Genomic DNA, 55859 nt, shown 5'->3' with positions numbered 1-55859 from the left:
CTGCTGGGACTGGTGACGCAGTCCGATCTGGTGGCGGCCCTGTACCAGATGGCGGTGTCGGCCAATTCCCGGCCCGCGGACGACGCCAGCCCGCACAAGCGGGCGGCCTGACCCTCCGTAGCCCTACGGATTCCGGCGCGCGTTTGCCGCAAGGCATAATTCCGGGCGTGAATCCCCTCTCGCGCACGCGCGCCCTCTTCTGCTGGCTGGCCCTGTTCTGTGCGGGCGCGATCTGGATCGCGCGCCAGGAATACGTGGACCAGTACGAACGCTTCTTCCAGAGCACCAGCATTGCCCAGCGCATGCTGAGCCAGAAGACGGTGCAGCATGAAGCCGTGCTTGCCACGCTGGCGGCGTTGTCGCACCCGCCCGCTCCGGAACGTCTCTATCCCAGCCTGCAGCCCGCGATGCCCCAACTGCTGGGGCTGGGCCATCTGCCCGGCGGCGTCTGGGCCGGCAGCCAGCCGGAGCCGCCCGGCCTGTCCGCCGCGGCAAGCCGCGCACAACAGCTGGGCCGTCCCGTCACCATGCCCGTGGACGGCGCGCGCTACTGGCTGGTTTCGCCATCCGGGTGGAGCCTGCTGATCGATGCGCGCCAGCTCGTGCCCCCCGCCGACTTTCCGCCCGGCCTCGGCCACCTGACCCTGACGGTGGACCGCGTACCCCTGTCCCTGCTGGACAAGCCGTCCGGAGGCGGCCTGCCCGGCTGGACGCTGGCGCTGCAAAAACCGCTGGGCGCGGCAAGCCAGCCGTTCCCGATGCGCAGCACCCGCACGCTCACCCCCGGCACCTGGCCGTGGACGGCCTGGCTGGGCTGGGCCGCGGCCAGCGGCCTGCTGGTGGCCGGCGCCGCCGCCTGGCAACGCTCGCGCGCCGAAGCGCGCCGCCAGCAGGAACAGGCACGTCTCGCGGCGATGGCGCGGCTGAGCACGCTGGGCGAAATGGCCGCCGGCATCGCCCATGAACTCAATCAGCCGCTGACCGCCATCCTGGCGCAGACGCGCGCCGCCGAGCGTCTGCTGGATGACGACGAGGAGCGGCCCGCCGTGCGCCACGCTCTGCTGGCCAGCGCCGAACAGGCCAGGCGCGCCGCCGACATCATCAGCCGCATGCGCGCGCTGGTGCAGCCCAGCCCGCCCGCGCGGCGCGAGGCCCTGGATCCCGACGCGCTGGTCGCGTCGCTGCGCTTTCTGCGCGAACCCGAACTCGCCAGGCAAGGTATCCGCCTGACCTGGACCAACGCCACGCCCGGCGCGCGCCCGCTGGGCGACCGCGTGGCGCTGGAACAGATTCTGCACAATCTGGTCCAGAACGCGGCGGACGCGCTGGCCGGCGTCCCGGGGGCGCGCCACATCGCGCTCGAAGGCCGGGCGGTGGACGGCACTTACCAGTTCAGCGTCAGCGACACCGGCCCGGGCATCGCCGCCGACGCGCTGCCGCGCCTGTTCGCCCCGTTCTACACCACCCGCGAACAGGGCATGGGCCTGGGCCTCGCGCTCTGCGACACGCTGGCCGGCTCCATGGACGGCCGCATCGCCGCGCGCAATCTCAGCCCGGCGGGCGCCTGCTTCACCGTGAGCCTGCCGCAAGCGGGCGTCCCCGCATGACGCCGAACGATCAATCCCCCCTGGTGTACTTGGTGGACGACGACGACGCGGTCCGCGATGGCCTTGCGCTCTTGCTGCGCAGCGTCGGCCTGCGCAGCGCGGGCTTCGGCGATCCGATGGCGTTCCTGGACGCGCTGGCGCAGCCTGCGATCGGCTGCGTGGTGCTGGACATCCGCATGCCGGGCATCAGCGGACTGGACGTGCTGGCCCGGCTTGCCGAGCGGTCGGACCTGCCCGTGGTCATGCTGACCGGCCACGCCAACGTGGACCTGTGCCGTCGCGCCTTCAAGGGCGGCGCGATGGAGTTCCTGCAAAAGCCGGTCGACGACGACGTATTCCTCGACGCCGTGCAGGCCGCCGTGCGCACCCACATCGCCAGCCGCGAACGGCTGGCCGTCACGCAGGCGGCGGCGGACCGCCTCGCGCGCCTGTCCGGACGCGAACACGAGGTGCTGGCGCGCATCGTGCGCGGCATGAGCAACAAAGAAATCGCCCGCGAATTCGCGCTCTCGCCGCGCACCGTGGAGACCTACCGCGCCAATGTCTTCGCCAAGCTGGAAGCCGACTCGCTCGCCCAGCTCATCCGCCAGTACGCGAGCCTGCTGGATTGAGGCGGCCTCCGTAACGCTACGGAGGCGCGCGCGTAGTCGGGCGTATACCGCCCGCGCGGCCTTTTGGCCACACTGTCTGCTCCTTACCGCACCACCCCTACAAGGATGCAGACACCATGATGAAACGTTCCCTCGCCGCCCTGATTTCGACGCTCGCTTGCGCCGGCGCCGCCCACGCCGCGGTGCTGAGCGAAAGCAACCTGTCGATGGCCGACGCGCAGAAGCTGGCCACCGCGACCGTCGCCGCCTGCCAGGCCAAGGGCTACAACGTCAGCGCCGCCGTCGTGGACCGCGCCGGCCTGCTCAAGGCATTCGCGCGCGCCGACAACGCCGGCCCGCACACCATCGAAGCCAGCCGCGCCAAGGCCTACACGGCCGCGTCGGCCAAGACGCCGACGCTCGCCATGCTGGAGAACACGCAGAAGAATCCGGGCGCGGCCACCCTGACCGACATCCCGGGCTTTCTGGTCCTGGGCGGCGGCGTCCCCATCAAGGCGGGCAATGGCGTGATCGGCGCCATCGGCGTGGCGGGCGCGCCCGGCGGCCACCTGGACGCGCAATGCGCCGAGGCCGTGCTGGAAGAAAACGCGGCGCTGTTCAAGTAAGCGCACGCGGGCGTCATTGATCGCGAAGGCGCGAGGGCGCGAGGGCGGGATGACGCGATGCGGGGCCGGGCGACAACCGCCGCCCGATTCCCCCAGCGCTTGAGCGCCCTCAGTCCTGGCGCTCGCGCGCCACCGCGCTGGCCAGCGCCAGATGCTTGCCCAGCAGCATCGCGTCCGCCGCGGCCGGATCGCGCCGTTGCAGGCGCTCCAGTTCCGTGGGCTCCAGGTCCGCGGACCGCACCAGCGACATCAGGTCGCGCGTGCGGGTCTCAAGCACCGGCGTCAGGGTGTCTTCGGTCAGCTCACCCTTCACGTACGCCTGCACCCGCGTGGACAGGTTGCGCGTGTGCGTCAGGGTCGCCTCGGCCAGCAGACCCTGCTCGTAGCGGATGGCAGTCTGGCTGGTGACTTCGTCCTTGATCTGATGGAAGCGGTAGTACTGCGAATCCTTGTCCTGCGTCAGATCGAGCTTTTGCTGCGGCGTCAGCGCGGTGTGGAAGCTGGCGGTCAGGTTCGCGCGCTGTTCCTGCCGGACGCCCAGGTCGAACAGGGGCCGGCCGCTCACGCTGCTGCTTTGCGAGACCTGATAGGTGAACTGGTCGATCTCGCCGGTCTTGTAGGGATTGCTGGCCGTCATGGTCTGCGAGACCGAGGCCGAGAAGTCCGCCACGCCCGACAACAGGCTGCGGTAGGTGTAGCCGGCCGACGCAATGCGCGGCGCCTGGCTGGACGGGGCGGCCGCCGCGTCGTAGCTCTGGTGCAGCTGCGCAAACGCATCCTTGAAGATCGACATCAGCGCCTCGTCGCCGCGGCCCCGGGTGCGCGCGGCCTCGAACTGCTGGAGGTAGTTGCCCACTGCCGCGGCGCGCTGCTGCGCGTTGCCAAAGAGCGCGGATTTGCTTACGTCGACGTCCACTTTCACGACGCCTTCGGCGTTCTTGACGGTCAACGACCGCTGCGTACTGTCCGCGACGAATTCGACAGACTGCGACACGACGCCTTGGGCGGTGGTGGTGGCCTGTAGCGACACCGAGGACAGGACCGCCGTGTCGAACTTGCCCAGGCTGGACCAGGCCATGCGCGGCGGCACCGATGCCAGGCCGTCCACGGCATCCTGGAATGCCTTGGACAGGCCGGCGATGGCGTTGCGCTCGGCTTCGGTCAGCTCGCCTTCGGCCACGTCGATCTGCACCTCCAGGCCGTCGGGGCCGCTGCGCAGGCCCACTTCCACCTTCACGCCGCTGGCCGTGGTGATGCGCAACGTATAGGCATCCTCGGGCTGCGAGGACGCGCCGGCCTGCAAGGCGCCCAATGCGTCCACCTGGGCAGCGCCCGGTGCGAACGCGGCGGACTGCGAAAAATTGCCGCCGTCGGTCTTGAAGCGATCCAGCAGCGCGGCGGCGACGCCTTCCACGCGGCCGGCCAGCGTGCGGGCCGAGACCGTGTTGGCGATAGTGGCGGAAACCGCGTCCGCCGCGTCGCGCGCCAGCGTCACGCCTGCCGCAGCGGGCTGCGGCGTGTAGGTCAGGGCCGGGGACCCGCCCTGGCCCAGCGTGACGGTCGTGGAAGCGGGCACGACGGCCACGTCTTCTCGGGGAACCGCGCGGATCACGCCGGCTGCCGGCGGCGCCAGGCCGATCGTGGTGACGGCGCTGGTGGGGGCAACGGATGTCATGACGTCTCTTCCTCCTTGGGAACCGCGGGCATGCATGCGCGCCCGGCCGGGATCCCATGGGAAATGTAACGGCAGCAATCCGCCAGACTTAAACCCGCCAGACTCGCTCGGCCTTCAGCGTGGAGCGCTCAGCCTTCAACGTTCAACGTTCAGCCCGGGTCGACTCGTAGAGGAACCAGGTGCGGCGCTCGGCTTCGTCGATCCAGTTCTCGATCAGGCTGGTCGAGGCGACGTCATTGTGGCTCTCGCACACGGCGTGGGTGGCGCGCAGAAAGCCCGTCAGGCGGCGGTTGTCGTCGGCCAGCTCGGCCAGCATGTCCTCGGGCGTGACGTAGTCGGCGTCGTTGTCGAGCAGGCGCTGCAGGCGCTGGATATGGCCGATCGAACGCAGCGTCGTGCCGCCGATCTTGCGGGCGCGCTCGGCGATGGCGTCGGTGGTGGCGAAGATCTCGTCGCCCTGCTCATCCAGCATGAGGTGGTAGTCGCGAAAGTGCGGGCCCGAGACGTGCCAGTGAAAGTTCTTGGTCTTCAGATACAGCGCGAACATATCGGCCAGCAGTGCCGTCAGCGCGGCGGCGATGTCGAGCCTGGCCTGCGCGCCCAGATCGGAGGGCGTGCGCAGGGGGGCGGTCATGCGGGTTTGAAGCGAAAGATCGTTCATGGAATTCTCCGGGTTGGCTGCGGAAACCGGGCATCGATTTCCGATGGAAACCAGCATAGCGACGGCCCCGCGCCGGAAAAATCGGCTCATCGTTTCCTCGGCTCATACCAAGGTTTACCCGGAAAATACGGGTGTTTCCTGGCAAAGTTCGCGGATAATGTGCGCGTCTCATTGCGCGCCCCCGGTTTTTTCGCCCGATCCGCGCGCGCCCAACCAGAGGTGGATCTTGCTCACGTCACCACTCGGCCGCACGCCTGGCCAGCCGCCGCGGTCGCGTCCCGACGCGCCGGAGACTGCCGGCCCGCACCGCATGCAGTTCCTGTTCCGCGCGGCCGCGCTGGTCCTGGCGCTGGTCATCGCGCTGGTCGACACCTTCACCGACTTCGACGGCGCGGTCGCGGTGCTGTATGTGGTGGTCGTGCTGCTGGCGGCACGCACCTCGCGGCGCCTGGACATCATCGTGGCCGGCGCCGCCGGCATCGTGCTCACCATCGCCGCCTATCTGAACTCGCACGGGCTGAACCACGTGGGCTCGCCCACCGCGCGGGCGCTGGTCAGCCTGGCGGCCATCGGCATCACCGCCCTGCTCGCGCTCCAGAACCAGCATGCGACGCGCCGGCTGGCGTCGCAGGCCCGCCTGCTCAATCTGTCGCACGACATGATCTTCGTGCGCGACCATCACGGCGTCATCACTTTCTGGAACCGCACCGCCGAGGACGTTTACGGGTGGCCCGCGAACCTGGCCCTGGGCCGCATCGCCGACACGCTGCTGCAGACCCGCTACCCCGATCGCCGCGAGGCCATCGAGGCCGAACTCCTGGCCACGGGCGCCTGGGACGGCACGCTGGAACAGAAGACCCGGGCGGGCGCCACCCTGGTGCTTGAAAGCCGCTGGGTGCTGCAGCGCGACCATCATGGCCGCGTGACGGGCGTCATGGAAACACACCGTGACGTCACCGACCGCAAGGCCGCCTACGCCGCCCTGGTCAGCAGCGAAAGGCGCTATCGGCGCATGTTCGACGCCAGCCGGATCGGCGTCGTCCAGGAGGACTGGCGCGCCGTTCGCGCCGCGCTGACCGCGCTGGGCATCATGGACGGCCCCGCCCTCACCGCGCACCTGGCCCGCCATCCCGAGTTCATCGGCCGGGCGCGCCTGCTGACGAAGGTCGATGACGTGAACCCGGCGTTTCTCGCGATGGTCGGCCGCTGCGGCCCGGCGCCCGGGCTGGAATCGGTTGACGACATCCTGTGCGATGACGACCGCATGTACGCGCAGTCCCTGCTGGCGTTCGCGCAGGGCGAGGCCTTCCACGAAGGCGAGACCGAGGTCGTGCGCCCGGACGGCGCGCGCGTGCCGGTGCTGTTCACGATCACCTTTCCGTCGGCGGATGACCCGGACGGCGCCGTGCTCGTATTCGTGGTGGACAACACCGAACGCAGGCAGGCGCAGGACGCGCTGCTGCTGGCCCAGACCGAACTCGCGCACGCCGCGCGCGTGGCGACGCTGGGCGAACTGACCGCCTCCATCGCGCACGAGGTCAACCAGCCGCTGATGGCGGTCGTGACCAGCGGCGACGCGGGCATGCGCTGGCTGCGCCGTCCGCAGCCGGACCTGCACGAAGTCGAGCTGGCGATGGCGCGCATCGTCTCCGAAGGCCGGCGCGCCAGCGAGATCGTCAAGCGCATCCGCGCGTTCCTGAGCAAGGCGCCGGTGCAGCAGGCGCCGCTCGACATCGGGACCGTCATCGACGAGGCCACGCGTCTGGTGGCCCACGAGCTCACGCGCGAACGCGTGGCGCTGCAGGTCGAGATCGCGCCCGGCCTGCCGCCCATCACGGGCGATCGCATCCAGCTGCAGCAGGTGCTGGTCAACCTGATGGTCAATGCCAGCCAGGCCATGGCCGGCCAGACGCGGCCGCGCCAGTTGGCCGTCCGCGCGGCGCGCCGGGAGGACGGCATGGTCGCGATAACCGTGACCGACACCGGCCCCGGCATCGCCGCGGACGACCTGGAACGTCTGTTCGATCCGTTTTTCACCACCAAACCGCAAGGCATGGGCATGGGCCTGCCGATCTGCCGCACCACGGCGCAGGCGCATGGCGGCAGCCTTGCCGTCGACAGCACGCCGGGCGCAGGCGCGGCCTTCACGTTGACACTTGCGGCCACGCAGGGGAACCCTTCCGCATGAACTACCGAACCCCACCCACTTCCGGCACCGCCGCCCCGCCCTCGCAGGTCATCGTGGTCGATGACGAGGCCAGCGTCCGCGCCTCGCTCGACAGCCTGTTCCGGTCGGTCGGCCTGCGCACCACGCTGTGCGCGTCCCCCGCCGAACTGCTGCAGGCGCCGATCCCGGACGCGCCGGGCTGCATCGTGCTGGACGTGCGGCTGCCCGGCATCAGCGGCCTGGACTTCCAGGACCAGCTGGCGCGGCACGGCATCGACCTGCCCATCGTGTTCCTCACCGGCCACGGAGATATTCCCATGACGGTGCGCGCCATGAAGGCCGGGGCGGTCGACTTCCTTTCCAAGCCATTTCGCGAACAGGACATGCTGGACGCCGTCGCCGCCGCGATCGAACGCGACACCCAGCGCCGTTCCCGCGACGCGGCGATGGACGGCCTGCGCGCCCGCTACGACACCCTGACCCCGCGCGAACGCGAGGTCATGGCGCACGTGGTGTCGGGGCTGATGAACAAGCAGGTGGCCGGGCTGATCGGCCTGAGCGAGATCACGGTCAAGATCCACCGCGGCCACGTGATGCGCAAAATGGGGGTGCGGTCGCTCGCCGACCTGGTCCGCCATGCCGAGGCGCTGGGCATTTCCGCGCCTTGACTGTGCCGGGGACAAACCTCTGTATGATTTTCCTGGCGGTTGCAAAGGTTCATAAGGAGACTTGCCGGGCATCGGATGCGCAATGTGATCCGTCCGGGCCGAAGGATCTTCCTACATGAATCACACTCCCACTATCGCGGTTGTCGACGACGACGATGGGGTCAGAATCTCGCTGTCCAGCCTGTTGCGCTCGCTCGGCTACGAGGTGCGGGCCTACGGGTCGGGGCCCGACTTCCTGAACGACCGGGGCGCGGGCGACCCCGACTGCATGATCACGGACGTCCAGATGGCGCCCATGACGGGCGATCAGCTCCAGGCGGAACTCATCGCCGCCGGACGCCGCTTTCCCCTGATCTTCATGACCGCCTTTCCCACCGAGGCCGCGCGTCTGCGGCTGCTGGCGCTGGGCGCCTGTGCCTACCTGGACAAGCCCGTCGATGGCGAGGCCATGGCCCGGTGCGTGGCCGATGCCTTGCGGCACGGGCGCGACGCGACAAGTTAGCGGAAACCGGTGGGAGGCGGCGGATTGGACACATCCGCCCGCGGCACCCGCCTATACCTTTGTATTACGCGCCAAGCCCAGCGTAGGATGTTCCGGCAACGCATAAGGCCCTAGTCTATCCCTGCGGTCCAACCAACCCGGAGAATCCCGACATGAGCACGATCACCACCCCCGATGGCGTTGAAATCTTCTACAAGGACTGGGGCCCCAAGACAGCCCAGCCCATCATGTTCCACCATGGCTGGCCGCTGTCCAGCGATGATTGGGACACGCAGATGCTGTTCTTCCTCGCCCAGGGCTTTCGCGTCATCGCGCACGACCGGCGCGGACATGGGCGTTCCAGCCAGGTCAGCGACGGCCACGACATGGACCACTACGCCGCCGACGCGGCGGCCGTGGCCCAGCACCTGGACCTGCGCAACGCCGTGCACATCGGCCACTCCACGGGCGGCGGAGAAGTCGCCCGCTATGTCGCCCGCCATGGCGAACCGCAAGGCCGCGTCGCCAAGGCCGTGCTGGTCAGCGCCGTGCCTCCCCTCATGGTCAAGACGGACGCCAACCCGGGCGGCACGCCGATCGAAGTGTTCGACGGCTTTCGCAAGGCGCTGGCCGACAACCGCGCGCAGTTCTTCCTGGATGTCGCCGCGGGCCCGTTCTACGGTTTCAACCGCGATGGCGCCAAGGTGTCGCAGGGCGTGATCAACAACTGGTGGCGCCAGGGCATGATCGGCGGCGCCAAGGCGCACTACGAAGGCATCAAGGCTTTCTCGGAGACCGACCAGACCGAGGACCTGAAGGCCATCACCGTGCCCACGCTGGTGATGCACGGCGACGACGACCAGATCGTGCCCATCGACGACGCATCGCGCCTGTCGGTGAAGCTGCTCAAGAACGGCACGCTGAAGGTCTACCCGGGCTTTCCTCACGGCATGCTCACGACCCATGCGGACGTGATCAACGCGGACCTGCTCGCGTTCATCAAGAGCTGATCAGTTCGCCTTCTGATCCTCGCCCGCATAGCCATCGATGTACGCCCGGCCCGAGCAGCGCACCATCGCCACGCAGGCCGGGCTTCCCGTTTTTGCGGTGCAGGCCGCGCGCGAGGCATCGCGGGCGGCTTTCGGATCGGGGTCGAGCGCGGTGAAGCTCGTGCCCCGGCCCTTGATTCCCTTGGCCCAGGCCAGGCCGACGCAGCTATCGGTGTAGGTCAGCACCTTCTTGCAGCCTTGGCAGTCGTCCCATTCCAGCAGTTGCGACAGCGCGTCCTTCTCGTGGGGATAGCCGTCGGCATAGACCAGGTCGCCGGTCTCCTTTTCGGCGATGGCGCCCCAGTACTCCCGTTGGTCCATCCGGGCCGACAGGCTTTCCAGGTCGGCGGGCGTGGCCTTGACGGGCGCCTGCAGGTCGGCCGCGCTGTAACCCGGACCCACGCACAGCGGCATGGTCGTCAGGCGGCACTTTCCGTCGGGGCTGGCGGCGGTGCAGCGGCGGATGGCCTTCTTGGCGGCCATCTCGGGCGACACGCTGTTGCCCGGAAACAGGTCCTGCACGGAATTGCGGGCATAGACCATGCAACTGTCGGAAAACCAGCTCAGCACCTTGCACTCCTTGCCCCCCGCCTTGCGGCATTGGGCCAGGGCCGCGGCTTCGGCCGCCTTGCCGTCGGTTTCTGGCAGCACCCAGAAAATCCTGGAATGCTTGCCGTCGGTGGCGATGCCGCCGTAGAGCTTTTCGGCGGCATGGGCGGCGGGGGAAGCCAATCCCGCCACCAGGACGAGTGTGGCGAAGGCGGCGCGGAGCAAGGCAGATAGGCGAGCGGGCATGATCGTCAGGGAGTCCGTGGAATTGGGCGGGAAAATCTTATCCCAGCGCGCCTCGGTTCCGTCCCTGTATGAGACGCCTGCCCCGGCATATTAGGTAACAAATTTCACATCTGCCAGACCGGACTCCGCCCCCGTTTATCGGTAAAAATGTGGCACTTTTTGAAGCCGGCCATCAGCACAAAGGCCGTGCGAACCTGCGCACCGGCCGACAGGGCGCGGTTCTCGTGTCACGAACAGAAACAAACGGCGCCGCGCCGCGCGCATTGTGCAGAGCGGCAGGCGGCCAGTCTCGGAGCCTGGACACCCGCATGAACACGCCACAGCATCCCCTTCCCCGCCGCGGACGGCGCTTTCTGTTTGCGGGGATTCTGACCGCGCTGGGCGTGGCTGGCTGCGCCCCGATGCCCACGGGCGGCAGTTCCACCCTGCCTTCGCTCAGCCAGGTCTTCAAATCGGGGCTTTCGTTCTCGCCCAGCGTGAACGTGGCCAAGAACATGGAAGGCCGCTCCATCGACGACGCGATCGCCGCGCTGGGCGAACCGTCCCGCATCCGGCCCGTCGGCAACACGATGGAGCTGGAATGGTCCGACTACCAGTCCGCCCCGTACTCGGAATGGGTCGTGGACAGCTCCAGCCAGCAGGTCGTGGGCATGATCCCCGGCAGCCGGAACAGCGCGCCCACGCCGGTGTTCCAGACCAACACCACCGGCCACTATGCCAACCGCACCCGCATCTACGAATGCAAGGTGCTGATGCGCATGCAGGACAGCGTCATCGTCGACACCTCCGTCGACGGCAACGTCTGCCCCGAGTTCATCTCCGCCCTGCGCAAATGGGCGGGCGAAGCCGAAGCCAGGAATTACGCAGTGAAGTGACGCGCCCCGCCGTTCAGGGCGGAAAACCCGTCCGCCGCGTCGTCCGTCCCCGGCGGGCGAGTCCTTAGCCCGCTTCGCAATCGGCGCTACAATCCGCGCCGGATTCCCGCCGCGCCCGCGCGACCGCGCCGGCCGGCCCGCGCCCAAGCGCATGGCATTGCCCTCCCAAGCCAGGCGAACCATGACGCATTCCCCCCTCCCCCATTGATCGTTTGTCCGGTCGCGCCGGATGCTTTTCGCTGTTCTGGAAATCGAGGATTTCATGTCTCGGCAGTTGTTGGGCCTGGTGCTCGGGCCCTTGCTTGGCTTGTTCGTTGTCTGCATCGGCAACGCGTTCATCTCTTCCCTCACGACCCTGCAATTGGACGCCGCCGGAGAGTCGGCCACCGTCATCGGCGTCATTTCGTCGTCGTATTTCATCGGTCTGACGCTGGGCGCCATCTTCAATGACCGGCTGATCCTGCGTATCGGCCATATCCGCGCCTACAGCAGTTTTGCCTCGCTCATCGCCGTCACCGTGCTGCTGCAGGGCCTGATCTTCAACCGCGAGGCCTGGTTCGTGCTGCGCCTGATCAATGGCTGGGCCAGCGTCGGCGTGTTCCTGGTGGTCGAAAGCTGGCTGCTGCTGGCGGGCGACTCCCGCATGCGCGGACGCCTGCTGGCCCTGTACATGATCGCGCTGTACGGATCGGGCATGCTGGGCCAGCTGGAGCTGGGCGCGATCACGCGGCTGGGCGACATGGCGCCCTTCATGGTGGCCGGCCTGCTGGCGTCGCTGTCGGTGCTGCCCATGGTCATCATTCCGCGCGTGTCGCCGCTGGTGGAACGCGTCGAGCCGCTGCTGCCCCATCACCTGGCGCGCATGACACCCACGGGCGTGATGGGCTGCTTCGGGTCGGGCGTGGCGATCGCCGCGGTGTACACCCTACTGCCGCTGTATTTGCAGCGCATCGGCCTGGACGTGGCCGAGGTGGGCAAGATGATGGGCGCCGTGATCCTGGGCGCGATGGTGCTGCAGTATCCGGTGGGCCGCTGGTCCGACCTGCGCGACCGTCAGGTGGTGCTGATCGCCCTGGCCGTGTTCTGCGCGCTGCTCAGCCTGCTCATCCTGGCGCTGCCGCCCGCCTCGCCGCTATTGATGCCGCTGCTGTTTCTTCTGGGCGGCGGTGTGTTCGCCATCTACCCGGTGGCGGTCAGCCACGCCGCGGACCGCGCGCCCGCCGATGCGCTGGTGCGGATGATCCAGGGATTGCTGCTGATCAACTCGCTGGGGTCGGCGCTGAGTCCGCTGGCGATCTCGCCCGTGATGGCGACGTTCGGGGAAGCCGGGCTGTTCTGGTGTTTCGCCTTGCTCAATCTGAGCCTGGTCACCTTCTTTGTCTGGCGCCGCAACGAGCGCCCGGCGCCCGCGCCCGTGGCCCCCTTTGCCGCCGCCGCGCAGATGTCGCCGGTGGGCGTGGAACTGCGCGTGACCGAAGACCTGTTCCAGGGCGCGCTGGACCACGAAATGACCGAGGACCTGACGAACGCGGTGCCGGGCGCCGAGGCGGCCGAACCGATCCTGTCGGCCGCCCAGGACGCGCCGCCCGCCAGCTAGGCCTCAGCCGCGCCGGCTCAGCGCGCGCGCAATGCGCTGCCGCGCCACCGTCGTGCGCGGCACCTTGAACGGGAACCAGCTGCGCACGTCTTCGTCCAGGCCGATGCCGTGCATGTAGTTGTAAATGGCCTTCTTCAGCCCGCGGCCCAGCGCGTCGTGGTCCACGCCCGTGGGGTCGTGGAAACCGACGTCGTTCTTGGCGAACGTGATGTCAGGCAGCGGCTTGAGCCGGATGCCATATTCCTCGGGGTTCTGCCCCACTGGCGAGTGCACCGTACAGGCAAAGCGGTGAAAGAACCCGCTCTGGATGCAGTCGTTCTCAAACAGCTGGCGCACGTATTCCAGCGCGTCCACCGTGTCCTGCACGGTCTGCGTCGGAAAGCCATACATCAGGTAGGCATGCACCAGCACCCCCGCATCGGTGAAGGCGCGCGTCACCCGCGCCACCTGGTCGATCGACACACCCTTCTTCATCAGGTTGAGCAGCCGGTCGGACGCCACCTCCAGGCCGCCCGACACAGCGATGCAGCCGCTGTCGGCCAGCAGTTCGCAAAGCTCGGGGCTGAAGGTCTTTTCAAAGCGGATGTTGCCCCACCACGAAATCCCGGCGTTGCGTTCGATGAGCTCGGTGGCCAGGGCTTTCAACGCCTTGGGCGGCGCGGCCTCGTCCACGAAGTGAAAGCCGGTCTGGCCGGTTTCGGCCACGATGGCTTCGATGCGGTCGGCCAGCACGGTCGCCTCCGCGCCTTCGTAGCGACCGATGTAGTCCAGGCCCACGTCGCAGAAGCTGCACTTCTTCCAGTAGCAGCCGTGCGCCACGGTCAGCTTGTTCCAGCGGCCGTCGCTCCAGAGCCGGTGCATGGGATTGAGCATGTCCAGCAGCGACAGGTAGCGGTCCAGCGGCAGGCCGTCCCACGTGGGCGTACCCACTTCCGCAAACGCGACGTCGGGTTCGACCAGGTTGACGTAACGCACTGCGCCGCTGTCGGCGTCGCGCAGAAACGTGCGCACCAGGCGCTGGCGCGAGCGCTTGCCCTGCACATGCTCCAGCAGCGCGAGCAAGGGGCGCTCGCCCGCGTCGAGCGTGACGAAATCGAAATAATCGAATACCCGCGGGTCCTTGAGTTCACGCAGTTCGGTATTGACGAAGCCCCCGCCCAGCACGATCACGATGCCGGGATCCTGCGCCTTGATCGCCTGCGCGATCCGGAAGGCCGCGTACACCGCGCCGGGGAACGGCACCGACAGCAGCACCATCGTCGGCTTGTGGCGCGCCAACGCGTCCATCGTCAGCGCCCGCAACGTCTCGTCCACCAGATTCAAGGGCGCGGCCAGCGCCTCGGCCAGCGGATCGAAGGTGGGCTGGCTGCCCGCCAGCGATTCGGCGTAGCGCACGAACTCGAAGCGCGGATCGATGGCGTCGCGCAGCACGTCGGCCAGATCGTTCAGGTAGAGCGTGGCCAGGTGCTTGGCGCGGTCCTGCAGGCCCAGCGCGCCGAATGCCCAGCCCAGCGGATCGCCGCCTTCCTCGTCCAGGTAGACGTCCAGCGAACTGAAGCGCGGGCCTTCAGGCAGATAGTTGCGACCGGCGATGCGGTGCGCCAGCGTGGAGTCGCGGCCTTGCAGGAAGGCAATCACGGGCCCGATGGTGGCCAGATAGCGCGGCTGCATGGCGACGAAGGCCTGGATCGCCGGGGTGTGCTTTTCAAGGGGAAGCGCATCCACCTGCTGGGCGACGGCCCGCAGGCCATCGGCCGACAGCAGGCGCAGCACCAGGGCGAGCGCCAGGTCCTCCTGGAACGACGTCACGCCGCGAGAACGCAGGAACCCGGTCAGGTAGGCGGTGGACGGATAGGGGGTATTCAGCTGCGTCATCGGCGGAATCACCGACAGCACGCGCAAAGGCAAGGTGGACATGAGGCACGGCAGGTCTGCCGTCAAAAAACGCGGGAATCGACGCAATTATAGGCAGCGCTGGCCCCGCGGCCTTGCGCCGCCCTCACAGCACGCCGTCCAGCCAGTCCAGCACACGGCGGTTCAGGAGCGACCGGTTGGCCGATTCGCAGTGGTCGCCCGCGCCCTCGTCGGCGGAAAACCGCAGCAAGTGCTTGGGGCAGCGCAGGCGGTCGAAGAACTGCTCGGTGTCCGCCGCCAGGGGGTCGTTTCCGGCGACCGTCATGAGCGTCGGGCACGCAATGTCGTCGACCCGGCCATCCATCGTGAACTGCTCGATCGCGCGCAGGTAGTCGCGCAGGTTGTCCACGCCATGCACCCAGAAGCCGCGCTGCACGATCTTCCAGGCAAGTACGGGATTGGCCATGACGAACTGCCACAGGCGGTCCAGCACGGGCGGTTCCAGCTCGCCCAGATTGGCTGCGGCGTCGGGGCTGGCGCCCAGCTTCACGGCCAGGGGCCGGAACAGCCCCGCGATGCTCCATTGGCCGGGATCGGCGATGCAGGCGGCCAGGCGATGCTCGCCCGACGCGGCGCGCGGCGCCAGATGGCCGCCCAGGCTCCAGCCGCTGAGCGCGATGCGTTTCGGATCGACGATGGGCGACTCCACGGCAAGATCGACCACGGCCCCCACCACCGTCTCCCAATCGGGACGCATGGGCACGCCCTGTTCGTACAGCATGCCGCCCTGCCCGGGGCCGTCGAACACCAGGGCGTGATAGCCCCGGCGCGTGGCGGCCACGGCGCAGGCGAAGTACATGTCGGTCACGGTGGCGTCATACCCGTTGGTGAAGATGATGAGCGGCCGCACCTCGGTCTCGCGGCCCTCGGCGGGCAACAGGTACGCGGGCATGTGGCCGCTCGCCAGCGGGATGGGCATCGGCTCGACCGGATGCCGCGACAGCGCCAGCCCCCGGTCGAAGGCGGCCATCTGCTTGCGAAAGGCTTCCAGCAGCCGCGCGTCCGTGGGCGCGCCGTATAAGGGGCGATACGCCGTCGAATAGAACGCGCTGGCGCGCAGATGCAGTTCGCGGACGCTTGCCCGCAGGTGGCGGCGTTCGGCATCGAGCGCCTGGGCGGCCAGGCGGTCGCCCGCCGCCATCCAGGCCTGGAAAAACGCCGTGTCGTCTCCGTCCCCCACGGCCCGGCCCACTGCCAGGATCTCACCCAGGTCCGCCCCGCCATAAGGCAGGTAGGCCACCGGCCGCGTGCCGAACTCGTCGTGCAATTCGTTCTGGAAGGCCAGGCCCATGATGAGTCTCCGGGAGCGGACAGCGTTGGCGCGACGCAAAGGGAGCGCCCGGGACCTTGCGCCCGGACCTACGCAGGCTACCGGAGCCGCAGGCCCGTGGCGATACCGGCTATCCCTGATGCGCGCGGCCTTTGTTGAATTGCGCGGCCGCCGCAATCACAATCTTCAAACCGGCGGACTATCGTTCAATACGCTGCCCCGGCCGGCTGGCACATTGCGGGGGTCCCTCACCACGGCAACCGAAGGAGTCATCCATGCCTATCACCGCGACCCCCACCCCCGGCGCCAAGCTGCTGTCGCCCCATGACCACACGCTCATCATGATCGACTTCCAGTCGCAGATGGCGTTTGCCACCCACTCCATCGACGCCGTCACGCTGCGCAACAACGCCGCGCTGGTTGCCCATGCCGCCGCCGGCTTCGGCGCATCCACCATCCTGACGACCGTGGCCGAAAAGAGCTTCTCGGGCCCCATGTTCGAGGAAGTCACCGCCCCGTTCCCCGGCCAGGCCCTGCTGGACCGCACGTCCATGAACACCTGGGAAGACGCCGCCGTCATCAAGCAAGTCAATGAAATCGGCAAGAAGCGCATCGTGCTGGCCGGCCTGTGGACCAGCGTGTGCATCGTCGGCCCGGCCCTGTCGGCGCTGGACCAGGGCTTCGAAGTCTATGTGATCACCGACGCTTGCGGCGACGTGTCCGCCGAAGCCCACAACCGTGCCGTCGAGCGCATCGTGCAGGCCGGCGGCCAGCCCATCACCGCCCTGCAATACCTGCTGGAAATGCAGCGCGACTGGGCCCGCACGGACACCTACGACATGACGACCGGCATCGCCAAGAAGTTCGGCGGCGCCTATGGCCTGGGCATCATCTACGCCAAGTCCATGTTCAACGCCCACGAAGGCTGATGGGAGCACGCCGATGAAGGTCTACCTCGTTTCGCTGGGACTCGGCCTGCTGGTCGGGGTCATCTACGCACTCTTTAACGTGCGATCGCCGGCGCCCCCGGTGATCGCCCTGGTAGGCCTGCTCGGCATCCTGGCGGGGGAACAGATTCCCCCGCTGGTCAAGCGCCTGCTCGCGGACGAGCCCGCCCGCGCGTCGTTCATCCATGAGCAGGTCAAACCCCATATGTTCGGCGAACTGCCCAGCTGCCCCAAGCCGGCCGCCGATTCCGCCCGCCAACCCGCCGATGCATGTGGAGACAAGCGCAATGGCTGACATCCTGGACCCCGCGCGCGAAGGCGCCCCCGACCTCATCCTGCACCAGGGCCGTTTCACGACCCTGGACCCGGCCAATCCTGTCGCCGACGCCGTCGCCATCAAAGACGGCCGTTTCACGCGCGTGGGCGCGGCCAGCGACATCCTGCCCCTGGCCGGTCCCGGCACGCGCGTGATCGCGCTGGGCGGACGCGGCGTGCTGCCCGGCCTGATCGACAACCACCTGCACATCATCCGCGGCGGGCTGAACTACAACATGGAGCTGCGCTGGGACGGCGTGAGAAGCCTGGCGGACGCCATGGCCATGCTGCGCCGCCAGGTCGCCATCACCCCCGCCCCGCAATGGGTGCGCGTGGTCGGCGGCTTCACCGAGCACCAGTTCGCCGAAAAGCGCCTGCCGACCATCGAAGAACTGAACGCGGCGGCCCCCGATACGCCCGTGTTCATCCTGCACCTGTACGACCGCGCCCTGCTCAACGCCGCGGCCCTGCGCGCCGTGGGGTACGACAAGAACACCCCCGCGCCGCCCGGCGGCGAGATCGTGCGCGATGCCGCCGGCAATCCGACCGGCCTGCTGCTGGCCAAGCCCAACGCGGCCATCCTGTACGCCACGCTGGCCAAGGGCCCCAGGCTGCCGGTCGAATACCAGCTCAATTCCACGCGCCACTTCATGCGCGAACTGAATCGCCTGGGCGTGACCGGGGCCATCGACGCCGGCGGCGGCTTCCAGAACTACCCCGAGGACTACCAGGTCATCCAGCAATTGGCCGATGCCAATCAGCTTACGATCCGCCTGGCCTACAACCTCTTCACCCAGAAGCCCAAGCAGGAAAAGGAAGATTTCCTGAACTGGACGGCCACCTCGCAGTACAAGCAGGGCACGGACTACTTCCGCCACAACGGCGCCGGCGAAATGCTGGTGTTCTCGGCCGCCGACTTCGAAGACTTCCGCCAACCGCGCCCCGAGATGGGCCCCGAGATGGAAGGCGAACTGGAAGAAGTGGTGCGCATCCTGGCGCAGAACCGCTGGCCGTGGCGCATGCACGCCACCTATGACGAGACCATCTCGCGCTCGCTGGACGTGTTCGAACGCGTGAACAAGGACGTGCCGCTGGCCGGCCTGAACTGGTTCTTCGACCATGCCGAGACGATCTCGGAACGCTCCATCGACCGCATCGCCGCGCTGGGCGGCGGCGTGGCCGTGCAGCACCGGATGGCCTACCAGGGCGAGTACTTCGTCGAACGCTATGGCGCGGGCGCCGCCGAGGCCACCCCGCCCGTCAAGCGCATGCTGGAAAAAGGCGTCAACGTGTCCGCGGGCACGGACGCGACCCGCGTCGCCTCCTACAACCCGTGGGTGTCGCTGTCCTGGCTGATCACCGGCAAAACGGTGGGCGGCCTGCGCATCACCCCGCAGCGCAACTGCCTGGACCGCGACGCGGCGCTGCGAATGTGGACCGAGAACGTCACCTGGTTTTCGAACGAACAGGGCAAAAAGGGCCGCATTGCCGCGGGCCAGCTTGCCGATCTGGTCGTGCCCGACCGCGACTTCTTCGCCTGCCCCGAATCCGAGATCGCCGACACCACCAGCCTGCTCACCGTGGTCGGCGGCAAAGTGGTGTGGGGCGCGGGCGAATTTGCCGGGCACGACGATGCCGCGCCGCCGCCCGCCATGCCGGACTGGTCGCCCACGCGCCTCTTCGGCGGGTACGGGGCCTGGGGCGATGCGGATGGCGAGGGCAAGCCCCTGCAAGCCACGCTGCGCGAAGCCGCCGCGGCCTGCGCATGCGCCAACGACTGCAACGTCCACGGCCACCAGCACGCCGGCGCGTGGGCCAGCAAGCTGCCCGTGTCCGACCTCAAGGGGTTCTGGGGCGCGCTGGGCTGCGCGTGCTGGGCGGTATGACGGCGCGCCGGCTGTTGACCGCGCCGGCGGTGCGCTGGTTCGCCCTGCTGGCGCTGTGCGGCGCCTACATCCAGGGCGGGCTGGTCAAGCTGCTGGACTTCGACGGCGCCCAGGCCGAGATGGCGCATTTCGGCCTGCAGCCCGCCGCGCTGGCGGCGGTCGCCGTCATTCTTCTTGAACTGGGCGCCAGCGCGCTGGTGCTGTCCGGCCGCCTGCGGTGGCTGGGCGCGCTGGCATTGGCGGCCTTCACCGCCGCCGCGGCGCTGATGGCCAACCGCTACTGGGAATCGCCCCCCGACGCGCGTTTCATGACGATGAACGCCTTCTACGAGCATTTCGGGCTGGCCGGGGCATGGGTCCTGGTCGCCTGGCACGATTTAACGGAGCGCCCGCATGGCCGGAGCTGACCGCAGTACCCCGCCGCCCGCCGCCGGCGGCATGGCGCCCCTCAAGCACACGCTTTTCGCGGTGCTGTGGGGCGCCACCATCCTGGGCAACATCGGCAGCTTCATGCGCGACGTGGCCAGCGCCTGGCTGGTCACCGACCTGTCGACCAACCCGGCCGCCGTCGCCATGATGCAGACAGCCGCCACCCTCCCCGTCTTTCTGCTGGCCATCCCGGCGGGCGTGCTGTCCGACATCCTGGACCGGCGGCGTTTCCTCATCGTCATCCAGGTGCTGCTCGCCTGCGTCAGCTTCGCGCTGCTGATGCTGGCCAAGACCAACACGATGACCGTCGAATACCTGATCGCACTGACCTTCATCGGCGGCGTGGGCTCGGCGCTCATGGGGCCGACCTGGCAGTCCATCGTGCCCGAACTCGTGCCCAAGGCCGAACTGAAGGCGGCGGTGGGCCTGAACTCGCTGGGGATCAACATCGCCCGGGCGCTGGGACCGGCCGTGGGCGGCATGCTGCTCGCGGCCTTCGGCGCCGCGGCCGCCTATGGCGCCGACGTGCTGAGCTACGTGTTCGTGATTGCCGCGCTGCTGTGGTGGAAGCGGCCCAAAAAGGTGGACGACGGCCTGTCCGAACAGTTCTTCGGCGCCTTCCGGGCCGGCGTGCGCTATGCCCGCGCCAGCCGCGACCTGCACGTCGTGCTGCTGCGCGCGGCGGTGTTCTTCATCTTCGCCAGTTCCGTCTGGGCGCTGCTGCCCCTGGTGGCGCGCAAGATGCTGGGCGGCACCGCGGGCTTTTACGGCCTGCTGCTGGGCGCGGTGGGCGTGGGCGCCATCCTGGGCGCGCTGGTCCTGCCCAAGCTGCGCCAGAAGCTCGATGCCGACGGCCTGGTGCTGGCGGCCGCGACCGCCGCCGCCGTCGTGATGGCCGCCCTGTCGTTCGCGCCGCCCCAGTGGGCCGCCGTGCTGCTGCTGTTGTTGCTGGGCATGGGCTGGATCGTCGCCCTGACCACGTTCAACGGCGTGGCGCAGGCCATTCTGCCCAACTGGGTGCGCGGGCGCGGGCTGGCGATCTACCTGATGGTGTTTAACGGCGCGATGGCCGCCGGCAGCCTGGGCTGGGGCCTGCTGGCCGAGCAGATCGGGGTGCCCGCGACGCTGCTGGCCGGTGCCGTCGGGCTGCTCGTTGCCGGCTTCGTGCTGCATCGCATGCGCCTGCCGCGCGGCGAAGCCAACCTGGACCCGTCCAACCACTGGCCGGAACCGCTGCTGGATGCGCCGGTGGAACACGATCGCGGCCCCGTCATGGTGCAGATCGAATATCGCATCCGCGTGGCGGACCGCCCCGCCTTCCTGCAGGCGCTCAAGGCCGTGGCCGAGGAACGTCGCCGCGATGGCGCCTACGCCTGGGGCATCGCCGAACACACGGGCGACCCGGAACGGGTGCAGGAATGGTTCCTGGTGGAATCCTGGGCCGAGCACCTGCGCCAGCACCACCGGGTGTCGCAGGCGGATGCCGACCTGCAGGGCGAAGCGCAGCGCTTTCACGTCGGGCCGGACAAGCCTCTCGTGCATCATTTCCTGGCGCTGGACATGCGCCAGGCCGGGCCACGATAAGCCAGGCCGCGGCGCTCAATGCGCGGAGGCGTCCAGGAAGCGGTGCACCACGCGCACCGCGTCCGCGCCTTCGGCGATGCTCGCCAGCACATGCTTGACCGAACCGGCGCGCGCCGCGCCCACGGCAAAGACGCCGGGCTGCGAGCTCTCGTAGGGCCGGGCCTGCATCGACCCCGCCGCGGCGCGGCCCGTGTGGATGTAGCCCTGGTCGTCGGTGTCCAGCCAGCCGTCCAGCCACGCGGTATTGGCGTCGACGGCCGGCTCCCCCGCGAGCGATTCCTGCATGCCCGTCGCCACGATGAGGCTGCGCGCCTCGATCATGCGGCCGTCATCCAGCCACACGCGGTACGGATAACATCCGCCGTCGAAGCGGCTGACCGTGCGCCGCGGCAGCACGTGCGCGCCAAAGCGCTTGCTCTGGTCTTCGGCGCGGCGCAACAGCGAACCCTCGCACAAGCCCGTGATGGTGCCCGGGAATCCCTTCAGCACGTCCAGGCCAGACCCATCGCCGCAAGACAGCGAGCCGCCCACCAGCATGGTCTGCAGTCCCTCGGACGCGGCGTAGGCCGCGGCGGCCAGCCCGGCGGGGCCTCCGCCGATCACGGCCAGGTCCATCACGGGGTCCTCCTGGCCGACCCGGGCGGCTGACCGGAGAATGGCGCCGCCGTACGGCCGCTGCCGCAGGTAGCCGATGCGGCGCAGGATGAACGCGCGCAGGATGATTTCGGCCAGGGGCCGCTCCGCAAGAATCATCGCCTGCAGCGCGGCGCGGCTCAGGCGCAGCAGCCGGCTCGGCGTATCGGCCCGCACTGTGACGGCGTTGGGCCGGTCCGTGAACAGATCGAGGCTGCCCGTAAACTCACCGTCACGATGCACGAGCAAACTGTGCAGGGCGCCGTCGGCTTCGCATTCCAGCACCTCGACATAGCCCTGGAGCAGGATGTAGAAGGCCCCCTCGCGGTCGCCGCTGTGAAGCAGCACGCTGCCGGGCTCGGCCGACATCTCCTCGCCATAGGGCGCGGCGCGGTCGATCATGGCGCGGGCCAGCATCGGGAAGGCCTGCGCGTGCAGCGCGGCCAGATCCGGCGGCGGGTTGGCTGGCGGGACGCCGGTGGCAAGACGAATCATGGGTGAAACTCCCGGGTCATCCGAGGAAAGCGGCAGGATATATGAACAAAATAGCGAGCGGGCGCCGGGCCGTCTTGCCCACTTGCGTCCTGCTTTGTATGAAAGAGTAATGCGCGCACCGTGATCCGCCCGGCATCCTGTAGCCTCGAAGCCGGGTCGCAGCGCGCTTTCGTGCAAACCAGCGCACTTGCGTCCAATCCTTGCGGCGCGCGCCTGCCTAGCATGACGCCATCTCGCGCGATGCCGTTTGCGCGATCGCAAGCCCTGGAGATTCATCCCTGACCGTGCCTGCCCTGCTCGAAGCGCCTACCCGCCTGCGCGACGCCTATCCCGGCGCGTCGGTCCAGGCCATCCGGACCAGCCCCGGGTGCAAGGCCGCGCTCGAAATCGCCCGCGTGGCCTACCCACGCCCCGGTTTCGGCACGGCATGCGCCGAGGCGGACGGCGACGACTTCCTGCTCAGCGTGTCGCTCACCCGCGCCCAGCGTGTGCTGTATTGTGCGGACCAGCCCCGCGCCATGCCGCTCGCGGCCGAGGAAATCACCATCCGGCGCACGGCCGACGGTTATCGCGCCGAACTGCACGACCCCTTCGATTTCCTGTACTTCCGCGTATCGCGCGCGTCGCTGGACCGCGTGGCCGAAGACCTGGGCGCGGGCCGCGTCGGCGCCCTCGTGTGTCCGCCAGGACGGTCCGATCCCGTCCTGGCCCGCCTGGGCAACGCGCTGCTGCCCGCGCTGGCCCACCCGGCGCAGGCCGATCCGCTGTTTGTGGATCATCTGGCGCTGGCGGCGCAGGCTCACATGATCCAGGCCTATGGCGCGCCGATGGACGAACCGCCCGCCAGCCAGCTCGCGGCGCGCGGCGGCCTCGCGGGCTGGCAAGAGGCATTGGCCAAGGAAATGCTCGCCGCCGACCTGTTGGGCGACGTTTCCATTTCGGACGTCGCGCAAGGCTGCGGCCTGTCGCGCAGCTATTTCATCAAGGCCTTTCGCCAGACGGTCGGCACGACGCCGCATCGCTGGCTGCTCGAGTGCCGCATCGAGCGCGCAAAGGCCCTGCTGCTGGCGTCTGCGTGCCCGGTCTCGGACATCGCGCGGGACTGTGGATTTTCCGACCAGGCCCATATGACGCGCGTCTTTGCCAGCGTCGTGGGCGCGCCGCCCGCGGCGTGGCGGCGTCGGAACCAACGCTGATCGCGCGGCGCATGCCCGGCGGCGGATCGCCCGCAGTCAGGCGCCGTTCTCCCTGCGCCACGCGCCGGGAGACGTCCCGACCACGCTCGTGAACACCCGCGTCATATGCGCCTGATCGGCAAAGCCGCACAGCAGCGCAATCTCGGTGATGGACCGGCCCGGCGACCGCAGCAATGCCTGCGCCTTCTGCACGCGCTGTTCCAGCAGCCACCGGTGCGGCGTCGTGCCCACCGTCTGGCGAAAGGCCTTGATGAAGTAGCTGCGCGACAGATTGCAGGCGTCGGCGATATCGGCGATGGACGCTTCCTCGCGCACCGAGGCCAGCAGCATGTCCTTGGCCCGCGCCTCCAGCTTGCGCGACAGCACGCGCGCCCCGCCCGAGTCGGCCCAGCCGGTCGTCGCGCCGGCGCCGTATTGCGCCAGCAGGTGCGTACCCACGGCCAGGCTCAGGTGGTCCACGAACAGGCCGCTCGCCTGCGCGGGATTCGCCACCACGTCCGCCAGCACCTGTGACAGATGCCCCAGCACCGGATCCGGCTCCCCGTTGCGCGGGAGCAGGCTGCTGACCCGCGCACCGCCCTTCTCGTCATTGACCCGCTCGATGAAGTCGCGCGACAGTTCGATCAGCATGAAATCGAACCCGCCTTGCAGGTCGGCGCGGTAATCGTCATTGAAGTCGCGGATGTAGATCGAGCCCACGTCAAAATCGTGGGTCGACGCATGATGGCCATGCATGATGCGGCGCCGATGCCCGCCCCGCAGCGCCACGCCCACCAGAAAGCCGCGGTCGGACGCCGGCGTCTCCACGCTGCCAAAATGCGCGTTGTCGGTGCTCTTGCGATAGAACGTCAGCCCGCCTCCGTGGAACTCCTGGTTCAGGACCAGCTTGCTGGCTGAGCAGCCGAGCGTATCGGTGGACGGCAAAGGTTGCGGGTCGGAGGTCAGTAGCGGGCTGGCGGGCATGGGCAATGTCCAAGTCGGGGCAAACGCCTTGTTGGGGTCGAAGATAGCAGGCGATGCTGTGTCGCAACAAGCAACAATTCGCAAAAATGGACGCCGACCTCATCGCCCGCTACTGCCCACGCACGCCACCGCCCGGCGCCTCAGCGCAGCGACACGCTGGCGGCAAACGCCGCCAGGTCCTGGTTGAACCGTTCCGCCTCCTCCAGGAATGGCGCATGCCCGGATGCCGCATACACCGTGCTGCGAATGCGCGGATTCAATTGCCGGGCTCGGTCCAGCGACGGCCCCGCCTGCACCAGCGCATCCCGCGCGCCGTAGATCAGCAGCATCGGCTTGCGCGCCGCGCCCAGGCCCCTGGCTGCTTCCACCGTCATGGACTGCACCGCGGCCTGCATGTCGGGCGAGGCCAGGGCCGCATTGGCCAGCAGCCGCTGGAACGTGGCGGCATCCGGCTGCCGCGCAAAGCACAGACCGATGAACTCGCGCTCCGCATCCAGGTGCGTCTTCAGGTCTGGCGACACCATGTCGCGGTAGACCCGCGGATGCGGCACGATCTGCGCCGGGTCCAGTTCGATCACCCCGCCCACGTACACCGCCCCCGCAATCTCGGCATCGCCGTACGCGGCCAGATAGTTCGTCGTCACGGCCGCGCCCAGCGACCAGCCGACCACGACAGGGCGACGCGCGCCCGAGGCCGCGATCACGGCGGCCAGATCGTCGGCCCAGCGCCGGCCATCGGCATAGGCTGCCGCGTCCGCCGGCTTGCCGGACAGGCCATGGCCGCGCAAGTCGTAGGTGATCAGCCGGTATCGCTGCAACGCGGGGCTGGCAAGCTGCGCCGCCCAACTGAGATGGCTGCCCAAGAGGCCATGGACGAAGACAATCGCCGGGCCGTCGGGATTACCCGCCTCCTGCACGGCGAGCCGCAGGCCATCGGGCGCGGTGACGGTGTATTGCCTGGCGTGGGCGACCCCGGCCGGCGTGGGCGCCTGGGCCGGGGTGATGGTGGCTGCCATGACTGGGGACGTCATGACGGTGGCCGACATGACACCGGCAATCATGAACAAGGCTGCCGCGGCCCGGCGGCTCAGGTGGGTCAGTCGGGGCAGTCGGGGCCGTTGGCCCAGTCGGCGCGGAAATGAAATGCGTGGCATGCGGGTGCATCCTGAAGGTTGAAGAATCGGCAGTTTCAACCCTCACACCGATGTCAAGGTCAAGCGCCGATCTGCTAAGCTTTTCCGCATGAAGACGTCCGCCCCTGCCCGCCCCATGTCGATCGGCGAACTGGCCCGCGAAACCGGCGCAAGCCTGCGCTCGCTGCGCCACTACGACGACCAGGGCTTGCTCGCGTCGGCCCGGGCCGGCAACGGCTATCGCACCTTTCCGGCGGCGGCGGTCGTGCAGGTAAGGCAGATCCAGCGCCTCATCGCGTCCGGCTTCACCCTGGCGGAAATCCGCGGGTTTCCCGATTGCATGCGCCTCATCGAAGGCGCGGCGGCCTGTCCCGAGACCTCCGAGGTCCAGCGCCAGCGGCTGGCATCGGTCGAGCGCCAGATCGCCGACCTGGAACGCCGCCGCGCGCGCTTGCGCAAGATGCTGGGCGAGACCCACGCCGCGCCGCCCGAATGACGCGCGGGGCAGTCCCGCACCCTGCAAGCATGCGCCTTCATAACGGGATTCCATGACCACCGCGACGCCCCGCCCCTCCGACAAGACAGCTCCGCACTGGCTGCGCTGGCTGCCCGGGCTTGCCCTGCTCAAGTCCTATCAGGCCGCGTGGCTGCCCAAGGACATCGCGGCCGGCCTGGTCCTGACCACCATGCTGGTGCCGGTCGGCATCGCCTACGCCGAAGCGTCCGGCGTGCCTGGCGTCTACGGGCTGTATGCCACCATCATCCCGCTGCTGGCCTATGCGCTCTTTGGCCCCAGCCGCATCCTGGTGCTGGGGCCGGACTCGGCGCTGGCGGCCCCGATCCTCGCGGTCGTGCTCAGCGTCTCCGGCGGCGACCCCATGCGCGCCATCGCCGCGGCCAGCATGATGGCCGTCGTCGCGGGCCTGTTCTGCATCGTGCTGGGCCTGATGCGGCTGGGCTTCATCACCGAGCTGTTGTCCAAGCCCATCCGCTATGGCTACATGAACGGCATCGCGCTGACCGTGCTGGTGAGCCAGTTGCCCAAGCTGTACGACATTTCCATCGACGACGCCGGACCGCTGCGGGAAATGCAGCAATTGGCGCTGGCCATCATGGACGGACAGACACACTGGCCAAGCCTCGCGGTCGGCGCGTCCAGCCTCGCGGTGATCCTGCTGCTCAAGCGGTTCGATCGCATCCCGGGCATCCTGATTGCCGTGATTCTGGCCACGCTCGCGGTCAAGCTGTTCGGCCTGGACCAGCAAGGCGTCAAGGTGCTGGGCGAGATTCCGCAGGGCCTGCCCAGCCTCGCCTGGCCGTGGCTCAGCAATGCCGACTACGTCAAGATCGTGCTGGGCGGCTGCGCCGTGGCGCTGATCGCCTTTGCCGACACGAGCGTGCTGTCGCGCACCTACGCCGCCCGCACGAACACGCGCGTGGACCCCAACCAGGAAATGGTGGGACTGGGCGTGGCCAACCTCGCGGCGGGGTTCTTCCAAGGCTTTCCCATCAGCAGCAGCGCGTCGCGCACGCCGGTCGCCGAAGCGGCCGGCTCGCGCACCCAGCTGACTGGCGTGGTCGGCGCGCTGGCCGTGGCCGCGCTGCTCATCGCCGCGCCCAACCTGCTGCGCCACCTGCCCAACAGCGCCCTGGCCGCCGTCGTCATCGCCGCGGCCCTCGGCCTCTTCGAATTCAAGGACCTGCGGCGCATCTACCGCATCCAGCAATGGGAGTTCTGGCTGTCGATGCTGTGCTTTGCCGCAGTCGCCGTGTTCGGCGCAATCCCTGGCATCTGCCTAGCCGTCGTCCTTGCCATCATCGAATTCCTGTGGGATGGCTGGCGCCCGCACTTCGCGGTGCTGGGACGCGTGCCCAACCTGCGCGGCTACCACGACCTGAAGCGCTACCCGCATGCGGCGCTGATCGACGGCCTGGTGCTTTTTCGCTGGGATGCGCCGCTCTTCTTCGCCAACGCTGAACTCTTCCAGCAACGCCTGCTGGAAGCCGTGGACGCCTCGCCCACGCCGGTGCGCCGCGTCGTCGTGGCCGCCGAACCGGTCACCAGCGTCGACGTCACCTCGGCCGACATGCTGCGCGAACTGTGCGCGCATCTGGCGCGCGAAGGCATCGCGCTGCATTTCGCGGAAATGAAGGATCCGGTGCGGGACAAGCTCAAGCGATTCGAGCTGTCGGGGCTGTTCAGCGATGATCGGTTCCATCCGACGGTAGGTAGCGCGGTGGATGATTATCTGGGTCGCGAAGACGCCAATGGCCTGGAATCGGCGGCACGGCCGGGCTCCTCGCCCCCGCCGCCAACGCATTCATCGCACTGACCAGCTGGCCGCGCGCACCGGTGGGTGTGCAACCGCGCGCGGATGCCGCCGCTTCAAGACCGGATTGCGGGCCTCAGGGCGTCACCTGATAGCCCCGCTGCTGCATGCAATTGGCATAGGCGGACGACACGGCGGCGTCCTGTTGCGGCGCGTTCGCGCGATCCTCCCGCCGCTCCTGCCGCTGGCGAGACCCGCCCACCACCATGCCCGCGGCCGCGGCATCCTTCGCCTGGTTCTGCCGATAGGCTTGCTTGGTGTCGTCGTCCATGCGGTCATACACCTCTTCATGCTGCCGCCCGCGCGCGCCCGCGACAGCGGCGCCCGCCGCTGCGCCAGCCGCCGCGCCTCGGGCCCGGCCGCCCGCATTCGGCGTACCGGCAGTGGCGATGCCGGCCTGGGCCTGGGCCTGGGCCTGGCAAGCCGCGATGTCTTGCTGGGTGGTCTCGGGGGATTGGCCTTTGAGCGGGGTGACCTGCTGCGCGATGGCGGACAGGCAGAAGGCGGACAGACAAACGGCGGCGGCAGGGACAACGAACCTGTTCATGATGCGCTCCTTGGATACTCAAGGCCCTGGGTTTTCCAGATTAGCGCCGTGACAGACGCACGCACAAGGCCGGTCTTTTGTGTCCCTTGGAACACGGCGATCCCCTAATCCCCGCGCGTACTGCGCGACGACGCAAGCGCAGGCTGCCAGCCTCGGCCACCACCCGGAATATCCAAAACCCTTATATCTGAACAGGCCAAAAACCTATAGCCCCTTAGAACACGTTGACATATAGAAAGGCATTGCCGATGATGAAGCAGGCCGCATCCCCCGGGCCGATATAAGCAAAATACCGCGCTTGCCCGGCAGGACGCGGCAACCAGAGAGGCATGCCATGGAGACAACCCCCCTCAACCCGTCGCGGCGCCGCCTGCTGGCCGGCAGCGCCGGCGCCCTGGCCGCCGCTGGCCTTGGCGCCGCCGGTATCGCGCGCGCGGCCGACCCCGCCCCCAAACCCGCCGCCTCGGCGGCCAAACCGCTGCCGCCCTACGCGGCATGGAAAGACGCAGACAGCGTCATCGTGCACAGCGCCAACACGATCGAGACCCGGCGCAGCGCGTTTGGCGACGGCATCATCACGCCCTCGCGCCAGCTCTACGTGCGCAACAATCTGCCTCCACCCGACCCGTCCATCCTGGATGACCGTGATGGCTGGAAGGTGGAGATCCAGGGCGTCAAGCAACCGCGCACGCTCACGGTGGCCGACCTGAAAACGCTGGGCGTGGAAACGCTGGCCATGGTGCTGCAATGCTCCGGCAACGGGCGCGGCTTCTTTCCGCACAAGCCCAGCGGCACCCCCTGGCAGGTCGGCGCGGCCGGATGCGTCATGTGGACGGGCGTTCCCGTGCGCGCCGTGGTCGACTATCTCGGCGGCCTGGACGGCACGCCCGCCTTCATGACCGGCACGGGCGGCGAAGTCCTGCCCGAGGGCCTGGATCCCAAGTCCCTGCTCGTGGAGCGCTCGGTGCCGCGCGAGGCCATGCAGGACGCCATGCTGGCATGGGAAATGAACAACGAGCCCCTCTCGCTGGCGCACGGCGGCCCCTTGCGGCTGATCGTGCCGGGCTACACCGGGGTCAACAATGTGAAGTACATCAAGCGGCTGGCCTTCAGCAACGAACAAAGCCCCGCCAAGATCCAGCAGACCGGCTATCGCCTGACGCCGATGGGCGCCAAAGCCAGCCCGGACCAACCGTCGGTCTGGGCGATGGAGCCCAAGTCCTGGATCAACGCCCCCGGGGCGGACGGTCAGGCGGTGAAGGCCGGACGCGCCGTGGTTCGCGGCGTGGCCTTTGGCGGGATGCATGCGGTCAAACGCGTGGACGTGTCCATCGACGGGGGCAAGACCTGGAAACAGGCGACGCTGATCGGCCCAGACCTCGGCAAATACGCGTGGCGCCAATTCGCGCTGCCGGTGGAACTGTCCGCCGGACCGCACATGCTGGTCAGCCGCGTGGAAGACACACAGGGCAATGTGCAAGTGGAAAACCGGTTCGAGAACGCGCCCGGCTACATCAACAGCAGCTGGCGCGACCACGGCCTGGCCATCAACGTGTCCTGACCATGGCGGCATCGATGCATCACAGTGAAAAGTACGGGGCTGCCTTGGCCCGCCGCCCGATTGCGTGGCGGGTCCGCGCGGTCTACTTGGCGGGCCTCTTGTTGTTCGCGGGCGCTTCGGCCTGGGCTGCGGAACCGCCCAATGCCGAAGCGGGCCGCGCCTTGTTCCTGAAAGCGACGACCCCAGCCTGTGCTGTCTGCCACACCCTGGCCGACGCCGGTGCTGCGGGGACCATCGGCCCCAACCTCGATGACCTGAAGCCGGATGCGAACCGCGTTGAGCAGGCCGTGCGCAACGGGATCGGGGTCATGCCGGCCTTCGACGCATTGAGCGATGCGGATGTGCAGGCCTTGGCGCAATATGTGTCGGGCGTCACCGGGGCGGCGCCGTAGTCAGAACACTCCCCACACAGAGGCGCCATGCTCGAACTCCCCCACACCTCCACCATTGAAGGCAATGCCATCCGCTGGGGCAGACTCGGCAACGGACCCGCGCTGGTCGCCATCCACGGCACGCCGTTCTCGTCGCAGGTGTGGCGCAGAATCGTTCCCCTGCTGTCCGATCGCAGGACGGTCTACTACTTCGATCTGGCGGGCTACGGCGTGTCTGAGATGCGCGACGGCCAGGACGTGTCGCTGGGCGTGCAGAACCGGATACTCGCGGCGTTGTTCAGGGAGTGGGAGCTGGACCGTCCCGACGTCCTCGCGCACGATTTCGGCGGCGCGACGGCGCTGCGCGCGTATTACCTGGACGGTCTGCGCTACCGGTCGCTGACGATCTTCGACGCCGTGGCGCTGGCGCCCTGGGGATCGCCATTCGTCCAGCATGTCCGCCAGCACGAAGCCGCGTTTTCGGGCATGCCCGATTACATGCACTGCGCACTGTTGAAAGCGTATTTGCAGACCGCCGCGCACAATCCCTTGTCCGAAGAAGCGCTGGACGTGTACGGCAATCCGTGGCTCGGGCCTGTCGGCCAACCGGCGTTCTATCGCCAGATCGCGCAAATGGACCAGAAGTACACGGACGAGGTGCAGGAGCGGTATGGGCGCATGGATTGTCCCGTGCAGGTGCTGTGGGGAGAACAGGACCAGTGGATTCCCCGCGAGCGCGGGCTTGCGCTGACGTCGCTGATCTCCGACCTGCCGCTCATTGCCGTGGCCGATGCCGGACACCTTGTGCAAGAGGATCGCCCGGAAGCCATCGTAGCCGCGGTGCTCAAGCACATCGAACTCGCCGGCGCACCGCGGCGTTAGCTGCGCACCCGCGCCGGATTCCCCACCACCTTCGCGCCCGCCGGCACATCCCGCGTCACCACGCTGCCGGCCCCGATGATGGCGTCATCGCCCACCGTCACGCCCGGCAGGATGATCGCGCCCCCGCCGATCCACACCTGCCTGCCGATATGCACCGGACGGCCGAACTCAAGCATTGCGCGGCGTTGTTCGGGATCGTGCGGGTGGTCGGCGGTGTAGATCTGCACGGCCGGGCCGATCTGCGTGCCCTCGCCAATCGTGACCTGCACGACATCGAGGATGACGCAATTGAAGTTGATGAAGACGTTCGCGCCCAGCGAGATGTTGTAGCCGTAGTCGCAATGGAACGGCGGGCGGATCAGCGCGCCGTCGCCCACCGTGGCGAACCGCTCCCGCAGCAACGCGTGCCATTGTTCGGGCGGTTCGCCCAACAGGGCGTTGTAGCGCTTCATCCAGGCGCTTGCGGCAAGCTGGTCCGCCTGGATTTCAGGGTCGGCGGCGGTGTAGAGCTCTCCCGCGAGCATTCTCTGCTTCTGGGTTCGTGTCATGGCGATCTCCTGTCCGGTTCACGCAGCATACCCACGATCCGTCGAAATACGCAGACTTGCACAGCGGGGAAATCCGCGACGCGCCAAGGGGCGACAGGTCAATGATGCCTGCCGCCTCGCAGTGACGTGGCTTTGGTTTGATCTCTCGCGGCGGGCGGGCCAGCACTATCCTTTCCCAGGAGATAACCCGCAACCGCGCCGAACAGACCGACGATCGGCGTGAGCTGCTCGGTGCTGTATCCCACGATCACGAGTACCGAAGAAATCCCGAGAATGCTGATCACGCCGATGGTCCGGAGCACGTGGTAGGCGGTCGCTCTTGACCGCCAGAGAAGTACCGCGGCGATTGCGATGGCTAGCAAGGTAAAACCCAGCAGGCACAGCGCCAGGAACCTGACCAGTTCCGGCGACCAGCCATGCAAAAGAAATTCTTTGGAACTGGCGGCAGCGGCCTTCGCGTCATCGAAGGCGCGTTGCGCCGTCGCCAATGCCGCCATGGGATCGGAGGCGCCCGTCGTGGCTGGCTTGGTCATTTTTGCGCTCCGTCCCGAGCCTCGAATTCCTTGAGCCTGGCCTCCAGCTTGTCAATTCGTTCCGCAAGGTAGGAAATGGCGGCGGTTTGCTTCGCGATCAGATCTTCAACCGTCTGTCCGGCAACCTGGCGTTGCGCGCCGGTACTCGGCCCCGGCGCAAACAAATAAGAACCATCCGTCACGACCGGCACGCCGGCGGGCCGCTGGGCGGCCCAGACTTCCGTGTCTTTGGGTGCATCAAATACCCAGTTCTGATAGCCGGTCGTTCCCGCCTTCTCCGCAGGAATGACCAGGATCCAACCGGACGGAAGTTTCACGCTCTCGACGGACTTTACGTCAGGCTGCGCGGTGACCGGGGCCTGCGCCATGGCGGCATTGCCGACCAAGAGGGCAAATATGGCACAAGGCATCTTCATCGTTGATCTCCAAGTCCGCGGTAATCCGTAGAGGACGATTCAACATGCCAGACGACCAGCCACCCCAACCATACCCATTATTGGGTACGCCGATTCACCCACGCCCGATTGCCGCCCCGGCGCCCGCGTCAGGCGCCACCCCCACATACCTCCCCCGCGGCCGGATGACCTGCGCCACGCTCAACTGTTCCAGGCAATGCGCCAGCAGGCCGACGCTGCGCGCCGTGGCGAACAGGCCAAACGCCGCGTCGTCAGGCAGCTTGCAATGCGCCGCCAGCGCCGCCAGCGCGACGTCGATGTTCGGGTGCAGGCCGGTCAACTGCGTGGCTTTCTCGATGAAGCGCGAAATGACGTCGGCGGGCTCGAACAGGGCCAGCAGCGCCGCCGCGCGCGGATCGCCGTCGGGATAGAGGTGGTGTCCGAAGCCGGCGAGCGGCAGGCCGGTGGACAGGTAGTGGGCCATCACCTCGTCCTCGCCCAGGCGTTCGACGTCGTTGAACAAGGCTTTCACGCGGCCGGAGGCGTCGCCGTGCAAGGGGCCGGACAAGGTGGTCAGGCCCGACAGCAGGCAGGCGGGCAGCGACGCGCCCGTCGACGCGGCGATGCGGGCGGCGAACGCGGAGCTGGTCAGTTCGTGGTCCGCCAGCAGGACCATTGCGGTGCGCAGCAGTTCGGCGGCTTGCGGCGACAGCTTCCACGCCTGCGCAAACCGCAGGTGCAACGGGCGCTTGCCGTGCTGCGCGCCGAAGGCGTTGGCCAGTTGCCCGACGAGGCTCTGGCACTCGCCGTGCAGCACGCGCGTCATGCGGCCATGGGTGGAGTGCCCGGTGGCCGCCAGCGCACCCAGTGAGGAAAAGGCCGCGACGCGGCCGGGCGCGCCCACGCGGGCCGCGCACGAGAAGTCTGCCGGCTGATCGGCATTCCAGAGCAGCTGCGCGGTCTCTTCCAGGCTGGCCGAGCCCGCCAGCGTCACGGCATCCTGGCCGCGGTAATAGAGCCGCTGGCGGTGAAAGGTGGAGATCGACGTGGGAATGCTGGGTTCCGCGCCAAAGAGCGTGTTGGTGGCCAGGGTTTCGTGCTTGCGTCCGGCCTGCTTGCGCTTGGCCAGTCCCGCCACGTCTTCCGCGCGATAGAGGCTGCGGCGCGTGTCGGCCGGATCGGGCATGACCTCGAGCTTGCCGCGGCTGACGTATGCATAGATGGTTTGCGGCCGCACGCCGAGCTGGCGGCACGCTTCGGCCATCGAAATCCACGATCCCATGATGTTCCGTATTTTCCGTATTTTTGTAGCAAAGTTTATATGTTGATTTTATAGATCAATATTGCGCAGTAAATCAATCATTAAATACCATGGCTTCCATGTTCAACGCGGACCCGCAGCCGGTCCCCCTTCCGAGTCGAACCGATATGAAGCCTCAGGTCCTGCAACTCAATCCCATCCTGATCCCGGCGGTCAACGATCAACTGGCCTCGCTGTACGACGTGCACAAGTTCTTCGACATTGCGGACCAGGCGGCGTGGCTGCGCGAGCACGGCGCGCGGATCGACGCGGTCATCACCGGCGGCCACACCGGCATCTCGCGCGCCATGCTGGAACAACTGCCCCACGTGAAAGTCGTGGCGGTCAATGGCGTGGGCACCGATGCGGTGGACCTGGCCTACTGCCGCGGCCGCGGGCTGCCCGTCACCGCCACGCTGGGCGCATTGACGGAAGACGTGGCGGATCTGGCGATCGGGCTGCTGATCGCCGCCTGCCGCAACCTCTGCGCGGGCGATCGCTTCGTGCGCGAAGGACTGTGGGAGCAATTCCCTTCCCCCAGCGCCATCCCGCTGGCGCGCCGCTTCAGCGGCATGCGCGTCGGCATCGTCGGCATGGGCCGCGTGGGCCGCGCCGTTGCCACGCGGGCCGCGGCTTTCGGGTGCCAGATCCGCTACACCGATCTGCGCGCCATGGACGACGTGCCGCACGAGTTCGTCGCGGACCTGATCGAACTGGCCCGCGCGTCGGACGCGCTGGTCCTGAGCGCGGCGGCCGACAAGGCCGAAGGCCTCGTCAATGCCGCCGTGCTGGAGGCGCTGGGGCCGCGCGGCTACCTGGTCAATGTGGCGCGCGGCCGGCTGGTCAACGAGGCTGACCTGACCGACGCGCTGGTCGCCGGCCGCATCGCGGGCGCGGGCCTGGACGTGTTCGTCGACGAGCCCCGCGTGCCGGCGGCGCTGCGCCAATCGGATCGCACGACGCTGCAGGCGCACCGCGCCAGCGCCACGTGGGAGACGCGCGCGGCGATGGGCCAGATGGTGCTGGACAGCATTGCGCAGGCCCTCGCGGGCGAGCGTCCGGCGATGAGCCTGACGACCTGAGCCGCACACGCCCCCACGGACCGTCATCATGGAACTGGCCTTTCCCGCCCCTGCCCCGGTCACGCTGCCGGTCTCCGGCAGCGCCGCCCGCTTTCCCGTCGCGCGGGTGTTCTGCATTGGCCGCAATTACCGGTGGCTGCCCGACGAACCCCAGCCCAGCGCAATGCCGGCGTGGTTCATGAAGCCCGCCAGCGCGGTCTTTGCTGCCAGCGGCGCGCTGCCCTATCCCGCGGACACGACGGACTACTGCCACGAGATCGAACTGGTCGTGGCGATAGGCCACGGCGGCAAGAACATCGCCCCCGAGGACGTCGAAGCGCGGCACATCTGGGGCTACGCGGCAGGCCTGGACATGACGCGGCGCGACCTGCAGCAGCAAGCCAAGCGCGTGGGCGGCCCGTGGGAACCCGCCAAGGCCTTCGACCATTCCGCGCCCTGTACGCCCATCGTGCCCGCCGCGGCTTGCGGCCACCCGCGCGCAGGCGCGCTGTGGCTGGCCGTGAACGGCGTGGACCGCCAGCGCGCGGATCTCTCCGGCCTGCTGTGGTCCGTGCCCGAACTGGTTGCGATGCTGTCGCGGTCGGTCGCGCTGGCACCCGGCGACCTCGTCTACACCGGCACTCCCGCGGGCGTCGGCGCCGTGGCGCCCGGCGACGTCGTGACCGCAGGCTTCGCGCGCATCGGCGAACTCACCCTGACCGTCGCTGCGCCCCAAAACGCCGCAGCGCGCGCCACGTTTTCATGACACTGCGTCCCCCCATCCGCACCCAGGAGCCCCCCTTGAACGCAAGCATTACCCCGAAAATCGCCTTGGTCTCCGGCGCAGGCAGCGGCGTCGGCCGCGTCACCGCCAACGCCTTGCTGGACGACGGCTGGACCGTCGTGCTGGCGGGCCGCCGTCCGGACCCGCTGCAGGCGCTGCAAGCCGATGCCGCCGCCCGGGGCCGCACGGCGCTGGCGGTGCCCACCGACGTCACCCAGCCCGACAGCGTCGAGGCGCTGTTCAACACCATCGAAAGCCGCTTCGGCCGGCTGGACCTGCTGTTCAACAATGCCGGCGTGAACGCGCCCGCCGTGCCCATGGACGAACTGCCGCTGGAGAAGTGGTTTGCCGCGATCAACACCAACGTGACCGGCGTGTTCCTGTGCGCCCGCGCGGCCTTCGGGCTGATGCGCCGCCAGTCGCCGCAAGGCGGACGCATCATCAACAACGGCTCCATCTCCGCGCACGCGCCGCGTCCCTACACCGCGCCCTACACCGCCAGCAAGCACGCGGTGACCGGGCTGACCAAGGCGCTGGCGCTGGACGGGCGCGCCTTCAACATCGCGGCCGGCCAGATCGACATCGGCAATGCGCTGACCGAGCTGTCCGAACGCATGACGCGCGGCGTGCTGCAGGCCAACGGCACGGTCGCGCCGGAGCCCATGATGGACGCCGTCCACGTGGCGAATGCCGTGCGTCACATGGCCTCGCTGCCCCTGGACGCCAACGTCCTCACCATGACCGTCATGGCCACCGCCATGCCCTTTGCCGGGCGTGGCTGAAGCCCCACCGCGCCTTCGGGTGCAGCACACCCGGGGCGCCCCACAGAGTTGGCTGAAGTTGACCACCCTAGGAGACAAGCATGACCTTCACCACGCTGGCCAGGACCCTGGCCTTTTCGACCGCCCTGGCAGCCCTGGCCGCCGCGCCCGGCCTGGCCGCGGCGCAGAGCTATCCGTCCCGTCCCATCAGCATCATCGTGCCCGCGCCCCCGGGCGGCGGGATCGACATGATCGCGCGCGTCGTGGGCGAAAAGCTTTCGGCATCGCTGGGCCAACCCGTCATCGTCGACAACCGGCCGGGCGCCTCCAACAACCTGGGCACCGCCCTGCTCGCCAACGCCAAGCCTGACGGCTACACCATCGGCATCGTGGGCGGCAGCCACAACATCAACAAATACCTGTTCAAGAACCTGGGCTGGGACCCGCAAAAGAGCTTCGAGCCCATCGTCTACACGCACGAGATCCCGCTGGTGTTCTCGGTGTATCCGAAGATCCCCGCCAAGACCCTGCCCGAACTCGTGGACTGGATGAAGGCGCATCCCGACGACGCCAAGGTCGCCACGTCCGGCCGCGGCAGCGCACAGGAGATGGCCGCCGAAATGTTCCGCATGGTCAGCGGCGCCCCCATGCTGCTGATTCCGTACAAGGGCTCGTCCGCCGCCCATCCCGACCTGCTGGCCGGCCGCACGGTGCTGTACATCGACACGCTGAGCGCGATGCAGGAACAGGTCAAGGCGGGCAACGTGCGCGCCGTCGCGATCTCCACCGCGAAACGCGCCAAGGCATTGCCCGACGTGCCGACCGCGCAGGAGCAGGGCCTGAAGGGTTATGACGCCAATACCAACGGCGGCTTCCTGGCGCCCGCGGGCACGCCGAAGGAGATCATCGCCAAGCTCAATGCCGAGATCAACGCGGCCTTGAAGCAGCCGGCCGTGCGCGCCAAGCTGGAAGCCGCGGGCATCGAAGTCCAGGGCGGCACGCCGCAGGAATACGCGGCGCTGATCCAGTCCGACCTGGACAAGTGGGGCAAGGTGGTGAAGCAGGCGGGGATAGCGGCGGAGTGATCCGCGCTTGACCTTAGGACCACGCCGGCGGCCGGTATTCAGGCCGTCCGGCGCAACCCCATCAATGAGCGCGACAAGCGGCTGGCTGCCGCCAGCACCGGCTCTTTCAGCTCCAGCAGCACCGACTCGGTCAGGCGCGATATCGGCCCGGAAATGCAGATCGCGCCTTGCAGCGTCCAATTGATCCCGTAGACCGGCGCTGAGATGCTGGAGACCTCGGCGTCGCGCTCTCCGAGCGAGATCATGTAGCCCGCCCGGCGCACGGATTCATACGGCTCGCCCGGCTCTCCGGCGAACGCGAGCAGCACGCGCCCGGGACTTCCCAATTCAAGCGGCAATGCCGCGCCCACCCGAACGTGGTGGCGGATCGACTTGGGTCCTTCGACCCGCGCCATGCAGATGCGCTGCTTGCCCTCGCGCACGTAGAACGTGGCGCTTTCTCCGGTGGCGGCCGACAGCTCCCGCAGCACCGGCTGCACGACTTCCGCGATATTGAACGTGGCCTGGTAACAGGCGCCCAGCCAGCCGGCCGCGCGCGCCAGGCGCCATGTGCCGTCCGGCCGCTGCGCCAGGTAGTCATCCATGGCCAGCGTGCGCGCCAGGCGCAACACCGTGGAGCGGTGGCAGCCGGTGCGCCGGCTCAGTTCCGCCAGCGACAAATGCGTGTCCTCGACGCCGAAGGCGGCCAGGATGCTCATTGCGCGGCGCACCGCCACCACGCCTTCTTCTGCCGGCGCATCGCCCGACTCTGGGTTCAATTGATCGTTCATTGTGCGCAACGTGTTTCGCTGTACGGACTTGCATTGTATTGAGCGGAACACGGATTCACAATCTCCGAACCACAAAACAGATATCGGAGACAAGAATCATGAAGCAGATTGCGCGTGTGCTGTCCTGCGTGGCCCTGGTGTGCATGAGCGGTTTGAGTGCCGCGAACGGCTATCCGGAAAAGCCCATCCGCCTGATCGTGCCGTTCCCGCCCGGCGGCGGCACCGACGTCCTGGCGCGCGAGGCGGCCATCGCGGTCGCCGGCAACACGGGCTGGAACATCGTGACGGAGAACCGGCCGGGCTCGGGCGGCAACATCGGGGTGGATACGGCGGCCAAGTCCGCGCCCGACGGCTATACGCTGGTGCTGGGTCAGACCAGCAACCTGGCGATCAATCCGACCCTGTATTCCAAGCTGCCCTACAACCCCGAAACCGATCTTTCCGCCATCGGCCTCGTCGCGGACGCGCCGCTGGTGATCGTGGTGCCGGCCAATTCGCCCCTCAAGTCCTTCGAGGACCTGATTGCCACCGCCAAGGCCAAGCCCGGCGCGCTCAACTTCGCCAGTTCGGGCAATGGCACCGTGGCCCATCTGGCGGCCGTGCAATTGCAGAACGCCGCCGGCATCACGCTCACCCACATCCCCTACAAGGGCGCGGCGCAGGCCTCCAACGACCTGATCGGCGGCCAGATCGACATGTATCTGTCGTCGGTGCCCACGCTGATCGGCCATGTGCGCAACGGCAAGATGCGGGCGCTGGCCGTCACGTCGACGCAGCGCGTGCCGGACATGCCCGATGTCCCCACCATCGCCGAGCGGGGCTTTCCCGGCTTCGAGGCGGTGACCTGGTTCGGGCTGGCCGCGCCGGCCGGCACGCCCAAGGACATCGTGCAGCGCCTGAACGCCGAGTTCAACAAGGCGTTGCAGTCCAAGACGCTGAGCCAGAAGTATCAGGAGCAAGGCGCGCGGGTGTTGACCAGCTCGCCCGACGAATTCGCCAAGCTGATCCACGACGACCGCGTACGCTGGGGCAAGATCGTCAAGGACTCGGGCGCAAAGGTCGAGTGATCCGCCATGCAAGCCCGCCATCCCTATTCCAGCGGCGGATCGCGCGCAGCCACCCCGGCGCCCGCCGGCGCCTGCGACTGCCACATCCACGCCTATGACGCGCGCTATCCGGCCGTGGCCGGCGCCAGGCTGACGCCGCCGGACGCCACGATGGCGCAGTACCGCGAGATCCAGGCGCGGCTGGGAACGCAGCGGGCCGTGCTGGTCACGCCCTCCACCTATGGCGCGGACAACCGTCCCATGCTGGACGCGCTTGCGCTGCTGGGCGAGCAGGCGCGCGGCGTGGCGGTGATCGATGGCGACGAGCGCGAGGCGCAGCTCCAGGCCATGCACGACGAGGGCGTGCGTGGCATCCGCCTCAATCTTTCGTTGGGCGTGACCAGTTCCGCCGACCAGATCCTGCCGCTGGCCAAGCGGATCGCGCCGCTGGGCTGGCATCTGCAACTGCTGATGGCGCCCGGCCGGCTGGCGGAGTTGGCGCCGGTGCTGTCGGACCTGCCCGTGCCCGTCGTGTTCGACCACATGGCGCGCCTGGCCCCGCACGAGGCCGGCGTCCACCCGGCCCACGCCGTGGTGCTGCGGCTGCTCGAGCGCGGCCGCGCCTGGATCAAGCTGTCCGGCGGCTACCTCGTCAGCACCCGCCACTCCATCGAGGACCCGGCGCTGGATGCGCTGGCCCGCAGCTATCTCGACGCCAATCCCGAGCGCGTCGTGTGGGGCAGCGACTGGCCGCACGCCTCCGCCTCGGCAGGCATGCAGCCCATGCCCGACGACGCGCGCCAGTTCGACCGGCTGGCGGACTGGACCGGCAGCGCCCGCCTGCGCCAGGTCCTCGTCCACAACCCGGCGGCCTTGTACGGCTTTGCGGCATGACCCATAAAACCATCGGAGACAAACCATGCGATCCCCCTGCACCCTGACCCGCCGCGGCTTTCTGACCGCCACCGCCGCGCTGACCGCTGGCGCCGCCTTTGGCGTGCGCGCCGCGCCGCCATGGCCCGCCGGCAAGACCATCACCTGGGTGGTGCCCTACCCGGCCGGCGGCAGCACCGACGTGCTGGGCCGCGCCATCGCGCAACAGCTCGACACGCTGCTGGCCACGCGCGTGATCGTGGACAACCGTCCCGGCGCCACCGGCACCATCGGCGCGGCCCGCGTGGCGCGCGCGGAGCCCGACGGCCTGACCTTGCTGGGCACCTCCATCGGCCCCCAGGCGATCGCCCCGCACATCATGGGCAACCTGACTTACGACCCGGTGGCCGACTTTGCGCCGGTAATTCTGGTCGGCACCATTCCCCATCTGCTGGTGGTGGGCACGGCGCAGCCCTTCAAGACCGTGGCCGACCTCGTCGCGGCGGGCAAGAAGGCGCCAGAGAGCCTGGCCTATGCCTCCGGCGGCACCGGCACCATCCTGCACATTCAGGGCGAACTGCTGCAGCAGAAGACGGGCGCGCGCTTTCTTCACGTGCCCTACAAAGGCGACACCCCCGCGCTGCAGGACACGCTGGCCGGCCAGGTGCAGTTCGCGTTCATTCCCGCCGCCGCCGCCCTGCCGCACGTGCAGACCGGCGCGCTGCGCGCCCTTGCCGCCACCTCGGCGCAACGGCTGCCCGCGCTGCCTGACGTGCCGACCATGAAAGAAGCCGCCTTCGACGATTTCGTGGTGGAGCAATGGCAGGCCGTGTTCGCGCCGGTCGCCACGCCCGCCCCCGTGATCGACCGCCTCAACGCCAGCATCGGCCAGGCGCTGCAGACACCCGCGCTGCAGGAACTGTCCCGGCAGCTCGGCATCACGCTGGCCGGCGGCACGCCGCAGGCCCTCGACCAGACCCGCAAGGCGGACTTCGACAAATGGGGCAAGGTCATCCGCGAGGCGGGCATCAAGCCCGCATGACCGCCCCCGCATCCTCTTTCCACTCCCGACAGGAACTCTCATGGCCAATCAGGACATCATCAAGGACTTTCCCCGCGTCAGCGCCGACGTCGTGCGACGCGCCGCCGCGCTCCAACCCGCCATCCTGGCCGACGTGGCCGGCCGGCGCGGGGCGTTGAGCGGGCGTATCCGTCCGCTCCATCCCGCCATGACGGTGGCCGGTTCCGCGCTGACGGTCGAGGTGCGCCCGGGCGACAACCTCATGATCCATGCCGCGATTGCGCTGGCCAAGCCCGGCGACGTGCTGGTGATCGACGGCAAGGGCGACCTGAGCTCGGCGCTGATGGGCACCATCATGATGACCGCCTGCCGCAAGCTGGGCATTGCGGGCGTCGTGATGGACGGGGCCGCGCGCGACACGGTCGAGATCATCGAGATGGACTACCCGGTGTTCGCGGCCGGCACCAACCCCAACGGCCCGACCAAGAACGTGCCGGGCCGTATCGGCCATCCGGTGTCGGTGGGCGGCGTGACCGTCCATTCCGGCGACTTCATCATCGGCGACGCCGACGGCGTGGTGGTGGTCGAACGCGAAAAGATCGAAGGCCTGCTGCCCGCCGCGGAAAAGAAGGTGCGCGACGAAGCGGCGCGCATTGCCGCCATCCAGGCGGGCGACACGCAGGCCAAGTGGCTCGATGCCGCCCTGCGCGCGGCCGGCGTCCTGAAGGAAGGAGAATCGCTGTGAATGCCGCCAAGCCAGCGATCCTGGTGACTGCCGCCGACCTGGCGCCGGAGGCGCTTGCGCTGCTGCAAGACTTTCGCATGGTGTTTGCCGGCAAGACGCCCACCGAGGACGACATCGTCGCGCTGTGCCGCGAACACGATCCCGTCGCCATCATCGTGCGCTACAGCAAGGTCGGCGCCCCCGCGATGGATGCCGCCCCCGCGCTGCGCGTGATCTCCAAGCACGGCAGCGGCACCGACACGATCGACAAGGCCGCCGCCGCCCAGCGCGGGATCCAGGTGGTCGCCGCAGTGGGCGCGAACGCCGCCGCCGTGGCCGAACAGGCTCTGGCCCTGCTGCTGGCCTGCGCCAAATCCGTCGTCGGGCTGGACGAACGCATGCGGGCCGGCCACTGGGACAAATCCACCCACAAAAGCCTGGAACTGGGCGGCAAGACGATCGGCCTGATCGGCCTGGGCGCCATCGGACGGCGCATGGCGGCCATGGCGCACGGGCTGGACATGCGCGTCATCGGCTACGACCCCTACGCCCGCGACTTGCCGGAGTACCTGCGCAGCGTGCCGCTGGATGCGATCTGGCGCGAGTCCGATGTGGTGTCGCTGCACTGCCCGCTCACCGAAGAGAACCGCGGCATGGTCAACGCCGCGACGCTGGCGCAATGCAAGCCCGGCGTGATCCTGGTGAACACCGCGCGCGGCGGTCTGGTGGACGAGGATGCACTGCTGGCGGCCGTGCGCACGGGCCAGGTTCGCGCCGCGGGCCTGGACAGTTTCGCCGTGGAACCCATGCCGGCCGGCCATCCGTTCCAGCAGGAACCGCGCATCATCCTGAGCCCGCACATCGGCGGCGTGACCAGCGCCGCCTACGTCAACATGGGCGTGGCCGCCGCGCGCAACGTGCTGGACGCCCTGGCGCGCGCCGGCTCGCCCGCCTGAGGACGCACGCCATGGCGCAACGCTGGAAATGCGCGCCCGCGGGCAGCCACTGGGGCGAATTCGGGCCCGACGACCAACTCGGGCGGATGAACCTTGTCACCCCCGCCAAGGTGCTGCAGGGCATCGCCGAGGTCCGCGAAGGGCTGACGTTCTGCCTGTCGCTGCCGCTGGACGTGCCGGGCGGCACGGCGCTCAACCCGAAACGCCTGCCGCCGCAGCGCTATGCCACGCTGCGCGACGGCAAGAGCGCCGGCGCCCAGGGCTTTTGCTGGTCATATGCGACCGAAGATCCCCTGCTCACAGACGTGGTGTGCGACGACGTGCTGCTCATGAACACGCAGTACTCCACCCAGTGGGACAGCCTCGCACACATGGGCAGCCGCTTTGACGCCGACGATGACGGCGTGGCCGAAGCGGTGTTCTACAACGGGTATCGCGCCGGCGTCGACATCGTGGCGGCATCGGAAGACGCCCGGGCGCCTGCCGATTGGGCGCGCTTTCCCGGGCCGGCCGCCAAGGCGCTGGGCATCGAACGACTGGCCGAGCACGGCGTGCAGGGACGCGCGGTGCTCGTCGACCTGGAAGCCCACGTCGGCCGCACGCGCACGGCCGTCGGCTACGACGCCTGGATGCGGATGCTGGATGCCGACGGGGTGACGATCGAGCCGGGCGACATGGTGTGCCTGCATACCGGATTTGGCGACACGCTGATGACGATGAACCGCCAGCCGGATGTGGCGCGGCTGCATGCCACCGGCAGCGGACTCGACGGCCACGACGAGCGGCTGCTGCAATGGATCGTCGATGCGCGCGTGGCTTGCCTCATCGCCGACAACCCCGCCGTTGAACTGGTCCAGCCGGTCAGCCTGCGCGGCGCCGCCACGCCGCTGCGCCGCCCGCGACTGCCGCTGCATGAGCACTGCCTGTTCAAGAACGGCATTCACCTGGGCGAACTCTGGTGGCTGACGCCCCTGGCGCGCTGGCTGCGCGCGCACCGGCGCCACCGGTTCCTGCTGACCGCGCCGCCGCTGCGCCTGCCCGGCGCCGCCGGTTCGCCCGCCACGCCCATCGCCACCGTCTGATTCCCCATTTTCATTCCCCCCCGCGCAGCGGCCGGCACAGGCCGCACGCCCCTTCAACCAGGAGACACTTCGTGAAACCCCTACGCCTCTTGCCCCTCACCCTGGCGCTCTGCGCCGGCGCTGCGGCGGCCCAATATCCCGATCATCCCGTGCGCGTGGTCGTCGGCTTCTCGCCGGGCGGCCCGACCGACGTCGTCGCCCGCGCCTTCGCCTCGTACGCCTCGCAGGCGCTGGGGCAGACCTTCGTGGTGGAAAACCGCCCCGGCGCCAACACCATCCTGGCGGCGGAAGCCGTGGCCAAGGCCGCCCCCGATGGCTACACGCTGTTGATCGGCGCCACCAACCACACCATGATTCCGGCGCTCTACGCCGACCGGGTCAAGTTCGACGCGCTCAAATCCTTTACCCCGATATGCGCCGTGGCGGTCAGCCCCACGGTGCTGGTCACCGGCCCGGCCCTGAAGGTCAATACCCTGGACGACTTCCTGGCGCGGGCCCGCGCCGAACCGGGGCGCCTGACCTACGCCACCCCCGGCACCGGCAGTTCCGGCCATTTCGCCACGGCGCAGTTCCTGCAGCAGACCGGCATCCGCATGAACCACATCCCCTATAAGGGCGCGGCGCAGGCGATTTCGGACCTGATGGGCGGCCAGGTCGACAGCTCGCTGGCCACGCTGGGCTCGGTGCTGCCGCAGGTCCAGTCCGGCAAGCTGACCGCCCTGGCGGTCGCCGCGCCCAAGCGCCTGGCGCAATTGCCGCAAGTGCCGACCTTCGACGAGGCCGGCGTCCCCGGCTACGCGGCCGATGCCTGGTACGGCGTGCTGGCGCCCGCCGGACTGCCGCCGGACGTGCGCGCCCGGCTGCAAGAGACGGCCCGCGGCTTTGCCCGGGCCGACGCCACCGCCAAGAGCCTGGACGCGCTGGGCATGCAGCCGCGCGAGCTTTGCGGCGACGCGTTCGGTGCACAGCTATCCCATGACATCGACACCAACCGCAAATTGGCCCAGGAACTGGGCCTGAAAGCGGAATAATCCTTGCATAACAAGACGAGAGAGGAAGACAAATGACCCGACAAGTACACGCCCTGTTCCGCCTGCGCGGCGCCGCCATGACGCTTGCAGCCGCCTTGCCCCTGCTGAGCGCCGGCATCGCCCACGCCGCGCAAGACTGGCCCAGCCGTCCCGTCCGCATCGTGGTGCCCTACGGTCCCGGCGGCGCGGTCGACGTGGCCACGCGCAAGATGGCGCAGATGCTGTCGACACAGACCGGCCAGAGCTTCATCGTCGAAAACAAGCCCGGCGCCACGGGCACGATCGGCGTAAGCCAGGTGGCCCGCGCGGCGCCCGACGGCTACACGCTGGTGGCCAACGACACGACCTATTCGCTGCTGCCGCACATCTTCAAGCAATTGCCCTTCGACCCGGCCAAGGACCTGCAGCCCGTCTCGGCCTTTGTGTTTGCGCCGATGGCGCTGGCCGTGTCGAACGACAGCCCCTACCGCACGCTCGACGACCTGATCGCGCAGGCCCGCGCCAAGCCCGGGATGATCACCTATGGCTCCGGCGGGCCGGGCACCACGCCCCACTTCGCCGCGGAAGGCCTGGCGCTGGCGACGAACGTGAAGTTCATGCACGTGCCGTTCAAGGGCGCGGCGGAAGCCACGCAGGCCGTGCTGGGCAAGGTGATCGAGTTCCAGTTCGCGTCCACCACCGGGGTGATGGGCGCGGTGCAGGGCGACAAGTTGCGCCTGCTGGCGGTCAGCGGCGACAAGCGCCTGGCCGTGCTGCCCGACGTGCCGACCTTTGCCCAGGCTGGCGTGAAGGACTTTGGCGTGGTCAACTGGACCGGCCTGTGGGCGCCCAAGGACACGCCGCCGCAAGTCATGGAACGCCTGCAGCGCGAGGTCGCCAAGGCCATGGCCTCTGAAGAAATGAAGACCTTCGCCACCAAGATGGGCGCCGAGCCGCGCGCGGCCGATGCCGCCGAGTTCACCCGCATCCTCGCCGACAGCGGCGTGATGTGGGGCAACGTGGCCCGCAACATCGGCTACGACGCCAAGTAACCCCAGGGAGAGCCCATGTTTTTTCTGCAAGCGCCCCAGGTGGCGCAACTGGACGTCTGGTCGCCCATGCCCGAGCGCTTTCGCCGCGCCGCGCGCAGCGACTGGGCCGATGCCAATCGCGGCGGCGCCTTCGCGGATTCGTTCCTAGAAGGCCCGGTGTTCGACCGCCGCGGCAATCTCTACGTCACCGACATTCCATGGGGCCGCGTCTTTCGCATCAGCCCCGACCGCGAATGGTCGCTGGTGGCGGAATACGATGGCGAGCCCAATGGGATGAAGTTCCTCGATGACGGGCGGCTCCTGATCACCGATTACAAGAACGGGCTGATGGCGCTGGACGTCGCGAGCGGCAAGGTCACGCCTTACCTCGCCCGGCGCAACAGCGAGCGTTTCAAGGGCGTGAACGACCTGATCTTCGACGCGCAAGGCAATCTGTACTTCACCGACCAGGGCCAGAGCGGGCTGCACGATCCCACCGGACGGCTTTACCGGCTGCGGCCCGATGGCCAACTGGATTGCCTGCTGGATAACGTGCCCAGTCCCAACGGCGTGGCGCTGTCGCCCGATGGCAAGGTGCTGTACCTGGCGGTGACGCGCGGCAATTGCGTGTGGCGCGTGCCGCTGATGGCCGACGGCAGCGTCAGCAAGGTGAGCCAGTTCTTCACGTCTTATGGCCCGAGCGGTCCTGACGGGCTGGCGGTGGACAGCGAAGGCAATCTGCTGGTGTGCAACCCGGGGCTGGGCTATGTGTGGCTGCTCAATCACCGGGGCGAGCCGCTGACGGTATGGCGCAGCCCCGGGGGCTTGTCCGTCACCAATCTCGCGTTCGGCGGGGACGACGGCCGCACCCTGTTCTGCACCGAATCGACCACGGGCACGATCCTGTCCGCGCGTGGGTCGCACCCTGGGATGGCCCTGTTCCGGCCCGAACGGCGCGCCAGCGGCGCGTAGTCCAGAACGCCGGCCCGCGCCCGCCCACCGGTAACGCGGAATATTGCCAACGTAACAGGCCGTTAATCGCCGTCGGCATCCCCGCGCCACGCGCCCGGCCACGGCGGCCCCTATGGCGACGGGCGCGGTGCGATTTCGGGGGGCTATGCCCGCAAGCCGCCCCGGTCCAGCCCGGCGCTTGCGCCGAAATACTCGTCTTGACACGCCTCACGCGTGCCTTCTATGTTCGAGGCCGCCAAGAAATTGGCACCCTGAATTCCCCTTGCAGCCTGCCTCCCGGCGCCCTCGCGCGCCCGGCAACGGCCACGCGCCCACGGCGCCTTGCAACGGCTGCACACAGCGACATAGAGAGAAAAAGGACATGGCGTCTACGCGCGAGTCATCTGGAAAAGGTTTGCGGGCGGGCAATGCGGCGGCTGTATTGCTCGTGGCGGCGATCACGGCAGCGTTCGCGGCAATGAGTCCGACGCCGGGCAATGCCGCGCAAGACGCCAAGCGGCCCGCGGGAGTCGGACCCGCAGACGCCGCATCCGCGGATTCCGCATCCGCCAGCGCCGCGCCGCAAACGTCCGCCCACGCCCGCGCCGACGTCGCGCCGCCCGACGCCGCGGCCGTCCTGACCGCCATCCACCAGGTCGACAGCAAAGGCGCCGACGCCGCCGAGGTTGCCAACGGCAGCTTCGCCACCTACTGGTACGGCCACGCGTTCGAACTGGCAGGCGTCCAGTACTACACCGGCTTCGTCTGGGAAACCGCCGAACGCTACGGCAAGCCGGGCGAGGACGACATCGGGCCCACCACCCCGGTCAACCTGTCCGAAGCCACCTTCATCCGGGACGACCCATCATCCGAACGGCCATGGAAGTTTCGCGGCATGGAACCCACCATCGGCGAATTCGGCGCCTGGGAAAGAGCCCCCGAAGTCGACCCCCGGCGCAAGCCGCGTGAATTCCGCACCGCCTCCGGCAAACTGGTGCTGGCGGTGCCGACGGAATCGTTCGAAAACGGCATCACCATCAGCGCGTACACGCTTCTCGTCTTCACGCCGCCCGAGAAGCGGCAGGACGAGAGCAAGGACAAGGTGTGGGCCTACGCGGGCAACGTGATTGCCGGCGAAGACAACGGCCCCGCCTGCGCGGACGGCGATGTCATGCCCTGTACGCGCAGCGAAGGCGAGCTGGTCTTCAGCGCCCATGGCGTCGCCGACCTGCCGCAGGTGACCGTGCAGTTCACCGGGACGACGATCTCCGGGCCGGGCAAGACCCGCAAGCTGGGCGCTGCCGACGCGGTGGCCTATACGTACGACGCGGCGCGCAAGGAGTACGTCGCGCGATAGCGCGGGGCGCGGGGCGCGGGGCAGTCTGGCGGTCCTGCCCGCCGCTCAGGCCGTGGCCGCAGCGCGCGGCGCCAGCTCCAGGCGGTTGCCGCCCAGCGATTTGGCGCGGTAAAGCGCCCGGTCCGCCTGCGCCAGCGCCTCCACGATGTCGGGCGCATCGCCATCGAAGCGCGCCAGTCCGATGCTGACCGTCGCCGCGATGCCGATGCCGTCCATGCGGTTCGAGACGGTCACGGCGAAGCGCTCGGCCATGGCCTTGCCCAGCGTGTGGGCGCCCTCGGCGTCGTCGCCCCACAGCAGCGCGGCGAACTCCTCGCCTCCGATGCGCGCAAGCATCGTGTCGTGTCCCAGCACTTCCCGCGCAATATCCGCGAAGGACTTGAGCACTTTGTCGCCCGCCTGGTGCCCGTAGCGGTCATTGACGGACTTGAAGTGGTCCAGGTCGAACGCCAGCACCGCGACCGCGCCGCGCCCTTTCTTGCCGTCAAGAATGCGCGCGCCCTGTTCGAAGAACCAGCGCCGGTTGCCCAGCCGGGTCAGGTAGTCGGTCTGGGATTCCAGCAGCAACTGGCGGTGCGTTTCGTCGCGGATCAGCTTGAGCAGCGTCATGGGCAACACCACCGAATACAGCACGCCTTCGTAGATGGTCAGCTTGCCGACCAGCGCCTGGATCTGCTGGCCGGGCTGGGTCGCGAACCACGGCAGGATGAACGCCCTGCCGGCGTAGAGGGCCGTGTGCACCCCGGCGGCCGCGACGACGATGTACCGGGAATGCCGCGGCTTGAGCGCCTGGCATCGCCACACCTCCCAGGCCGTCAGGCCGCTGATGAGCGCAATGGGCACCGAGCTGACATACGTCCACATGACGTCCAGCCAGCGCACGCCGCCGATGACCCAGACCAGGCCCATGCCGGCCAGGATGCCGACGGAGGTGCGCAGGTAATGCCGTCCGCTCAGGGCGGCGACGCCGTTGAGCACCAGCAGGTAGCCGCCCAGGATGACCAGATTGCTCAAGGCCGATCCGGTGACGCCGGGAAGATCGTGGCGGTACAGCGCCGCCGCGCAGCCCGCGGCCAGCGTGGCGAACCCGGATGCCAGGATGCGTAATTCCTTGCTGCGCGTGGGATTGGTCCGCTGTTCCCAGAACATCAGGCCGGCGCTGACGAGCAGGGTCCCGACGGCCAGCAGGTAAAGAGTGAGGAGATCGACGTACATCTCTGAAATGAGGAGAATGCGCCGAAATATCGCGGCAGCGCCCGGATTTTACGGTGAAAACTGGCTCGTTCACCGGTTTTCGCGGGCACGGGATGGCCCTGCCGGGCCGCGCATCGGCCCGCGCCATCCGGCCCCGGATTAGCTTTCTCCGGACGATCGTGGGGCCTGATCCACCCCTCAACACGGACAACCTCCGATCAGGGCAAGTCGCCGCGTCCGCCGGGCGCCCGCTGCGCGTGCCGGTTGCCCGCTAGGCGGATCGCCCCTGGCGGGCCGCCTCGATGGTGGCGATGTCGATTTTCTTCATGGTCATCATCGCCTCGAACGCGCGCTTGGCCGCCGCCTGGTCCAGGTCGGTGACCGCCGCGAGCAGCACGCGGGGCGTGATCTGCCACGAGACGCCCCATTTGTCCTTGCACCAGCCGCACTCGCTCTCCTGGCCGCCATTCGAGACGATGGCATTCCACAGGCGGTCGGTTTCGGCCTGGTCGTCGGTGGCGACCTGGAAGGAAAAGGATTCGTTGTGCGTGAAGGCGTCGCCGCCGTTCAGGCCGACGCAGGGAATGCCCATGACGGTGAATTCCACCATCAGGACGTCGCCCTGCCGGCCCGAGGGATAGTCGCCGGGCGCGCGATGGACCGCGCCCACGGCGCTGTCCGGAAACGTCTTGGCGTAAAAGCTTGCCGCGTCCAGCGCGGCACCGTCATACCACAGGCATATCGTGTTTTTGCTGGCCATCTTGCTCCTCCTGGACAGGAAAGTGATGCGCTCAACCCTTGCTGCGATGCGCGACGTTCAAGCATAGTCCACGACCCGCGCCGCGCGAACCCCGCCCGCCAGCGCGGCCCCTTCAGGCAGCGATGCGGCCGTCGATACAGGTGACGGATTGCCCGCCCACGCGTATCGCCCCGTCCGCGTCGAACGCGATGCTCAGCCGTCCCGACCGTCCCACGGCCGCGCCCTGCGAGCTGAGATATTCGGTTCCGAACTGCGGCACCTGCCCCGCATCGCGGATGAAGGCGGCCACCGCGCCGTTGCCGCTGCCGCACACGGGGTCTTCGTTTGCGCCCAAGCTGGGCGCGAACGCCCGCACCTCGACGGCCGCTTCCGCGCCCTCGCCGTACGCGCCGTACACCACGATGCCCGCGGCCCCGTTGCCGCGGTCGAAGTCGGCCATGCGCGCAAAATCCGGCCTCAGCGTCAGCACTGCCTGGGCGCTGGGCAATTGCGCAATCGTCCACACCGGCCCCACGCCGACGCGCTTGGGCGCGGGATCGTGCACCACCGCCGACCCCAATATCGACTCCATTTCGTCGATCTCTGCGGCATCCAGCGTGGTGAACGCGGGCTCCGGCAGCGTGAACGCGATGAGCGGACTGCTGCCCGGGATGTCCGTGACGGTCAGTTCGATCGGTCCGGCCTCGCACTCCTGCACGAGCCTGCCCTGCCGCGGCGAGACGATGCCGGCTTCAACCAGCGCGTGCGCGGTGCCCAGCGTGGGATGCCCCGCGAACGGCAGTTCGGCCTGCGGCGTGAAAATGCGGACCCGGTAATCGGCGCCGGGCTGCGTCGCCGGCAGCACGAATGTGGTCTCCGACAGGTTCGTCCAGTTGGCGATGCGCCGCATCTGCTCATCCGACAGGCCTTGCGCGTCCAGCACCACGGCCACGGGGTTACCGCGGTAGGGTTCGCTGGTGAATACGTCCACTTGCTTGAATGGCATGCCCATGACCCGCTCCTTTGCATGAAGCGCCGCCCGGCGCGATGAACGGCGGGCGGCAATCGTCGATGCAGGGATATTACGGGCGGTTCTGGCCGGGGTACAGTGCCGATGCCGGCCGCGCCGGACGGTTTGCGGTCATACTGCGGCGACATCCGGCAGTCTGGCGATGACCTTGATTTCGAACTGGAATCCATAAAGCCAGGTGACGCCCACCGCTGTAATCGTGGGGTACGGCGCGTCGCCCCAGAACTCGGGCACCACCTCCCACATGGCCTCGAACTGCGATTGCGGATCGACCATGAACACGGTCACGTCGACCACGTCGTCGAACGAGCCGCCCGCCGCCTCCAGGATGGCGTTCAGGTTCTGAAAGGCCAGGCGCACCTGCTGACGCAGATCGGGCTCGGGCGAGCCATCGTCCCGGCTGCCGACCTGGCCCGACACGAAGAGAAAACCGTTGGAACGAACCGCCGGCGAATAACGGTTACGTTCATACAACGCATGGCGATGAGGAGGAAAGACGACGTCGCGGGTATTCATGAGCGTGCTCCAGAGGTGGGCCGAAGCGGCCCGTCGTGAATGGGAAGAACCTGGAGAAACTCTACCGGCGCGCGACTTGCGGATAAACGGGCGAGCCCCTCCCACACTATTTGTAGAATCCAAACAATCCCCCAATTCCCCTTAATTCCCCAACCCCCTGGAGCCGCCATGGACCGTTTTGACGCAATGAACGCCTTTGCGCGCGTGGTGGAGACCGGCAGCTTCACCAAGGCGGCCGAAACCCTGCACATGAGCAAGACCAGCGTGACGCAGCTCGTCCAGCAGTTGGAGGCGCGGCTGCGCGTGCGGCTGCTGAACCGCACCACGCGCAAGGTCAACGTCACCGCGGACGGCGCCGCGTACTACGAGCGCGTGATCAAGCTCCTGGCGGACATGGACGACGCCGAGACCAGCCTGTCCAGCGCATCGGAAGCGCCGCGCGGCCGGCTGCGCGTGGACGTGCCCAGCCCCCTTGCGCGCATGGTGCTGGTGCCCGCCCTGCCGGCCTTTCACGCCCGCTACCCCGACATCCAGCTCGACATGGGCGTCAGCGACCGCATCGTCGACCTGATCGGCGAGAACGTCGATTGCGTCGTGCGGGGCGGCGAGCTGACCGATCAGTCGCTGATGGCGCGCCGCGTCGGCGACCTGCGGTTGGGCGTCTATGCCGCGCCCTCGTACCTGAAGCAGGCGGGCAAGCCCGCCCACCCGCGCGAGCTGGAAGATTCGCACCACCGGATCGTCGGATTTCTGTGGGCGCGCACGGGCCGCGCCCTGCCCTATGCGATGCGGCGCGCCAACGACATCATCAACGTGCAGGGCCGTTACGTGCTGGCGGTGGACGACGGCAACGCCTACCTGGCCGCCGGCCTGGCGGGGATGGGCGTGCTGTGGCTGCCGGACTACATGTCCGAACCCCACCTTGCGCGGGGCGAGCTGGTCCCGGTCTTCGAGGACTGGCGGATGGACCCGATGCCTTTGTACGTGGCGTTCCCGCCCAACCGCCACGTCAGCGCCAAGCTGCGCGCGTTCATCGACTGGATCGTGGAGCTGATGGGCGCGTATGCGCCGGCGGCGGGCCGGTAGCGCGGCGGCGGCATGCCGCCAGCGCGCCGCGACACCCCGGTGTCAGCGCGGCGGGCGCTGCGGGAAGCTGCGCTCGAAGATCCCTTCGGCGATGCGGTTCTTCAGGATCTCGATGGACCCGCCCGCGATCATCCAGCCGCGGCAGCGGCGCACGCAGTATTCGACCAGAGACTCGCGGCTGTAGCCCAGTCCGCCCAGCACCTGCAAGGCATCGTTGGCCACGTCGAAGCCCACCTGGTTGCAATAGGCCTTGGCGATGGCGGTCTCCGTCGCGGACGGAAACCCCGTGTCCGCGCCGGTCGCGGCCCGGTACAGCAGCAGTTGGGCGGCATCGAGCTTGATGCGCATGTCGGCGAACTTCCATTGCAGGCCCTGGAACTCGCACAGCAGGCGGCCGAACTGCTTGCGCTGCATGGCCCAGTTGCGCGCCTCTTCGTACGCATAACGGCCCAGGGCCAGCGAGCGCGCGGTGTTGCCGATGCGCTCGACGTTGAATCCCGCGATCTGCTTCTTGAAGCCGCCCTCGCCCAGCACGACCATGTCGTCCGGCACGAAGACGTTGTCAAAGAAGATCTCGACCCATTCTTCCCCCGACATGAAGGCGGAACGCTTGCCGAGCCTGACGCCTTCGTCGCGGGTCCCGATCAGCACCGACCCGATGCCGGCCGTGCCGGGCGCGAAGCGCACGTAGGCCAGGATGACGCTGGCGTGCGGGCCGTGCGTCGTGAAGATCTTCGTGCCGTTGATGCGCCAGCCGCCGTCCGCGCGCGTGGCGCTGGTCTTGAGCTCCGTGACCGCCGAGCCCGCGTCCGGCTCGGTCATCCCCACCGAGATGAGTCCTTCGCCGGCCAGCAGGCCCGTCAGGTACTTCTGTTTCTGCAAGGGGCTGCCGTACTCGGCCAGGACGCGGATGGCGCCAAAGTTGCCTGCCTGCACCACGTCCGCGCTGCGCGGGCAGACGGCGGCGACGGTCTCGATCGCAATGACGGCGTCCATCAGCGACCCGCCGATGCCGCCGTCCTCCTGCGCCACCGTGATGCCCAGCAGCCCCTGGCCCGCCATCAGGCGCGCGATGTCCCAGGGGTAGTCGTCGGAATGCGCGCGCTCCACGGCGCCCGCGCGCAGTTCACGGTCGGCGAAGCGGCGCACGGCCGTCTGGAAGTCGCGCTGTTCGGGAGTGAGGGTGAAGTCCATCTTGGGGTTCCTGATAGAAGAGTGGGAAAGTGGATGCCGGTCAGGCCAGGCGGACCAGGGCATCGACGGCGACCACGCCATCGGCGCGGACGAACAAAGGGTTGATCTCGGCCTCTTCGACGCGCACGCCGTCGCACAGCGCCAGGCGCGAGAAAGCGGCAATGGCGCGCGCCAGCGCCTGGCAATCGCCTTCGGGCAGGCCCCGAAAGCCGCGGACCAGACGGGTCTGGCGGACCTCGAAAATCATGCGCCAGGCCTCGTCGACATCCACGGGCGCCAGACGCACCGCGAAATCCGGCGCCAGCTCGGCGGCGATGCCGCCCGCGCCCAACAGCACGGTCGGACCCACCAGCGGGTCGTGGCGGTAGCCCAGGATCAGTTCGATCAGGCGGTCTTCCATGGGCTGCACCAGGATGCCGTCGACCCGGGCATCCGGCGCGCGCAGCCGCACCGCCTCGCGCAGTTCGCGCGCGGCCGCTTCCAGCGCCTGGGCGTCGCGGATGCCGATGCGCACCGCGCCCAGCTCGGTCTTGTGCGCCAGGTCGCGCGAGCAGATCTTGGCCACGAGCGGGTACGGGACGCGGTGATCCAGCCGGTCCGGCGCGAGCAGCTCGCCTTGCGTCACCGGCACCCCCAGGTCCGCGAACACCTGCGCGGCCTCGAACTCGCTGAGCATGCCGCTGCGCGGCAGGCCGTCCGGCCACGGCTGCGGCGCACCCTGCCCGGGCGGCCGGCCTTGCGGCGCGAAGAACACGGCCAGCGCATCGGCGCAGGCTTCGGGCGTGCGAAACGCCGCGATGCCGCCTGCCTGCAGCAACGCCAGCGAGGCCGGCGCTTCGGGCGCCAGGAACACCGCCAGCGGCTTGGCGGCGGGCTTGTCGGCCTGGAGCAAGGGCTGGACGGCCAGCGCAGGATGAAACTGCGCGGACGACCCGACCACGCTCAGGACCGCATCGCACCAATCGGCGCGCAGCAGCGCTTCGAGCAGCATCCGGTACTGCTCGCTGGACGCGGCCAAGGTGAGGTCGATGACCGGCGTTTCGCGTATTTTCAGGCCGCGCTGCGCGATCTCCCGCACGAACGCGGCCGGCGGTGCAACCGCCGCCAGGCCGCGCAGGCCCAGGTTGTCGACCACCGTCGCGGCGCCTCCGCCCGTCGTCGTAATGACCGCCACGCGCGGCGCATTCCCCTCCCGCGCCCGGCCCGCGGGGCGCGCATAACGGGCGGCCAGCGGCGCGATCTCGAACAGGGTCTCCAAGTGCTGGACCCGCATGACGCCATGGGCCTTCAGGAAGGCATCCACCGCCACGTCGTTGCCCGCCATGGCGCCGGTATGGGACTGCGCCAGCGCGTCGCCCTGCTCGGAGCGGCCAAGCTTGTAGGCCACGACCGGCTTGCCCGCCGCGCTCGCCCGGGCAAGCGCGCGCGCCAGCGTGGGCGCGGCGCGCAGCGTTTCCAGGAAAAGCAGGATCACCTCGGTCCGGGCGTCGTCCACCAGCGCGTCCACCACTTCGCCGACCGTGATGTCGCTTTCATTGCCGACCGAGACCGACTTGGCGAAGCCG

At 68.5% G+C, this 55859-nt stretch carries 56 protein-coding genes (2 of these 56 cut by a window edge); 36 read left to right on the top strand and 20 right to left on the bottom strand.

All coding sequences use genetic code 11. The features are described 5' to 3' along the window. The 4 genes from BXA00_RS23145 to BXA00_RS23130 all read left to right on the top strand — a co-directional run. Positions 1–111: the final stretch of an HPP family protein gene (locus tag BXA00_RS23145; RefSeq protein ID WP_076520728.1), read on the top strand. Its footprint begins 1053 nt before the window's first position; the window shows 111 of its 1164 coding nt (coding positions 1054–1164); its start codon lies beyond the left edge, outside the window; the stop codon is at positions 109–111. A gap of 56 nt (positions 112–167) precedes the next feature. Further along, positions 168–1607, top strand: coding sequence for a sensor histidine kinase (locus BXA00_RS23140; RefSeq protein ID WP_076520727.1), 1440 nt, complete (start codon positions 168–170; stop codon positions 1605–1607). Continuing rightward, positions 1604–2218: a response regulator transcription factor gene (locus tag BXA00_RS23135; protein WP_076520726.1), complete on the top strand. Its 615-nt coding sequence runs from the start codon at positions 1604–1606 to the stop codon at positions 2216–2218. Before BXA00_RS23140 ends, BXA00_RS23135 begins: the two co-directional genes overlap by 4 nt. A gap of 116 nt (positions 2219–2334) precedes the next feature. Beyond that, on the top strand, positions 2335–2823 hold the full coding sequence (locus BXA00_RS23130; RefSeq protein ID WP_076520725.1) for a heme-binding protein: 489 nt from the start codon (positions 2335–2337) through the stop codon (positions 2821–2823). Positions 2824–2932: 109 nt separating this feature from the next. On the opposite strand, the gene BXA00_RS23125 is transcribed toward BXA00_RS23130, so the two are convergent. Together BXA00_RS23125 and BXA00_RS23120 are read right to left on the bottom strand one after the other, a co-directional pair. Then, positions 2933–4498, bottom strand: coding sequence for a hypothetical protein (locus BXA00_RS23125; protein WP_076520724.1), 1566 nt, complete (start codon positions 4496–4498; stop codon positions 2933–2935). A 142-nt stretch (positions 4499–4640) separates the two neighbouring features. Beyond that, complete coding sequence (locus BXA00_RS23120) at positions 4641–5159, bottom strand: Dps family protein (RefSeq protein ID WP_076520723.1); 519 nt, start codon at positions 5157–5159, stop codon at positions 4641–4643. Between the two features lie 226 nt (positions 5160–5385). On the opposite strand from BXA00_RS23120, the gene BXA00_RS23115 reads away from it, so the two are divergent. The 4 genes from BXA00_RS23115 to BXA00_RS23100 all read left to right on the top strand — a co-directional run bounded on the left by BXA00_RS23115 (position 5386) and on the right by BXA00_RS23100 (position 9485). Further along, a complete protein-coding gene (locus tag BXA00_RS23115; RefSeq protein WP_197685553.1) occupies positions 5386–7347 on the top strand; it encodes an ATP-binding protein in 1962 nt (653 codons plus the stop codon). Further along, a complete protein-coding gene (locus BXA00_RS23110; RefSeq protein WP_076520721.1) occupies positions 7344–7994 on the top strand; it encodes a response regulator transcription factor in 651 nt (216 codons plus the stop codon). Before BXA00_RS23115 ends, BXA00_RS23110 begins: the two co-directional genes overlap by 4 nt. A gap of 115 nt (positions 7995–8109) precedes the next feature. Next, on the top strand, positions 8110–8496 hold the full coding sequence (locus BXA00_RS23105; RefSeq protein WP_076520720.1) for a response regulator transcription factor: 387 nt from the start codon (positions 8110–8112) through the stop codon (positions 8494–8496). A 152-nt stretch (positions 8497–8648) separates the two neighbouring features. Continuing rightward, a complete protein-coding gene (locus BXA00_RS23100; protein ID WP_076520719.1) occupies positions 8649–9485 on the top strand; it encodes an alpha/beta fold hydrolase in 837 nt (278 codons plus the stop codon). On the opposite strand, the gene BXA00_RS23095 is transcribed toward BXA00_RS23100, so the two are convergent. After that, positions 9486–10319 carry a DUF4189 domain-containing protein gene (locus BXA00_RS23095; protein WP_231952140.1) on the bottom strand — a complete coding sequence of 278 codons (834 nt, stop codon included), beginning with the start codon at positions 10317–10319 and terminating at the stop codon, positions 9486–9488. Positions 10320–10627: 308 nt separating this feature from the next. Between BXA00_RS23095 and BXA00_RS23090 the strand changes: the two genes are divergently transcribed. Then, complete coding sequence (locus BXA00_RS23090; RefSeq protein WP_076520717.1) at positions 10628–11194, top strand: hypothetical protein; 567 nt, start codon at positions 10628–10630, stop codon at positions 11192–11194. A gap of 262 nt (positions 11195–11456) precedes the next feature. Then, entirely contained in the window at positions 11457–12791 is a 1335-nt protein-coding gene (locus BXA00_RS23085) for an MFS transporter (protein WP_076522086.1), read from the top strand. A 3-nt stretch (positions 12792–12794) separates the two neighbouring features. On the opposite strand, the gene BXA00_RS23080 is transcribed toward BXA00_RS23085, so the two are convergent. Beyond that, positions 12795–14708: a radical SAM protein gene (locus BXA00_RS23080; RefSeq protein WP_076520716.1), complete on the bottom strand. Its 1914-nt coding sequence runs from the start codon at positions 14706–14708 to the stop codon at positions 12795–12797. Positions 14709–14790: 82 nt separating this feature from the next. Beyond that, positions 14791–15996 (bottom strand): S9 family peptidase, encoded by a 1206-nt coding sequence (locus tag BXA00_RS23075; protein WP_076520715.1) that lies wholly within the window; start codon positions 15994–15996, stop codon positions 14791–14793. 254 nt (positions 15997–16250) lie between these two features. Here BXA00_RS23075 and BXA00_RS23070 point away from each other — a divergent pair, with 254 nt between their 5' ends. The 5 genes from BXA00_RS23070 to BXA00_RS23050 are packed head-to-tail and all read left to right on the top strand — an operon-like array spanning position 16251 to position 21136. Then, positions 16251–16904, top strand: coding sequence for a hydrolase (locus tag BXA00_RS23070; protein ID WP_076520714.1), 654 nt, complete (start codon positions 16251–16253; stop codon positions 16902–16904). A gap of 13 nt (positions 16905–16917) precedes the next feature. Further along, on the top strand, positions 16918–17217 hold the full coding sequence (locus tag BXA00_RS23065; RefSeq protein ID WP_076520713.1) for a XapX domain-containing protein: 300 nt from the start codon (positions 16918–16920) through the stop codon (positions 17215–17217). Beyond that, positions 17210–19123, top strand: a complete 1914-nt coding sequence (locus BXA00_RS23060) for an amidohydrolase (protein ID WP_076520712.1) — start codon at positions 17210–17212, stop codon at positions 19121–19123. Before BXA00_RS23065 ends, BXA00_RS23060 begins: the two co-directional genes overlap by 8 nt. Continuing rightward, positions 19120–19530, top strand: a complete 411-nt coding sequence (locus BXA00_RS23055; protein ID WP_076520711.1) for a DoxX family protein — start codon at positions 19120–19122, stop codon at positions 19528–19530. The genes BXA00_RS23060 and BXA00_RS23055 overlap by 4 nt, the downstream gene beginning before the upstream one ends. After that, the gene (locus BXA00_RS23050; RefSeq protein WP_076520710.1) at positions 19517–21136 is read left to right on the top strand and encodes an MFS transporter; all 1620 of its coding nucleotides are present in this window, start codon (positions 19517–19519) and stop codon (positions 21134–21136) included. Before BXA00_RS23055 ends, BXA00_RS23050 begins: the two co-directional genes overlap by 14 nt. A gap of 15 nt (positions 21137–21151) precedes the next feature. Here the strand turns inward: BXA00_RS23050 and BXA00_RS23045 are convergent, their stop codons facing one another. Continuing rightward, entirely contained in the window at positions 21152–22264 is a 1113-nt protein-coding gene (locus BXA00_RS23045) for a cyclic nucleotide-binding domain-containing protein (RefSeq protein ID WP_076520709.1), read from the bottom strand. 284 nt (positions 22265–22548) lie between these two features. Here BXA00_RS23045 and BXA00_RS23040 point away from each other — a divergent pair, with 284 nt between their 5' ends. Then, on the top strand, positions 22549–23460 hold the full coding sequence (locus BXA00_RS23040; protein WP_076520708.1) for an AraC family transcriptional regulator: 912 nt from the start codon (positions 22549–22551) through the stop codon (positions 23458–23460). A 36-nt stretch (positions 23461–23496) separates the two neighbouring features. On the opposite strand, the gene BXA00_RS23035 is transcribed toward BXA00_RS23040, so the two are convergent. Together BXA00_RS23035 and BXA00_RS23030 are read right to left on the bottom strand one after the other, a co-directional pair. Then, positions 23497–24423, bottom strand: a complete 927-nt coding sequence (locus BXA00_RS23035) for an AraC family transcriptional regulator (protein WP_076520707.1) — start codon at positions 24421–24423, stop codon at positions 23497–23499. Positions 24424–24563: 140 nt separating this feature from the next. Next, positions 24564–25454, bottom strand: a complete 891-nt coding sequence (locus BXA00_RS23030; RefSeq protein WP_231952139.1) for an alpha/beta fold hydrolase — start codon at positions 25452–25454, stop codon at positions 24564–24566. A 211-nt stretch (positions 25455–25665) separates the two neighbouring features. Between BXA00_RS23030 and BXA00_RS23025 the strand changes: the two genes are divergently transcribed. Together BXA00_RS23025 and BXA00_RS23020 are read left to right on the top strand one after the other, a co-directional pair. Then, complete coding sequence (locus tag BXA00_RS23025; RefSeq protein WP_076520706.1) at positions 25666–26052, top strand: MerR family transcriptional regulator; 387 nt, start codon at positions 25666–25668, stop codon at positions 26050–26052. Positions 26053–26104: 52 nt separating this feature from the next. Continuing rightward, entirely contained in the window at positions 26105–27889 is a 1785-nt protein-coding gene (locus BXA00_RS23020; protein ID WP_231952138.1) for a SulP family inorganic anion transporter, read from the top strand. Positions 27890–27962: 73 nt separating this feature from the next. Here the strand turns inward: BXA00_RS23020 and BXA00_RS23015 are convergent, their stop codons facing one another. Continuing rightward, positions 27963–28433: a YMGG-like glycine zipper-containing protein gene (locus BXA00_RS23015; RefSeq protein ID WP_076520705.1), complete on the bottom strand. Its 471-nt coding sequence runs from the start codon at positions 28431–28433 to the stop codon at positions 27963–27965. Between the two features lie 334 nt (positions 28434–28767). On the opposite strand from BXA00_RS23015, the gene BXA00_RS23010 reads away from it, so the two are divergent. The 3 genes from BXA00_RS23010 to BXA00_RS23000 are packed head-to-tail and all read left to right on the top strand — an operon-like array spanning position 28768 to position 31247. After that, on the top strand, positions 28768–29994 hold the full coding sequence (locus tag BXA00_RS23010) for a sulfite oxidase (protein WP_076520704.1): 1227 nt from the start codon (positions 28768–28770) through the stop codon (positions 29992–29994). Between the two features lie 2 nt (positions 29995–29996). Next, positions 29997–30386 carry a cytochrome c gene (locus BXA00_RS23005; RefSeq protein WP_083714320.1) on the top strand — a complete coding sequence of 130 codons (390 nt, stop codon included), beginning with the start codon at positions 29997–29999 and terminating at the stop codon, positions 30384–30386. A gap of 27 nt (positions 30387–30413) precedes the next feature. Further along, positions 30414–31247 (top strand): alpha/beta fold hydrolase, encoded by an 834-nt coding sequence (locus tag BXA00_RS23000; protein ID WP_076520703.1) that lies wholly within the window; start codon positions 30414–30416, stop codon positions 31245–31247. Here the strand turns inward: BXA00_RS23000 and BXA00_RS22995 are convergent. From BXA00_RS22995 to BXA00_RS22980, 4 genes are all read right to left on the bottom strand, one after another. After that, on the bottom strand, positions 31244–31795 hold the full coding sequence (locus BXA00_RS22995; protein ID WP_076520702.1) for a sugar O-acetyltransferase: 552 nt from the start codon (positions 31793–31795) through the stop codon (positions 31244–31246). The two genes, BXA00_RS23000 and BXA00_RS22995, sit on opposite strands and share 4 nt — an antisense overlap. Before the next feature lie 98 nt (positions 31796–31893). Further along, the gene (locus BXA00_RS22990; protein WP_076520701.1) at positions 31894–32328 is read right to left on the bottom strand and encodes a hypothetical protein; all 435 of its coding nucleotides are present in this window, start codon (positions 32326–32328) and stop codon (positions 31894–31896) included. After that, positions 32325–32744: a hypothetical protein gene (locus BXA00_RS22985; protein WP_076520700.1), complete on the bottom strand. Its 420-nt coding sequence runs from the start codon at positions 32742–32744 to the stop codon at positions 32325–32327. Before BXA00_RS22985 ends, BXA00_RS22990 begins: the two co-directional genes overlap by 4 nt. A gap of 94 nt (positions 32745–32838) precedes the next feature. Next, positions 32839–34005, bottom strand: a complete 1167-nt coding sequence (locus BXA00_RS22980; protein ID WP_076520699.1) for a citrate synthase family protein — start codon at positions 34003–34005, stop codon at positions 32839–32841. A gap of 146 nt (positions 34006–34151) precedes the next feature. Here BXA00_RS22980 and BXA00_RS22975 point away from each other — a divergent pair, with 146 nt between their 5' ends. The 4 genes from BXA00_RS22975 to BXA00_RS22960 all read left to right on the top strand — a co-directional run bounded on the left by BXA00_RS22975 (position 34152) and on the right by BXA00_RS22960 (position 37714). Beyond that, positions 34152–35105, top strand: coding sequence for a 2-hydroxyacid dehydrogenase (locus BXA00_RS22975; protein ID WP_076520698.1), 954 nt, complete (start codon positions 34152–34154; stop codon positions 35103–35105). Between the two features lie 25 nt (positions 35106–35130). Continuing rightward, positions 35131–35850: a fumarylacetoacetate hydrolase family protein gene (locus BXA00_RS22970; protein WP_369825619.1), complete on the top strand. Its 720-nt coding sequence runs from the start codon at positions 35131–35133 to the stop codon at positions 35848–35850. After that, complete coding sequence (locus BXA00_RS22965; protein WP_076520696.1) at positions 35847–36650, top strand: SDR family oxidoreductase; 804 nt, start codon at positions 35847–35849, stop codon at positions 36648–36650. The genes BXA00_RS22970 and BXA00_RS22965 overlap by 4 nt, the downstream gene beginning before the upstream one ends. A gap of 80 nt (positions 36651–36730) precedes the next feature. Next, positions 36731–37714 (top strand): tripartite tricarboxylate transporter substrate binding protein, encoded by a 984-nt coding sequence (locus tag BXA00_RS22960; protein WP_076520695.1) that lies wholly within the window; start codon positions 36731–36733, stop codon positions 37712–37714. Positions 37715–37752: 38 nt separating this feature from the next. Here BXA00_RS22960 and BXA00_RS22955 read toward each other — a convergent pair whose 3' ends face one another. Continuing rightward, positions 37753–38484: an IclR family transcriptional regulator gene (locus BXA00_RS22955; protein ID WP_076520694.1), complete on the bottom strand. Its 732-nt coding sequence runs from the start codon at positions 38482–38484 to the stop codon at positions 37753–37755. Positions 38485–38582: 98 nt separating this feature from the next. On the opposite strand from BXA00_RS22955, the gene BXA00_RS28970 reads away from it, so the two are divergent. From BXA00_RS28970 to BXA00_RS22905, 10 genes are all read left to right on the top strand, one after another. Further along, on the top strand, positions 38583–39551 hold the full coding sequence (locus BXA00_RS28970; RefSeq protein WP_076520693.1) for a tripartite tricarboxylate transporter substrate binding protein: 969 nt from the start codon (positions 38583–38585) through the stop codon (positions 39549–39551). Positions 39552–39557: 6 nt separating this feature from the next. Further along, entirely contained in the window at positions 39558–40424 is an 867-nt protein-coding gene (locus BXA00_RS28965) for an amidohydrolase family protein (RefSeq protein WP_076520692.1), read from the top strand. Between the two features lie 25 nt (positions 40425–40449). Then, a complete protein-coding gene (locus tag BXA00_RS22940) occupies positions 40450–41445 on the top strand; it encodes a tripartite tricarboxylate transporter substrate binding protein (protein WP_083714319.1) in 996 nt (331 codons plus the stop codon). A gap of 40 nt (positions 41446–41485) precedes the next feature. Next, positions 41486–42169: a methyltransferase gene (locus BXA00_RS22935; RefSeq protein ID WP_076520691.1), complete on the top strand. Its 684-nt coding sequence runs from the start codon at positions 41486–41488 to the stop codon at positions 42167–42169. Beyond that, positions 42166–43104, top strand: a complete 939-nt coding sequence (locus tag BXA00_RS22930; RefSeq protein ID WP_076520690.1) for an NAD(P)-dependent oxidoreductase — start codon at positions 42166–42168, stop codon at positions 43102–43104. Before BXA00_RS22935 ends, BXA00_RS22930 begins: the two co-directional genes overlap by 4 nt. Before the next feature lie 11 nt (positions 43105–43115). Beyond that, positions 43116–44186 carry a cyclase family protein gene (locus BXA00_RS22925; RefSeq protein WP_076520689.1) on the top strand — a complete coding sequence of 357 codons (1071 nt, stop codon included), beginning with the start codon at positions 43116–43118 and terminating at the stop codon, positions 44184–44186. A 71-nt stretch (positions 44187–44257) separates the two neighbouring features. Next, the gene (locus BXA00_RS22920) at positions 44258–45217 is read left to right on the top strand and encodes a tripartite tricarboxylate transporter substrate binding protein (protein WP_076520688.1); all 960 of its coding nucleotides are present in this window, start codon (positions 44258–44260) and stop codon (positions 45215–45217) included. 32 nt (positions 45218–45249) lie between these two features. After that, the gene (locus tag BXA00_RS22915; RefSeq protein WP_076520687.1) at positions 45250–46248 is read left to right on the top strand and encodes a tripartite tricarboxylate transporter substrate binding protein; all 999 of its coding nucleotides are present in this window, start codon (positions 45250–45252) and stop codon (positions 46246–46248) included. 15 nt (positions 46249–46263) lie between these two features. After that, entirely contained in the window at positions 46264–47199 is a 936-nt protein-coding gene (locus BXA00_RS22910; protein ID WP_076520686.1) for an SMP-30/gluconolactonase/LRE family protein, read from the top strand. Positions 47200–47656: 457 nt separating this feature from the next. Beyond that, positions 47657–48535: a hypothetical protein gene (locus BXA00_RS22905; RefSeq protein WP_231952137.1), complete on the top strand. Its 879-nt coding sequence runs from the start codon at positions 47657–47659 to the stop codon at positions 48533–48535. Positions 48536–48580: 45 nt separating this feature from the next. Here BXA00_RS22905 and BXA00_RS22900 read toward each other — a convergent pair whose 3' ends face one another. From BXA00_RS22900 to BXA00_RS22885, 4 genes are all read right to left on the bottom strand, one after another. Continuing rightward, positions 48581–49750: a diguanylate cyclase gene (locus tag BXA00_RS22900; RefSeq protein WP_076520685.1), complete on the bottom strand. Its 1170-nt coding sequence runs from the start codon at positions 49748–49750 to the stop codon at positions 48581–48583. A gap of 250 nt (positions 49751–50000) precedes the next feature. Beyond that, positions 50001–50489, bottom strand: coding sequence for a VOC family protein (locus BXA00_RS22895; RefSeq protein WP_076520684.1), 489 nt, complete (start codon positions 50487–50489; stop codon positions 50001–50003). A 112-nt stretch (positions 50490–50601) separates the two neighbouring features. Further along, positions 50602–51474 carry a PhzF family phenazine biosynthesis protein gene (locus BXA00_RS22890; RefSeq protein WP_304528800.1) on the bottom strand — a complete coding sequence of 291 codons (873 nt, stop codon included), beginning with the start codon at positions 51472–51474 and terminating at the stop codon, positions 50602–50604. A gap of 135 nt (positions 51475–51609) precedes the next feature. Further along, positions 51610–52014, bottom strand: coding sequence for a RidA family protein (locus tag BXA00_RS22885; RefSeq protein WP_076520682.1), 405 nt, complete (start codon positions 52012–52014; stop codon positions 51610–51612). Between the two features lie 168 nt (positions 52015–52182). On the opposite strand from BXA00_RS22885, the gene BXA00_RS22880 reads away from it, so the two are divergent. Further along, positions 52183–53100, top strand: coding sequence for a LysR family transcriptional regulator (locus tag BXA00_RS22880; protein ID WP_076520681.1), 918 nt, complete (start codon positions 52183–52185; stop codon positions 53098–53100). Positions 53101–53142: 42 nt separating this feature from the next. Here the strand turns inward: BXA00_RS22880 and BXA00_RS22875 are convergent, their stop codons facing one another. Continuing rightward, positions 53143–54294, bottom strand: a complete 1152-nt coding sequence (locus BXA00_RS22875) for an acyl-CoA dehydrogenase family protein (protein WP_076520680.1) — start codon at positions 54292–54294, stop codon at positions 53143–53145. A gap of 40 nt (positions 54295–54334) precedes the next feature. Next, a protein-coding gene (locus tag BXA00_RS22870; RefSeq protein ID WP_231952136.1) for an acetate--CoA ligase family protein crosses the window boundary here: on the bottom strand, positions 54335–55859 show its 3' portion. It continues 551 nt past the right edge of the window; only the last 1525 of its 2076 coding nucleotides appear in the window; its start codon lies beyond the right edge, outside the window; it ends in the stop codon at positions 54335–54337.

It is taken from the genome of Achromobacter sp. MFA1 R4 (assembly GCF_900156745.1).
Lineage (GTDB): Bacteria > Pseudomonadota > Gammaproteobacteria > Burkholderiales > Burkholderiaceae_B > Achromobacter.
This window is presented reverse-complemented; position numbering and strand designations above follow the sequence as displayed.

Coding starts and splice junctions, on each gene's coding strand:
- BXA00_RS22890 (WP_304528800.1), bottom strand. CDS start 51,474: ATGCCATTCAAGCAAGTGGACGTATTCACCAGCGAACCCTACCGCGGT.
- BXA00_RS23025 (WP_076520706.1), top strand. CDS start 25,666: ATGAAGACGTCCGCCCCTGCCCGCCCCATGTCGATCGGCGAACTGGCC.
- BXA00_RS22935 (WP_076520691.1), top strand. CDS start 41,486: ATGGCCAATCAGGACATCATCAAGGACTTTCCCCGCGTCAGCGCCGAC.
- BXA00_RS23070 (WP_076520714.1), top strand. CDS start 16,251: ATGCCTATCACCGCGACCCCCACCCCCGGCGCCAAGCTGCTGTCGCCC.
- BXA00_RS23005 (WP_083714320.1), top strand. CDS start 29,997: ATGGCGGCATCGATGCATCACAGTGAAAAGTACGGGGCTGCCTTGGCC.
- BXA00_RS23090 (WP_076520717.1), top strand. CDS start 10,628: ATGAACACGCCACAGCATCCCCTTCCCCGCCGCGGACGGCGCTTTCTG.
- BXA00_RS22955 (WP_076520694.1), bottom strand. CDS start 38,484: ATGAACGATCAATTGAACCCAGAGTCGGGCGATGCGCCGGCAGAAGAA.
- BXA00_RS23095 (WP_231952140.1), bottom strand. CDS start 10,319: ATGCCCGCTCGCCTATCTGCCTTGCTCCGCGCCGCCTTCGCCACACTC.
- BXA00_RS23130 (WP_076520725.1), top strand. CDS start 2,335: ATGATGAAACGTTCCCTCGCCGCCCTGATTTCGACGCTCGCTTGCGCC.
- BXA00_RS23135 (WP_076520726.1), top strand. CDS start 1,604: ATGACGCCGAACGATCAATCCCCCCTGGTGTACTTGGTGGACGACGAC.
- BXA00_RS23075 (WP_076520715.1), bottom strand. CDS start 15,996: ATGGGCCTGGCCTTCCAGAACGAATTGCACGACGAGTTCGGCACGCGG.
- BXA00_RS23045 (WP_076520709.1), bottom strand. CDS start 22,264: ATGATTCGTCTTGCCACCGGCGTCCCGCCAGCCAACCCGCCGCCGGAT.
- BXA00_RS22985 (WP_076520700.1), bottom strand. CDS start 32,744: ATGAAGATGCCTTGTGCCATATTTGCCCTCTTGGTCGGCAATGCCGCC.
- BXA00_RS23125 (WP_076520724.1), bottom strand. CDS start 4,498: ATGACATCCGTTGCCCCCACCAGCGCCGTCACCACGATCGGCCTGGCG.
- BXA00_RS23110 (WP_076520721.1), top strand. CDS start 7,344: ATGAACTACCGAACCCCACCCACTTCCGGCACCGCCGCCCCGCCCTCG.
- BXA00_RS22990 (WP_076520701.1), bottom strand. CDS start 32,328: ATGACCAAGCCAGCCACGACGGGCGCCTCCGATCCCATGGCGGCATTG.
- BXA00_RS23030 (WP_231952139.1), bottom strand. CDS start 25,454: ATGACGTCCCCAGTCATGGCAGCCACCATCACCCCGGCCCAGGCGCCC.
- BXA00_RS22925 (WP_076520689.1), top strand. CDS start 43,116: ATGGCGCAACGCTGGAAATGCGCGCCCGCGGGCAGCCACTGGGGCGAA.
- BXA00_RS23120 (WP_076520723.1), bottom strand. CDS start 5,159: ATGAACGATCTTTCGCTTCAAACCCGCATGACCGCCCCCCTGCGCACG.
- BXA00_RS23080 (WP_076520716.1), bottom strand. CDS start 14,708: ATGTCCACCTTGCCTTTGCGCGTGCTGTCGGTGATTCCGCCGATGACG.
- BXA00_RS22900 (WP_076520685.1), bottom strand. CDS start 49,750: ATGTACGTCGATCTCCTCACTCTTTACCTGCTGGCCGTCGGGACCCTG.
- BXA00_RS22895 (WP_076520684.1), bottom strand. CDS start 50,489: ATGGCCAGCAAAAACACGATATGCCTGTGGTATGACGGTGCCGCGCTG.
- BXA00_RS22980 (WP_076520699.1), bottom strand. CDS start 34,005: ATGGGATCGTGGATTTCGATGGCCGAAGCGTGCCGCCAGCTCGGCGTG.
- BXA00_RS23085 (WP_076522086.1), top strand. CDS start 11,457: ATGTCTCGGCAGTTGTTGGGCCTGGTGCTCGGGCCCTTGCTTGGCTTG.
- BXA00_RS23100 (WP_076520719.1), top strand. CDS start 8,649: ATGAGCACGATCACCACCCCCGATGGCGTTGAAATCTTCTACAAGGAC.
- BXA00_RS23055 (WP_076520711.1), top strand. CDS start 19,120: ATGACGGCGCGCCGGCTGTTGACCGCGCCGGCGGTGCGCTGGTTCGCC.
- BXA00_RS23105 (WP_076520720.1), top strand. CDS start 8,110: ATGAATCACACTCCCACTATCGCGGTTGTCGACGACGACGATGGGGTC.
- BXA00_RS22915 (WP_076520687.1), top strand. CDS start 45,250: ATGACCCGACAAGTACACGCCCTGTTCCGCCTGCGCGGCGCCGCCATG.
- BXA00_RS28965 (WP_076520692.1), top strand. CDS start 39,558: ATGCAAGCCCGCCATCCCTATTCCAGCGGCGGATCGCGCGCAGCCACC.
- BXA00_RS22885 (WP_076520682.1), bottom strand. CDS start 52,014: ATGAATACCCGCGACGTCGTCTTTCCTCCTCATCGCCATGCGTTGTAT.
- BXA00_RS22965 (WP_076520696.1), top strand. CDS start 35,847: ATGACACTGCGTCCCCCCATCCGCACCCAGGAGCCCCCCTTGAACGCA.
- BXA00_RS22905 (WP_231952137.1), top strand. CDS start 47,657: ATGAGTCCGACGCCGGGCAATGCCGCGCAAGACGCCAAGCGGCCCGCG.
- BXA00_RS23015 (WP_076520705.1), bottom strand. CDS start 28,433: ATGAACAGGTTCGTTGTCCCTGCCGCCGCCGTTTGTCTGTCCGCCTTC.
- BXA00_RS23000 (WP_076520703.1), top strand. CDS start 30,414: ATGCTCGAACTCCCCCACACCTCCACCATTGAAGGCAATGCCATCCGC.
- BXA00_RS23035 (WP_076520707.1), bottom strand. CDS start 24,423: ATGCCCGCCAGCCCGCTACTGACCTCCGACCCGCAACCTTTGCCGTCC.
- BXA00_RS22975 (WP_076520698.1), top strand. CDS start 34,152: ATGAAGCCTCAGGTCCTGCAACTCAATCCCATCCTGATCCCGGCGGTC.
- BXA00_RS22960 (WP_076520695.1), top strand. CDS start 36,731: ATGACCTTCACCACGCTGGCCAGGACCCTGGCCTTTTCGACCGCCCTG.
- BXA00_RS22875 (WP_076520680.1), bottom strand. CDS start 54,294: ATGGACTTCACCCTCACTCCCGAACAGCGCGACTTCCAGACGGCCGTG.
- BXA00_RS22910 (WP_076520686.1), top strand. CDS start 46,264: ATGTTTTTTCTGCAAGCGCCCCAGGTGGCGCAACTGGACGTCTGGTCG.
- BXA00_RS23050 (WP_076520710.1), top strand. CDS start 19,517: ATGGCCGGAGCTGACCGCAGTACCCCGCCGCCCGCCGCCGGCGGCATG.
- BXA00_RS22995 (WP_076520702.1), bottom strand. CDS start 31,795: ATGACACGAACCCAGAAGCAGAGAATGCTCGCGGGAGAGCTCTACACC.
- BXA00_RS23065 (WP_076520713.1), top strand. CDS start 16,918: ATGAAGGTCTACCTCGTTTCGCTGGGACTCGGCCTGCTGGTCGGGGTC.
- BXA00_RS23060 (WP_076520712.1), top strand. CDS start 17,210: ATGGCTGACATCCTGGACCCCGCGCGCGAAGGCGCCCCCGACCTCATC.
- BXA00_RS23020 (WP_231952138.1), top strand. CDS start 26,105: ATGACCACCGCGACGCCCCGCCCCTCCGACAAGACAGCTCCGCACTGG.
- BXA00_RS28970 (WP_076520693.1), top strand. CDS start 38,583: ATGAAGCAGATTGCGCGTGTGCTGTCCTGCGTGGCCCTGGTGTGCATG.
- BXA00_RS22940 (WP_083714319.1), top strand. CDS start 40,450: ATGCGATCCCCCTGCACCCTGACCCGCCGCGGCTTTCTGACCGCCACC.
- BXA00_RS23010 (WP_076520704.1), top strand. CDS start 28,768: ATGGAGACAACCCCCCTCAACCCGTCGCGGCGCCGCCTGCTGGCCGGC.
- BXA00_RS22880 (WP_076520681.1), top strand. CDS start 52,183: ATGGACCGTTTTGACGCAATGAACGCCTTTGCGCGCGTGGTGGAGACC.